The 56,385-nt window shown below is 68.7% G+C and carries 49 protein-coding genes and 1 tRNA gene (1 of these 50 only partly in view); 30 read left to right on the forward strand and 20 right to left on the reverse strand.

Annotated elements, in window-relative coordinates:
• The first annotated feature begins 75 nt into the window (after positions 1 to 75).
• Positions 76 to 591 (forward strand): hypothetical protein, encoded by a 516-nt coding sequence (locus tag BMX29_RS19675; RefSeq protein ID WP_244889271.1) that lies wholly within the window; start codon positions 76 to 78, stop codon positions 589 to 591.
• Positions 495 to 1,028 (forward strand): tyrosine-type recombinase/integrase, encoded by a 534-nt coding sequence (locus BMX29_RS17060; protein WP_244889272.1) that lies wholly within the window; start codon positions 495 to 497, stop codon positions 1,026 to 1,028. The genes BMX29_RS19675 and BMX29_RS17060 overlap by 97 nt, the downstream gene beginning before the upstream one ends.
• A 74-nt stretch (positions 1,029 to 1,102) precedes the next feature.
• Here the strand turns inward: BMX29_RS17060 and BMX29_RS17065 are convergent.
• Positions 1,103 to 1,176: transfer RNA gene (locus BMX29_RS17065), tRNA-Cys, on the reverse strand.
• Between the two features lie 148 nt (positions 1,177 to 1,324).
• Between BMX29_RS17065 and BMX29_RS17070 the strand changes: the two genes are divergently transcribed.
• From BMX29_RS17070 to BMX29_RS17095, 6 genes are all read left to right on the forward strand, one after another.
• Entirely contained in the window at positions 1,325 to 1,672 is a 348-nt protein-coding gene (locus BMX29_RS17070) for an ElaB/YgaM/YqjD family protein (protein WP_043843419.1), read from the forward strand.
• A 4-nt stretch (positions 1,673 to 1,676) separates the two neighbouring features.
• Positions 1,677 to 2,021: a phage holin family protein gene (locus BMX29_RS17075; protein ID WP_043843421.1), complete on the forward strand. Its 345-nt coding sequence runs from the start codon at positions 1,677 to 1,679 to the stop codon at positions 2,019 to 2,021.
• A 33-nt stretch (positions 2,022 to 2,054) separates the two neighbouring features.
• Entirely contained in the window at positions 2,055 to 3,155 is a 1,101-nt protein-coding gene (locus tag BMX29_RS17080) for an AI-2E family transporter (RefSeq protein ID WP_081749675.1), read from the forward strand.
• Between the two features lie 158 nt (positions 3,156 to 3,313).
• Positions 3,314 to 3,970 (forward strand): protein-L-isoaspartate O-methyltransferase family protein, encoded by a 657-nt coding sequence (locus BMX29_RS17085; protein ID WP_043843423.1) that lies wholly within the window; start codon positions 3,314 to 3,316, stop codon positions 3,968 to 3,970.
• A 66-nt stretch (positions 3,971 to 4,036) separates the two neighbouring features.
• Entirely contained in the window at positions 4,037 to 5,485 is a 1,449-nt protein-coding gene (locus tag BMX29_RS17090; protein WP_092815249.1) for a TolC family outer membrane protein, read from the forward strand.
• Positions 5,486 to 5,555: 70 nt separating this feature from the next.
• Positions 5,556 to 6,656 carry a prolipoprotein diacylglyceryl transferase gene (locus tag BMX29_RS17095; protein WP_092815252.1) on the forward strand — a complete coding sequence of 367 codons (1,101 nt, stop codon included), beginning with the start codon at positions 5,556 to 5,558 and terminating at the stop codon, positions 6,654 to 6,656.
• A gap of 100 nt (positions 6,657 to 6,756) precedes the next feature.
• Here BMX29_RS17095 and BMX29_RS17100 read toward each other — a convergent pair whose 3' ends face one another.
• Entirely contained in the window at positions 6,757 to 7,086 is a 330-nt protein-coding gene (locus tag BMX29_RS17100; RefSeq protein ID WP_043843429.1) for a DUF6280 family protein, read from the reverse strand.
• A gap of 217 nt (positions 7,087 to 7,303) precedes the next feature.
• Between BMX29_RS17100 and efp the strand changes: the two genes are divergently transcribed.
• Complete coding sequence (gene efp, locus BMX29_RS17105) at positions 7,304 to 7,867, forward strand: elongation factor P (protein ID WP_043843431.1); 564 nt, start codon at positions 7,304 to 7,306, stop codon at positions 7,865 to 7,867.
• The gene (locus BMX29_RS17110) at positions 7,864 to 8,670 is read left to right on the forward strand and encodes a sulfotransferase family protein (protein ID WP_092815255.1); all 807 of its coding nucleotides are present in this window, start codon (positions 7,864 to 7,866) and stop codon (positions 8,668 to 8,670) included. Before efp ends, BMX29_RS17110 begins: the two co-directional genes overlap by 4 nt.
• A 74-nt stretch (positions 8,671 to 8,744) precedes the next feature.
• Here BMX29_RS17110 and BMX29_RS17115 read toward each other — a convergent pair whose 3' ends face one another.
• The 9 genes from BMX29_RS17115 to BMX29_RS17155 form a co-directional block, all read right to left on the reverse strand.
• On the reverse strand, positions 8,745 to 9,911 hold the full coding sequence (locus tag BMX29_RS17115) for a glycosyltransferase (protein WP_244889273.1): 1,167 nt from the start codon (positions 9,909 to 9,911) through the stop codon (positions 8,745 to 8,747).
• Entirely contained in the window at positions 9,895 to 10,881 is a 987-nt protein-coding gene (locus BMX29_RS17120; RefSeq protein ID WP_092815261.1) for a glycosyltransferase family 2 protein, read from the reverse strand. The genes BMX29_RS17115 and BMX29_RS17120 overlap by 17 nt, the downstream gene beginning before the upstream one ends.
• Positions 10,878 to 12,035, reverse strand: coding sequence for a glycosyltransferase (locus tag BMX29_RS17125; RefSeq protein WP_092815264.1), 1,158 nt, complete (start codon positions 12,033 to 12,035; stop codon positions 10,878 to 10,880). The genes BMX29_RS17120 and BMX29_RS17125 overlap by 4 nt, the downstream gene beginning before the upstream one ends.
• Positions 12,032 to 14,083 (reverse strand): HAD family hydrolase, encoded by a 2,052-nt coding sequence (locus BMX29_RS17130; protein WP_244889274.1) that lies wholly within the window; start codon positions 14,081 to 14,083, stop codon positions 12,032 to 12,034. Before BMX29_RS17130 ends, BMX29_RS17125 begins: the two co-directional genes overlap by 4 nt.
• Before the next feature lie 139 nt (positions 14,084 to 14,222).
• The gene (locus BMX29_RS17135) at positions 14,223 to 14,651 is read right to left on the reverse strand and encodes an ion channel (RefSeq protein ID WP_092815267.1); all 429 of its coding nucleotides are present in this window, start codon (positions 14,649 to 14,651) and stop codon (positions 14,223 to 14,225) included.
• A 466-nt stretch (positions 14,652 to 15,117) separates the two neighbouring features.
• Entirely contained in the window at positions 15,118 to 15,918 is an 801-nt protein-coding gene (locus tag BMX29_RS17140) for a fructosamine kinase family protein (RefSeq protein ID WP_051487525.1), read from the reverse strand.
• On the reverse strand, positions 15,915 to 16,661 hold the full coding sequence (ygfZ, locus tag BMX29_RS17145) for a CAF17-like 4Fe-4S cluster assembly/insertion protein YgfZ (RefSeq protein WP_043843434.1): 747 nt from the start codon (positions 16,659 to 16,661) through the stop codon (positions 15,915 to 15,917). The genes BMX29_RS17140 and ygfZ overlap by 4 nt, the downstream gene beginning before the upstream one ends.
• Positions 16,662 to 16,800: 139 nt before the next feature.
• Complete coding sequence (locus tag BMX29_RS17150; RefSeq protein WP_092815270.1) at positions 16,801 to 18,576, reverse strand: ABC transporter ATP-binding protein; 1,776 nt, start codon at positions 18,574 to 18,576, stop codon at positions 16,801 to 16,803.
• Positions 18,573 to 19,277 carry a phosphatase domain-containing putative toxin gene (locus BMX29_RS17155; RefSeq protein ID WP_092815273.1) on the reverse strand — a complete coding sequence of 235 codons (705 nt, stop codon included), beginning with the start codon at positions 19,275 to 19,277 and terminating at the stop codon, positions 18,573 to 18,575. Before BMX29_RS17155 ends, BMX29_RS17150 begins: the two co-directional genes overlap by 4 nt.
• A 333-nt stretch (positions 19,278 to 19,610) precedes the next feature.
• Between BMX29_RS17155 and BMX29_RS17160 the strand changes: the two genes are divergently transcribed.
• Complete coding sequence (locus tag BMX29_RS17160) at positions 19,611 to 20,798, forward strand: pyridoxal-phosphate-dependent aminotransferase family protein (RefSeq protein WP_092815276.1); 1,188 nt, start codon at positions 19,611 to 19,613, stop codon at positions 20,796 to 20,798.
• Positions 20,799 to 21,020: 222 nt separating this feature from the next.
• Here the strand turns inward: BMX29_RS17160 and BMX29_RS17165 are convergent, their stop codons facing one another.
• From BMX29_RS17165 to BMX29_RS17180, 4 genes are all read right to left on the reverse strand, one after another.
• A complete protein-coding gene (locus BMX29_RS17165; RefSeq protein WP_043843438.1) occupies positions 21,021 to 21,200 on the reverse strand; it encodes a hypothetical protein in 180 nt (59 codons plus the stop codon).
• A 63-nt stretch (positions 21,201 to 21,263) separates the two neighbouring features.
• A complete protein-coding gene (locus tag BMX29_RS17170) occupies positions 21,264 to 22,382 on the reverse strand; it encodes a pyridoxal phosphate-dependent aminotransferase (protein WP_092815279.1) in 1,119 nt (372 codons plus the stop codon).
• A 92-nt stretch (positions 22,383 to 22,474) separates the two neighbouring features.
• The gene (locus BMX29_RS17175; protein ID WP_244889275.1) at positions 22,475 to 24,085 is read right to left on the reverse strand and encodes a CRTAC1 family protein; all 1,611 of its coding nucleotides are present in this window, start codon (positions 24,083 to 24,085) and stop codon (positions 22,475 to 22,477) included.
• On the reverse strand, positions 24,085 to 25,362 hold the full coding sequence (locus BMX29_RS17180; protein WP_092815283.1) for an ROK family transcriptional regulator: 1,278 nt from the start codon (positions 25,360 to 25,362) through the stop codon (positions 24,085 to 24,087). The genes BMX29_RS17175 and BMX29_RS17180 overlap by 1 nt, the downstream gene beginning before the upstream one ends.
• Before the next feature lie 214 nt (positions 25,363 to 25,576).
• On the opposite strand from BMX29_RS17180, the gene xylF reads away from it, so the two are divergent.
• From xylF to BMX29_RS17220, 8 genes are all read left to right on the forward strand, one after another.
• On the forward strand, positions 25,577 to 26,608 hold the full coding sequence (xylF, locus tag BMX29_RS17185; RefSeq protein ID WP_043843442.1) for a D-xylose ABC transporter substrate-binding protein: 1,032 nt from the start codon (positions 25,577 to 25,579) through the stop codon (positions 26,606 to 26,608).
• A gap of 127 nt (positions 26,609 to 26,735) precedes the next feature.
• Positions 26,736 to 28,034: a sugar ABC transporter permease gene (locus BMX29_RS17190; RefSeq protein ID WP_043843443.1), complete on the forward strand. Its 1,299-nt coding sequence runs from the start codon at positions 26,736 to 26,738 to the stop codon at positions 28,032 to 28,034.
• Positions 28,034 to 28,798: an ATP-binding cassette domain-containing protein gene (locus tag BMX29_RS17195; protein ID WP_043843445.1), complete on the forward strand. Its 765-nt coding sequence runs from the start codon at positions 28,034 to 28,036 to the stop codon at positions 28,796 to 28,798. The genes BMX29_RS17190 and BMX29_RS17195 overlap by 1 nt, the downstream gene beginning before the upstream one ends.
• 215 nt (positions 28,799 to 29,013) lie before the next feature.
• Positions 29,014 to 30,573 (forward strand): alkaline phosphatase, encoded by a 1,560-nt coding sequence (locus BMX29_RS17200; RefSeq protein WP_092815286.1) that lies wholly within the window; start codon positions 29,014 to 29,016, stop codon positions 30,571 to 30,573.
• A 105-nt stretch (positions 30,574 to 30,678) separates the two neighbouring features.
• Positions 30,679 to 31,107, forward strand: coding sequence for a hypothetical protein (locus BMX29_RS17205; RefSeq protein ID WP_092815289.1), 429 nt, complete (start codon positions 30,679 to 30,681; stop codon positions 31,105 to 31,107).
• 6 nt (positions 31,108 to 31,113) lie between these two features.
• Positions 31,114 to 31,791, forward strand: a complete 678-nt coding sequence (locus BMX29_RS17210; protein WP_092815292.1) for an ABC transporter ATP-binding protein — start codon at positions 31,114 to 31,116, stop codon at positions 31,789 to 31,791.
• Positions 31,791 to 33,101, forward strand: coding sequence for an FtsX-like permease family protein (locus BMX29_RS17215; protein ID WP_092815295.1), 1,311 nt, complete (start codon positions 31,791 to 31,793; stop codon positions 33,099 to 33,101). The genes BMX29_RS17210 and BMX29_RS17215 overlap by 1 nt, the downstream gene beginning before the upstream one ends.
• A gap of 23 nt (positions 33,102 to 33,124) precedes the next feature.
• Entirely contained in the window at positions 33,125 to 33,601 is a 477-nt protein-coding gene (locus tag BMX29_RS17220) for a copper chaperone PCu(A)C (RefSeq protein WP_092815298.1), read from the forward strand.
• A gap of 16 nt (positions 33,602 to 33,617) precedes the next feature.
• On the opposite strand, the gene BMX29_RS17225 is transcribed toward BMX29_RS17220, so the two are convergent.
• Positions 33,618 to 34,724 carry a patatin-like phospholipase family protein gene (locus tag BMX29_RS17225; RefSeq protein ID WP_175471225.1) on the reverse strand — a complete coding sequence of 369 codons (1,107 nt, stop codon included), beginning with the start codon at positions 34,722 to 34,724 and terminating at the stop codon, positions 33,618 to 33,620.
• Between the two features lie 134 nt (positions 34,725 to 34,858).
• Positions 34,859 to 39,217: a choice-of-anchor I family protein gene (locus BMX29_RS17230; protein ID WP_092815304.1), complete on the reverse strand. Its 4,359-nt coding sequence runs from the start codon at positions 39,215 to 39,217 to the stop codon at positions 34,859 to 34,861.
• A 350-nt stretch (positions 39,218 to 39,567) separates the two neighbouring features.
• Between BMX29_RS17230 and typA the strand changes: the two genes are divergently transcribed.
• Both typA and BMX29_RS17240 read left to right on the forward strand, forming a co-directional pair.
• Positions 39,568 to 41,385, forward strand: a complete 1,818-nt coding sequence (typA, locus tag BMX29_RS17235; protein ID WP_043843455.1) for a translational GTPase TypA — start codon at positions 39,568 to 39,570, stop codon at positions 41,383 to 41,385.
• The gene (locus tag BMX29_RS17240; protein WP_043843456.1) at positions 41,382 to 41,705 is read left to right on the forward strand and encodes a cupin domain-containing protein; all 324 of its coding nucleotides are present in this window, start codon (positions 41,382 to 41,384) and stop codon (positions 41,703 to 41,705) included. Before typA ends, BMX29_RS17240 begins: the two co-directional genes overlap by 4 nt.
• A 236-nt stretch (positions 41,706 to 41,941) precedes the next feature.
• Here BMX29_RS17240 and BMX29_RS17245 read toward each other — a convergent pair whose 3' ends face one another.
• Positions 41,942 to 42,229 (reverse strand): DUF1330 domain-containing protein, encoded by a 288-nt coding sequence (locus BMX29_RS17245; protein ID WP_092815307.1) that lies wholly within the window; start codon positions 42,227 to 42,229, stop codon positions 41,942 to 41,944.
• A gap of 3 nt (positions 42,230 to 42,232) precedes the next feature.
• Positions 42,233 to 44,896 (reverse strand): alanine--tRNA ligase, encoded by a 2,664-nt coding sequence (gene alaS / locus BMX29_RS17250; RefSeq protein WP_092815310.1) that lies wholly within the window; start codon positions 44,894 to 44,896, stop codon positions 42,233 to 42,235.
• Between the two features lie 159 nt (positions 44,897 to 45,055).
• On the opposite strand from alaS, the gene BMX29_RS17255 reads away from it, so the two are divergent.
• Entirely contained in the window at positions 45,056 to 46,636 is a 1,581-nt protein-coding gene (locus BMX29_RS17255) for an SLC13 family permease (RefSeq protein WP_043843461.1), read from the forward strand.
• Positions 46,637 to 47,025: 389 nt separating this feature from the next.
• Here the strand turns inward: BMX29_RS17255 and recA are convergent, their stop codons facing one another.
• Entirely contained in the window at positions 47,026 to 48,096 is a 1,071-nt protein-coding gene (gene recA / locus BMX29_RS17260) for a recombinase RecA (protein ID WP_043843463.1), read from the reverse strand.
• Between the two features lie 184 nt (positions 48,097 to 48,280).
• Between recA and BMX29_RS17265 the strand changes: the two genes are divergently transcribed.
• The 8 genes from BMX29_RS17265 to rbsK all read left to right on the forward strand — a co-directional run.
• Positions 48,281 to 48,898: a gamma-glutamyl kinase gene (locus BMX29_RS17265; protein ID WP_092815313.1), complete on the forward strand. Its 618-nt coding sequence runs from the start codon at positions 48,281 to 48,283 to the stop codon at positions 48,896 to 48,898.
• 368 nt (positions 48,899 to 49,266) lie between these two features.
• On the forward strand, positions 49,267 to 50,010 hold the full coding sequence (locus BMX29_RS17270) for a DeoR/GlpR family DNA-binding transcription regulator (protein ID WP_043843466.1): 744 nt from the start codon (positions 49,267 to 49,269) through the stop codon (positions 50,008 to 50,010).
• A gap of 152 nt (positions 50,011 to 50,162) precedes the next feature.
• A complete protein-coding gene (locus tag BMX29_RS17275) occupies positions 50,163 to 51,206 on the forward strand; it encodes an autoinducer 2 ABC transporter substrate-binding protein (RefSeq protein ID WP_092815316.1) in 1,044 nt (347 codons plus the stop codon).
• Positions 51,207 to 51,284: 78 nt separating this feature from the next.
• Positions 51,285 to 52,802 carry a sugar ABC transporter ATP-binding protein gene (locus BMX29_RS17280; RefSeq protein ID WP_092815319.1) on the forward strand — a complete coding sequence of 506 codons (1,518 nt, stop codon included), beginning with the start codon at positions 51,285 to 51,287 and terminating at the stop codon, positions 52,800 to 52,802.
• A complete protein-coding gene (locus BMX29_RS17285; RefSeq protein WP_092815322.1) occupies positions 52,799 to 53,776 on the forward strand; it encodes an ABC transporter permease in 978 nt (325 codons plus the stop codon). The genes BMX29_RS17280 and BMX29_RS17285 overlap by 4 nt, the downstream gene beginning before the upstream one ends.
• Before the next feature lie 16 nt (positions 53,777 to 53,792).
• Positions 53,793 to 54,815 (forward strand): ABC transporter permease, encoded by a 1,023-nt coding sequence (locus BMX29_RS17290; protein WP_092815325.1) that lies wholly within the window; start codon positions 53,793 to 53,795, stop codon positions 54,813 to 54,815.
• 2 nt (positions 54,816 to 54,817) lie between these two features.
• Complete coding sequence (locus BMX29_RS17295) at positions 54,818 to 55,915, forward strand: DUF4432 family protein (protein ID WP_092815328.1); 1,098 nt, start codon at positions 54,818 to 54,820, stop codon at positions 55,913 to 55,915.
• 4 nt (positions 55,916 to 55,919) lie between these two features.
• Positions 55,920 to 56,385: the 5' portion of a ribokinase gene (gene rbsK, locus BMX29_RS17300; protein ID WP_092815331.1), read on the forward strand. It continues 467 nt past the right edge of the window; 466 of the gene's 933 nt are visible here — the first part of the coding sequence; it begins with the start codon at positions 55,920 to 55,922; its stop codon lies beyond the right edge, outside the window.

The raw sequence follows: 56,385 nt of genomic DNA on the forward strand, positions 1-56,385 counted from the left end.
TCAGACGCACCGCGCAAATAGGCCGGACACACGACCGCTTCTGATAGGTGCGCCACGCTGCATTTTGGACTTGCTATGCAGGAGCCATCCACACACGACTATCGCAAGCCGAGCGACGCAGCATTTTATCAAGCATTCGCGGAAGCCGCTGCGCGCCCGAAACCGGCTGACTACACGACGCCTCAGATGGTGGACGACTTCCTCTCAAGCACCGCCATGCCTAAGGGTGAACGATCCCGAGCTGATATTCGGAAGTGGGGCCTTAGATTTGCGGAACATTTCAAGGATGCGCCTGCCGTCATCTTCGAGGAACGCGGCGCACGGGGCGAGGTGAACACTTGGCGGGCGCTCTGGAAGCACTCGCCCAAGCAGCACGATATGGCAGGCACCCACGCAGTTCGCATTCTCAACTGGGCAGTGGATGAGGGAAAGCTGTCCGAACATCACTGCCATAAGCTCCACAGATTATATGAGGTGGATCGCTCGGAAATCGTATGGACCCGAAAAGACCGGGAAGCCTTCAACGCGGTCGCGCCGGAGTGGGTGCGCCGGATTCTTTGTGCGAAACCGGCTTGCGACCGGCTGACCTAATCAAGCTGACCCCGGCCCATGTCGAGCAGACCCCGCGCGCCCGCCGCCTTCGTGTGAGGACAAGCAAGCGCAACCGACTTGCCCACATACCGATTACACCAACGCTGGCTGAGGTGATCGACACGACCCCGGCAGGCAGACTGCTGATCCTCACCAATGCCAACGGGAATGCTTTGACACCGCATCGGGCGTCAGAAGGCGTTCGCCAGTGGCGCGACAAGGCAAAGCTTTCAGATGAGCTACGGCTGTACGACGCGCGCGGAACTGCGGCAACGCGCTTGCTGAACCATGGCCTGTCTCTTGCCGAGATCGCCAACCACATGGGCTGGTCTGTCCGCTATGCGGCAAACGTGATCGAGCATTACGCCCGAGTGTCGCCAGACGAAACCGACGCGGTCCTGGTTAAACTGGCTCAAGCGAAAGGGGGTGCAGCGTGAACAAAACTGTAAACGCCACTGTAAACGGCACGGCCCGCGCAAGCTGGGGCGACACGCAAGTGTTTGGGAATAAATGGAGGCGAGTACCGGAATCGAACCGGTGTAGACGGATTTGCAATCCGCTGCGTAACCACTCCGCCAACTCGCCAGAGTGACGGGGGAGTAGCGCGGTGCGGGCGGCGATGCAAGCGTGTAAGGTGGGTGCCGTGGAGTTCGTTCGGGACGTCGAAAAACGGAACCAAGGCGGGGGCCGGACGTTGGCCGACGACAGCAAGACATATAACGGGAATCGAGATATGGCCGACACTCAGCTCAAGGACCTAGAAGCGGACGCAAACCGGGCTGCGGGCCGCGACAAGGATGCGCTTTCGGATCAGGTGGAGGTGCTGCGCCGCGATCTCGCCAGCATCACCGAAATCCTCTCGGAGATGGGCGTGCGCCGCAAGGACGAGACCGTTGCTGCGGCCCGTGCACGGTACGAGCGGATGCGCGGCGAGGGCGAAGCCCGCTGGCACGACGCCCAGAACCGCGCTCACGAAGCGCAGGACGAACTGCTCGCCACCATCCGCCGTCAGCCCGGCACTGCGCTCGGCGTTGCGATCGGGGCGGGGTTCCTCGCGGGACTGATCTTCGGGCGCAAGTAACCCGATGGCCATTCTCGCCTATTACGAAGCCCTCCTGCGCAAGAAAGTGCAGGGGGCCATCTTCAACGGCGTCGGCGGGATTTTCCTGCTGATCGGAACTGGCTTCCTCGCGGCCGCGCTCTGGATGGTCCTTGCCGAGGTACGGGACGCGAAGTTCGCGGCGACCGTCATGGGCTTCGGCTTCGTGGCGCTGGGATTTGTTGCCATGGGCGTCGGCTCGATCGTGTCGCGTATGCGCATCCGGCACATGCCTGCACCGCGGGCACGCGTCGGCGGGTCGCCGATGTTCCAGTTGCTTGAAGGATTCCTCGTCGGAATCGACGCGGGACGGCGGTCGCGCCGCCGCTGACCCTGCCGACGTAATCGAAAAGGCGCGCCGCTCGTGCAGACAGCTCCGGAGTCGATCCGAGTTCCACTCATCGTTCTCGCGACTATTGCCGCGGGAACGGTTCTTTTCATCGCCAAGGACATTGCCGCCCCAATCGCGCTTGCGGTCGTCATGGGCATTATAGTTGCGCCGCTGATGGACGCCCTCGGGCGCATCGGCGTTCCCGGCGGTCTTGCCGCGACTCTGATCCTGGTGTCGGTGGTCGCAGGCCTCGCGGCGCTGGTCTTTGCGCTCGAGCCGTTGTTCTGGAAGATCGTCGACGCCGTGCCGACCATCAGGTTCGAGCTCAGGTCCCTGGTCTACGATTTCCAGGGGATCATCCAGGGCATCGACGACGCGCAGGAACAGATGCAGGAGGCGCTCGGCGCGGCTGCGAAGGTGGCTGAAGGAGCCGCCGAGGGCGCGAAGGAGGCGGCGGCAGAAGAGGGTGCCGAGGAGGGCATGCCGGAGATGCCGACCCTCACCGACGCGATCTTCCTCGCACCGATCATCCTCGGCCAGTTCCTGATCTTTGCGGGCACGCTCTACTTCTTTCTTGTCACGCGGCACCGCGTCTACGCCGCCCTGGCCCAGCGTCTGAGCCAGGTGGGTGAATCCGCACAGCTGAGAAGCCGCTTTCACCGCGCCGAATATCTTGTCTCGCGCTACTTCGCGACGATCACCGTCATCAACGTGACGGTGGGCTTCGCGCTGGCAGGCTATCTCATGGCCATCGGTCAGCCGCTGCCGCTGGTGTGGGGGGCCGCGGCGGCGATCCTGAACTTCGTCCTTTACGTGGGGCCGGCGGCGATGGCCTGCGGACTGCTGCTTGGCGGCGTGATCGCGTTCGACGGACTCATGAGCTTTGCCCCGGTGATCGGCTACCTGTGCATCAACATGACCGAGGCGCAATTCGTCACGCCGTCACTCGTGGGCAAGCACGTGGCGCTCAACCCGCTGCTGGTCTTCGTGGTGCTCTGCTTCGGACTGTGGTTCTGGGGCCCGATCGGCGGTGTCGTGGCGATCCCCGCCATCGTCATTCTCATGTCCCTGATCGACGATCCGGCGAGCCGCAGCGCCGCGCCGCAGGAGACGCGCATTCCGCGCAAGGGGTAAGGCAGGCGCCGCCCGCCCGGCATGCACGCGGGCCGTGCATGCTGCCCCGCGGCGACAGCTTCAGAGAATTGACCGTAAATGATGCCGTGCCACATTGCCGGACCGGGCGGGCTGTGGCACAACGAGGTCAACCGCGTCTGAACGGAAGAGTTTAGTTCATGGCAGACGAAGCCCGCCGCCGCACGATGATGGTCGACACGCAGGTCCGCACGGCCGACGTGACCAAGTTCCCGATCATCTCCGCGATGCTGAAAACCCCGCGCGAGGCGTTCCTGCCGTCCGAACGGAGCGCTGCCGCCTACGCGAGCGAGAACGTGCCCCTCGGCGTCGCGAACCGCGTGCTGCTCGAACCGCGCACCTTCGCCAAGATGCTCGACGCGCTGAACCTGACGCGCGACATGCTCGTGCTCGATATCGGGTCGGGCTACGGCTACTCGGCCGCCGTGATCTCCGAAATCGCTGAAGCGGTCGTGGCGGTGGAGGAGGACGAGCATCTCGCCGACGAGGCGCAGCAACTGCTCACCGAACACCACGCCGACAACGTGATCCTGCACCGCGGCCCCCTGACCGAGGGCGCGGCCGAACATGGTCCCTACGACGCCATCGTCATCGAGGGCGGGGTCGAGACGGTGCCGGACACGCTTCTGGCGCAGATCAAGGACGGCGGGCGCATCGCCTGCGTCTTCCAGGAAGGCCGGCTCGGGGTCGTGCGCGTGGGCTACAAGCTCGATGGGCACGTGACCTGGCGCTTCTCGTTTAATGCCGGGGCGCCGGTTCTGCCGGGCTTCGAAAAAGAAACCGCCTTCGCCCTGTAATACAGGGGCAGCGGAAAGCGGCCGGGCGCTGAGGTCCGGCGCGGAACATCGGGCAGGAGGGGCAGCATGGCCTCGATCGTAGTCAGACGACTCGTCGCGGCGGCGTGCGCCGCGGTGACAATCAGCGCCGCCACCGGGGCCGCGCGGGCCGACACGCTCGCGGATGCCATGGTCGGCGCTTACACCAGCAGTGGCCTTCTGGAACAGAACCGCGCCGTTCTGCGCGCCGCGGACGAGGACGTGGCACAGGCGGTCGCGGCGCTGCGTCCGGTCATCAGCTGGTCCGCCGAGGTCAACCGCGGCTTCGGCACGGCGCAAAGCACCCAGAGCCAGCAGAACCCGCTGACCGGCCAGACCACCAGCACCACGGTTACCCAGAACACCGTGTCGAACCAGGCCTCGGTGGGCCTCTCGGCGCAGCTTCTGGTTTACGATTTCGGCCGCACCCGGATGGGCGTGGATCTCGCCAAGGAATCCGTGCTCGCCGCGCGCCAGAGCCTCGTGGGCATCGAGCAGCAGGTTCTCCTGCGCGCCGTGTCCGCCTTCTGGGAGGTGCGCCGCGCGCAGCAGACCGTGGACCTGCGCCAGAGCAACCTGCGCCTGATCGAACGGGAACTGCAGGCCGCCCGCGACCGCTTCGAGGTCGGTGAAGTGACCCGCACGGACGTGGCGCTGGCCGAGGCCCGCCTCGCCGAGGCGCGCAGCCAGCTCGCCATCGCGCGCGGCAACCTGACCAGCGCGCAGGAGGAATACTTCGCCGCGGTCGGCCGCCGGCCCGGGACGCTGACGCCGCCCCAGGCGGTGCCGAGGGTGCCCGCCACGGTCGAGTCGGCCACCAACACCGCGCTGCGGCTGCATCCCGAGATCATCGCGCAGCAGCATCGCGTCACGGTGGCCGAGCTGCAGATCGCGATTGCCGAGGCGGCGCAGAAGCCGACGGTTAACCTCTCCGGGCAGTACGGCTACTCGACCGATCTCGACAGCACCGATTTCAGCCGTTCCGGTTCGGTTTCGCTGGGCGCGTCCGGCCCGATCTACCGCGGCGGCGAGCTGACGTCGCTGGTGCGGCAGGCGATGGCACAGCGGGACCAGCAGCGCGCGCAGCTCCTTCAGGTGTCGCGCCAGATCCGCCAGAACGTGGCCGGCGCCTACATCGCGCTGCAGACCGCGCGCGCCTCGATCGAGGCCGGCGACAACCAGGTGCGCGCCGCGCAAATCGCCTTCGAGGGCATCCGCGAGGAAGCGACGCTCGGCGCCCGGACAACGCTCGACGTGCTCGAGGCCGAGCAGGACCTGCTCGATGCGCGCACTCTCGTGGTGTCGGCACGGGTGGACCAGTACATCGCGGCCTACAACGTCATCTCTGCGATGGGCCTCCTGACGGTCGAACAGCTCGACCTGCCGGTGCAGCGCTACGATCCGTCGGTCTATTACAACATGGTCAAGAACGCTCCGGCACGCTCGGTGCAGGGCGAACGCCTCGACCGTGTGCTGCGCGCGATCGGAAGAGACTAGAATTGTCACGGTCTGTTGTGCCGATTCACCTCCGCCTGTAGTCTGGACGAGAGGCGAGAGTGGTACGACAATGACAAATCACGCTACCAACGCGGAAATCGAGGATGTTTTGTCCTCGATCCGGCGACTGGTGTCGCAGGACACCCGGCCCGAGGAACGCGATTCCGAGCCCGTCGCGGCGGACGCGGCGCCCAGACCGGCGCCGACACCCGCTCCCGACCGCGGAACGCTGATTTTGACGCCGCAACAGCGCGTTCCCGATACGGAAACAACGCCGCCTGAAACCTCGCGCAAAGCTTCGGCTTCTGTCGTGTCGGACACGTTCGAGTGGGCGCCTCGGAAGGAGCGGCACATCGCGTCTCCGGACCCCGTGGCAAAGGTCGAGACGTCGAAGGGTTCCGAGCCCGACCTGTCGGAGCCACTGACGCTCGACGACACGCTCCGCGCCGATGATCGCCCGGCCAAGGCCGAGACGGGCAAGGCGAGCGAGGAACCGAAGTCGCAGAGCTCTGCCGGCTCCGACATGTTGCGCGCGTTGGTGGCCGAGGAACTCGCACGCGTGGTGGCGGAGCCTGACGAGTCCGACGCGCCCGGGGACGCGCCGCACCAGACGACCGGCGCCGATGCCGACCACCCCGAGGCGGAACACCCCGAGCCGGGGGCCGACACCACCGAGGCGACCGACGAGGCCTTAGCACCGGAGGCCGCGTTCTTCGCGGGCACCGACCCGGATGAGGCAGGGGGCGCGTTCGAGGACGATCCCGAGGCGCCTGCGACCTTCTCGCAACCTGCTAAGGACCCCGAGCCAGCGGCCGAGGCGCCCGAAGCGCGTGGCGAAAAGCCGGGCGCGCCGGATGCTGCCGCTCCCCGCGCCCGTTCGCTGGAGGACAAGATCGCCGAACTCGAGGCGATGATCGCTCAGGCGGACGCCGAGTGGGACGTAGAGGACGGCCGTCGCGGTGGTCCCATCCCCGGTCCCTGGCCGCGTGCGGTGGCGCCGACCACGCCGCAGCCGCCCGCGGTGGCGTATGACGTGGACCTGCGCGCACTTGTCGCCGACATCGTGCGGGAAGAGCTGCAGGGCGTGCTGGGCGAACGCATCACCCGCAATGTCCGCAAGCTCGTCCGTCGCGAAATCCAGCGCGCGCTGATCGGCCACGAGATCGACTAACGATCCACGGCCTGCGCGGCGGATCGCATCCGTGACGACCATTAAAAAAGCGCGCCCTGCGACGGGCGCGCTTTTGAGGATCTGGCTGGGGATCGGCGGATCAGGCGGCTTCGGCCGCATCCGCGATCAGCGCAGCGCTACGGCGCTCGCTTTCCTCGCGCGACAGCGCGACGGAGGTGCGAACACCCTTCGACACGAATTCCATCAGGCCTTCGACGACCCGTTCGTTCGGGTCGATTCCGGCGCAGCTCAGGACTTCGCGCCCGTCGCGCGAGCGCGCCCAGCGAGCGATCTGTTCCGGACCATTGCCGTACTTCTTGTCGTCGGCAATGGCATCGTCGAGAGCGGCGAGAACAACGGCAGCGAACAGTTTGCGGGCACGGTTGCCCTGTTCGGCGTTGAACGCCGTCCCATCCACGAAATCTCGCATGATGCGTCCTTGTTTTATTTGTCTTGTAATTCCGGGCGTGAGGGGCCTTATCGCTGATGCAGCTTGATTCGCATAGCCCGCAAACGCATGGCACCCTTGCGGGTGGCGCATGGCTGGCAGCGCGGGGCACACGATATCTGGTAAGCTTGCAGGGGCAGCATCCTCCAGATATAGGCGGGCGCACACGAGGATCAACAATTCGCCACGGTATTGTCCCATGCCCAAGATCAACGGTAACGAGATCCGCCCCGGCAACGTTCTCGAGCACGACGGTGGCCTGTGGGCCGCGGTCAAGGTCGATCACGTAAAGCCCGGTAAAGGTGGTGCATTCGCGCAAGTCGAGATGCGCAACCTCCGCAACGGCTCCAAGCTGAACGAACGCTTCCGCTCTGCCGACAAGGTCGAGCGCGTGCGCCTCGAACAGCGCGACATGCAGTTCCTGTTCGAGACCGACGGTCTGCTGACCTTCATGGACGCCGAAACCTTCGACCAGGTGACACTGCCCGCCGAGATCCTCGGCGACCGGCGTCCCTTCCTGCAGGACGGCATGACGATCGTCGTGGAATTCCACGAGGAAGAGGCGCTGAACGCCACGCTGCCGCAGAAGGTCACCTGCAAGGTCGTGGAGACCGAGCCGGTGGTGAAGGGCCAGACCGCGGCGAACTCGTTCAAGCCCGCGATCCTCGACAACGGCGTGAAGGTCCAGGTGCCGCCCTTCGTCGGGCCCGACGAGGATATCGTCGTGAACACCGAGACCATGGAATACGCCGAGCGCGCGTGAGCGCCGGCAAAGGGCCGGGACGGACCGGACCGGCACACCGCTACGTCTTCGTCGGCGGTCTGCATCGGTCCGGCACCTCGCCGCTCACCCGGATGATCGAAGGACTGCCCGGCGTGTCGGGCATCTCCGGCGCACCGGTGCCAGAGCAGGAGGGCGTCTACCTCCAGGGCGCGATCCCGCACACCGCCCTTCACGGGCGTCCCATGCACTTCGCCACCGATCCCGCGCAGCACCATGTCGAGGGCTCGATCTACGACCGTCTCGACGTGCGCGAGCGGATCGAGGCCGACTGGACCCCGTGGTTTGCCCCCGGTGCCGCGTGGCGGGTCGAGAAGTCGCCGCCGAACATGACACGCACGCGGCTCTACCAGCAGCTCTTTCCGCTGTCGCATCAGGTGGTGATCCTGCGTCATCCGCAGGCCGTGCACGGCGCGGTGTCGAAATGGGTGGACCTAGGGCAGGGCGGAGCGCTTGCGCACTGGCTCGAGGCACATGCCCGGCTGCGCGCGGACCTCGCACACCTGCACCACGTCCTCGTCATCCGCTACGAGGACCTCGTCGCGGACCCCGACCGCTACCGCCGGGGCATCGCGGCCTTTCTCGGGATCGAGGCCGAGGGCGCGGCCGAGACCGGTCTGGCGGATCGCAACCACACCTATCCCGGCTGGGCGCTGTCCGACGATGAGGCCGCGGCCTGCGCCGAGTGGGGCTATGCCAGCGACATGGGCGTGACCGAGTGGACGCCCGTCGTGAACCACGCGCTGAACGCGGTGCGCGAGAAGGTGCTGCGGATCCTCACCTGAGGCGGGTTGCCGATTGACGCGGTCTCCGGTCGGGCCGAGTGCCCGGATCGGCGGACCGGATCAGTCGCGCGACGTCAGCCTGCCAGCGCCGCGCTCCGGTCCGGTGGCAGCTCGATCGGCCGGAACCGTATCTCGGGCGACGGCGCGTCCACCGCCGCGATGACTTTCGCGTAGAGCGCCTCGTAATCCCGCACCATCCGATGATGCGAAAATCGCGCCTCGGCCCGTGTCCGCGCGGTCGTCCGTGGCACCCCCATCGCCCGTCCGATCGCGGCGGCCAGCGCGTCCACGTCGCCTGCCGGCGCCAGCGCGCCTGCTTCGCCCCCGACCTCGCGCGCCGCGCCGATGTCGAAGGCCGCGACGGGCAGGCCGCAGGCCATCGCCTCGGCGGCCACGAGGCCGAATGGTTCGTGCCAGGTCGGCGTGAACAGCAGGACGGAGGCGCGTCCGACCTCGCGCGCGAGGGTGGCCGCGTCACGCGCGCCCTCGTAGGTGACCTCGCCGCCCAGCCGGGGCACGACCTCGGCTGCGTGAAAGTCCGGATCGTCGATCACGCCGAAGAGGCGCAGCCGCACGCCCGCGCGCCGTGCCGCCTCTATGGCCAGCTCGGGACCCTTGGTGGCGCTGATGCGCCCGATCCAGACCGCGGTGCCGTCGCCCTCGGGCCGAAAGGGCCAACGGTCGAGATCGATTCCGTTCGGTACGACATGCGCCTCGGCCGGGCGGTCGGCATCCTCGGCCCACCAAGTCCGGGCGTGCGCCTCCGAGCAGAGCGTCACCCGGTTCCACGGCGCCAGCGCGCCCTTGATCGTCCGCTCAAGGACGTCGAAGGGCGGGATGTGCAACGAGGTGACGCAAGGCACGCGGTCCCGCCGCGCGAGGCGGGGGACATAACGGTGCAGCGCGTTGTTGTGGATGACGTCGAACTCGGCGCCGCGCAATTCGTCCAGAACGGCGCCGTGGGCGCGGTCGAGGAGTCCGGTCAGCCTCTCGGTCTCGCGGTAGTGTTGCCAGGGAAACGTCGCCTCGTAGTGGCGCGGCAGGACCGGGCGCAGGGCGACTCCCGCGTCACTGTCGCCTGCGGCGAAGAGCGTGACGTCGTGCCCACGGTCCCGCAGCGCCCGGCAGAGATGCCACGAATGCGCCTCCATCCCGCCCATGAAGGGCTCGGCGATCGGGTGGCGGACGTGGGCCACCACCGCGATGCGCAAGGGGCGGGCGGCCTTATTCTGCCGCGACATCTGTCAGCCTCGATTGCGCGGCGTGGACCTCCCGGGTGCGGGCGCGGTTGTCGACGGTGCGCGGGTCGATGCCTTGCAGAATGTCGAGCACGCGGCGCGTGGTGGCATAGGGCGCGGTCTGCTGCCGGCAGAGGGCGAAGTCCTCCTCGCCCGGCTCCCGCAGCACGACGATCCCCTCGGGCCGTTTTTCGATCAGGCCCATCAGCTCGAAGCCGTAGAGCCAGTGCTCCATCGTGCGGTGGCCCCACTTTTCGGCGAAGAGGTCGGCGTTGCGGATGACCGAGCGCAGGTGGTGGATCGGCGGCATGCAATGGGCGTGGTGCTGGTGATAGACCTTGGCACCCTTGAGCCACCAGATCGGCTGGCCCTGCTCGGCGACGGTGCGGCCGAAATCGGTATCCTCGCCGCCGTAGCCTCGGTAGCGCTCGTCGAAGCCGCCCGAGGCGCGCCAGTCGGCGGCGGACATGGCGAAGTTCAGCGACCAGAAGCAGCGATAGTCGTCGCAGGCGGCGCGGCCCCAGCGCGGCGGCTTGCCCCGGTCGGGGTGCCGCTCGGCCAGCCGGTCGAAGCGCACCCAGTCGATGCCGTTCGCCGTCGCCCCGTCGGTGGCGCCCTGCGGAAGGTACATGACCTCTCCCATGTGAACGCCGGGCGCGGCGGTGACCGACGCGGCGTAGTCGGCGATAAGTTCGGGGTGCGGGATGCAGTCCACGTCGAGGAACACCAGAACGTCGCCGTGGGCGGCCTGCGCGGCGGCGTTGCGCGCGCCGGCCAGCGCCGGGGCGCCGTCGGGCACCGGGACCTGCCGGATCTCGAAGGGCGCGTCGGGCAGGTCGTCATAGGGCGCGTCCTGCATGAGGCCGATCACCAGTTCGTCGGGGCGCAGGCGCTGCTCGGTCAGGCCGCGGACGACGTTTGCAAGGTGGTCCGCGCGTCCGGCGGCGATGGTGAGCGCAGAAATCCGCGTCATGCGACGATCCTTCTCTGGTCTTGGGTCGTGAGCGAGGGGGCCGGCGCCCAAAGGCGCTCGGCCAGGGCGTCGAGCCAGTGCGCCGCGTCGCGCGCGGCGGCGTCCGAGACGAGCGCGCGCTGGCGTCCGGGCGCATGGGTGTCGGTGGCGGCGCGGACGGCGCGGCGCCACGCCTGCGCCGAGGAGGGCAGGTGCGGCTCGCAATGCGCGACACCGACGGCGGCAAGCGCGCGCGCCTTGCAAACCTGCTCGTCGAAGTAGCGCCACTCGGGCACGACGATCCACGGCACGCCGGCCGACAGGACCTGGGCGCAGGTGCTGTTGCCAGCGGACGAGACCACGAGGTCCGCCGCAGCGAGCCAGCGCTCCGGCGCGTCGATCCAGCCGTGATGCGTGATGTTGCCCGGATCGGTGGCGTGCCAATCGCGCTGGAGGTGGCCGATGGTCGCCCACTGCATGTCGGGAAAGGTGCGCGCCGCGACGCCGAACGGCGCCTGCGCGAAGCCGCTTCCGCCGCCGCCCGAGAGGACGAGGGCGAGCCGCGCGTCCTTGGCGATCCCGAGGGCTGCGCGGGCGGCTGCGCGGTCGGGCAGGGGGCCCGTGCCGAGGCCACCGGCAAAGTGCATCTTGCCGCGCATCTCGGCGTCCCAGTCGGGCTGCGCCAGCGCCTCGGCGAATGGCGCGAGAAGGCCCGCCGCGCCGCGATAGGCTGCCATGTGGCCGGGATCGCCGCGCTCGCCATGCTGCATCACGCAGACATGCGGCACCGAGCAGAGCCGCGCGAGCTGTGCGACCTCGGCGCTCACGTCCGAGACGATTAGCGCGGGGTCCGCGTCGCGGAACCACTGCGCCAGCGTCGCCATCGCTTCGCGGATCGATGGCCAGCCCACCGGCGCGCAATGCAGCGTGTCGGGCGTGGGCATGTCCGCAAGCCCGGGTGCCTCGTCGCCCGTGGCCTCGAAGAGCGAGGGAACGCGCCGGACTTCCACGTGATCGGGAAGGTCGCCGAAGATGTCGTCGCGGGCGCAGAAGATCGTCAGCGGACGGTCCTCGGGTAGGGCGCGGGCCAGCGCGGCGCAACGCTGCGCGTGGCCGCGGCCCTGATGGTGAACGAAATATCCGATAGGGCGCCGGGCGAAGGTGGTGTCCTTCATTCCGCCGCCTCGATATCGGCATCGAACACGGGCGCGGGGTCGGACGCCTGCGGGATCAGCCGCTCGAGCCCCTCCAGCACGCCGTCGGCATAGGGCGCCCGTGCCCGCACCAGCCCGGTGCGCGGCGGCAGCGACAACTCGCGCCGGGCGTTGGCAGGCAGGATCGCGCGGGTCGCGGCCTCGAGCATATCGCGGTCGTTGCCGCTATCGCCGGCGCAGACGATCCGGTCGAAGCCGAGCCCGGCCTGCCCTGCGACGTGACACGCCGCGGCCCACTTGCCTGCACGTTCGGGGATCACGTCGATCAGGCGCCCATGCGAGTGGATCACCCGCGCGCCGGCGCCCGCCGCGTCCAGCGCCGCAGCGGCGCGCCGTGCGGCGTCCGGAGAGCCCACGTAGCTCAGTTTCCACTGCCGCTGTTCGTAGTCGGCCTGGGCGGTGAGGCCCTGCGCGGCGCAGATGGCGATGGCCGCTTCGCGGTTCCAACCGCGCGAGATCCGCGCGGCGTAGGCGTCGTCGAGGCGCAGCGCCCCACAGCGGTCGTGGCGCCAGATCTCGGTGCCGACGGAGGTCACGAACACATCGGGTTCGGGCAGGTCCCACTCGTGCAGAACGCCGCGCGCCTCGCTCACGGTTCGGCCGGTGGCCACTGCGAACAGCACGTCGTTCGACCGAGCCGACCGCCAGTCGGCAAAGCGGCGGGCGGCCTGCCGGGACCCGGTGAGTGTGTCGTCGACGTCCGACGCCAGAAGCCAGCCGGGATCGCGCGGCCCCGGCGGAGCCCGGCCCACCCGGCGCGCGATTGCGAGGCTGCGCTCCGCCCAGCGGTTCCAGCTGAAGGCGCCTTCGGCGCGGCGTCGGGCGGCGAAGGTCGCGGCCTCGGTGAGGGCCGCGTCGTCGAGAGCGGCGCGCAGCGCGGTCGCGAGTGCGGCATGATCGGTCGGGCTGACCAGCCGGCCATGGCCGATCTCGCGCAGGATGTCCGGCGGGCCGCCGCGGTTCGTCGCCACGACAGGCACGCCGGCCTGCGCGGCCTCCACCACAGTCAGGCCGAAGGGCTCGTGCAGGGCGGGGTTCACGAAGACGCCGCTTCGCGCCGCCGCGAGCGCGTAGAGCGAGGGGATGTCCTCGGACGCGTGGTCGGGCGGCAGGGCGACGCGGCCCGCAAGGCCCGCCGCCGCGACCCGGTCCTGGAGATCGCGGAAGACCGCGTCTCCGGGCGTGGTGCCGTCGCCGCGGATACCCGCGACGATCACGAGGTTCGCGGTCTTGCGCAATGTCGCGCAGCCGGCATAGGCGTCGATCAGGCCGGCGAGGTTCTTCTTTTCCACCGGACGGGCGATGGCCAGGATCACCGGCTTTTCCGGGGCGTCGAGATGCGGGGCGATCAGGCGGTGTGCTGGGCCGAGGTCCCGGGTCGCGGGCTGCGTGCGTCCGGGGTTCAGCCGGAACGTCCTCCCAGCCGCGTCGGGCACGAGGTTGGAGACCTGCCGCTCGGCTTCGTCCCGGGATGACACGATCACCGCGTCGGCCCTCGCAAGCGCCCGCGCCTCGCGTGCGATGCGCCGCTCCAGCTCCGCGTCCACCTCGGCGCCGCGCTTGTCCGCGCCAAGCGAGTGCGGCGTGAAGAGCCAGGGAATGGCGAAGCGTTCAGCCGCGGCGGCACAGAGTTCGGCGGCGTCGGAGAAGTGGGCGTGCAGCAGGTCCGGGCGCGGTCCGCTCTCCAGCATCTCGAGGAAGGCATCGGTCAGCGCGGGCAACTCGCTCTCGAGCGCCTCCTTCTCGAGATAGGCGCGCCGTGCGGTCGACAGACGCCGGATCATCACGCCATCCGTCACGATCTCCTCGGGCACGGCATACTGCGCGCCCAGACGGGCATCGTCGAATGCGCGGGTGACGATGTCGACGCGCTGCACCGCAGGCAGGTGCGCCTGCGCGACGGCCGCGCCGAGGACGTAGGCGATGTGGCCGCCGGTGTCCTCGGTCACGCCATAAGAGACCGGCGGCGCCGAAAGGCAGCCGCCGAGGGCAACGTGCATGATCCGCATGTGAGTACTTTCCGTGTTCGCGGGGGGCACCCCGCTGAGCCCGCCGGCAGAGTGGTAACCCCTCCCCCCCCCTCGGTGTTCCACGCCCGTTTCCGCGATTGCGAAATGCGAACCGGGCCGGTGAAACAGGGGGGCTGGCTCAGCCCTCGTATTCGCCCATGAACTGTTGCCGGCAGGTGCCGTAGAGGTAGCTGGCCGACCAGGTCAGCACCATGAAACCGGCGAGTGACTGGATCATCGCCACGATCCGCAGAGGGCCGACGACGTTCATTCCGGTCTGGCCGAGCGTGGTGAAATTCATGCCCGAAAAATAGTAGTAGTCGCTCCACGTCCCCTGGAAGCTGCCGCCGAAGGCCTCCGGCCAGAGGCCATGATGCAGCACGACGTAGACCAGCCCGCCCGCGACGATCTGCACCAAGTGGATGACCGCGAGCATCGAGAAGACCGAGATCGGCAGCCAGCGCGAACGCCGCAGCGGCTCCGGGACAAGCGACGTGGCCGTCATCAGGAGCAGGTGGTGAAGGCAGGCCGTCGCGACGAGGAAAGCCAGTCCGATTGCCGTTGCCATGCCCGATACCTCATCCGTGCGCGTGTTCCGTTCCGGAGAACAAAGCGTTTGAGAACCGAGAGTTCCGCGCTGGGGCTATGTTTGCCGTCTGGGAAGGCGAATGGCACGGATGCCGTGTGGGAGGGCACCCATGTCGGCAGAACCGCCGAGCAATGCCGCGGCGCCGTGCACCGCCGGGGATGGATCACGCCCGCACGACGTCCTTGGCGCGGGAGATGCCTGAAGGGCGCCGCGCAATCGCCATCCGGCCCCGAGGGATGGCGATTTGGCCGGGTTTGATGCGCGGTTTCGCGGTCGTCCGATGCCGGAGAAGGCCGGATCGCCAGCCCGCGTGCTCGCGAAGGCGTGGCCTGCTCTCCGCGTGCGGGGGGTCGCATACGCCGGATGAAATGCCGCGGTGAAGCCCGGTGGGGCTTCGCGCTACGGCAGGCAGGTGGACGCGCCACCGACCCATCCGTCGGCGCGGTCACACCCCGATGCGGTCGAGAAGTCCCGTCACCATCGCATGATATCCCCCGCCGAAGAGGCGAAGGTGCACCAGCGCGGGCCACATCTGGTAGATTGGCTGGCGTTCTTCCCAACCGGCATCGGGCTTGCCGTAGCCGCGCCAGAAGCCCTCGTCGGGCTGACCGAAGAGGGTGAGCATGGCCAGATCGACCTCGGAATGGCCGTAATAGCTGGCCGGGTCGATCATCACGGCGCGCTCGGCCGTGAAGTGGACGTTACCGCCCCAGAGATCGCCGTGCAGCAGCGAGGGCTTGGGATCGCGCGGCAGCATCTCCGGCAGGCGGGCGGCCAGGCGCTCGACCCGCGAGGCGATGTCGGCGGGCAGGGCGGAGGGGTCGGCCAGCAGCCGGCGCTCGGCCCAGAAGGCGGGCCAGTCGTCACTCATCTCGTTGGGGATCGGCACGGAGCCGAAGGCGTAGTCCTCGGACCAGCCGTACCCGGTGCCCGCCCAGCTATGCAGCTGCGCCAGCGCCTCGCCCAGTCCGCGCCACGTCTCGCGCGTCGCGGGCGCCTCGGGCAGGTAGTCGAGCACGATCAGGCGGTGCTCTGCGTGCAGGACCGACGGCACCGGCGCGCGCAGCAGCGCCATCTCGGCCAGCATCCGCGCCTCGACATGCACCAGCGGCCCGGTCTTCACGACCATCTCGCGCCCGTCCTGCAGGCGCACGTAGCGCACGTCGGATAGGTCTCCGCCAGAAAGCGGACGGTCCTCGGCGACGTCCGATCCGAAAGTGTCGAGAACGGCGATGGGAAGGGTCATGTCTGTGCCTCGTACCTGACGACGGCGTCGCCGGCCCGCATCTCGCCCTTGGCCTGCGCGAACCGCAGATGGGCCAGTGCCGCGCCGTGCGACTGGGTGAAGAGAGTGCCGACGGCCTTGCCGTCCGCGTCGATGCCGGTGCCGACGGGGGCCGTGCCGTCCACGACGACGCGCGCGAGGCCCTTCTTCAGCTCGGTCTTGTGCTTCATGCGGGCGGTGACCTCCTGGCCGACGAAGCAGCCCTTGCGGAAGTCCACGCCGTTCAGCCGCTCGAACCCGGCTTCGAGGATGAAGGTGTCCGGGGTCAGCTCGATGCCGGTTTCCGGCACGGCGGCGTCCACGCGCAGGGCATCCCAGTCGATGCCGTCCTCGCTTGCGCGGCCGTCATAGGCGCGCCAGCCCATCGCCGGGTCGCGCGGATCGGCAAAGGCGCCCTCGGGCGCGTTCCCGGTGCCGCGGGCGGGCACGATGTCGGTGTCCTCGATGGTGACCTTGGCGCGGAGCTTGTAGAGCATCAGCGCCTTCTTGAGGTCCGCGATCAGCGGGGTCGCCACGTCGAGCAGGATCGCCTCGTCCTCGGGGACGAGGAAGAAGTCCGCGCGGTACTTGCCCTGGGGCGTCAGCAACGCGGTGTAGACGAGGCCGTCCCGCAGCCGGGTCACGTCGTTGGTGACGAGACCCTGCAGGAAGTTCTCGGTGTCGGGGCCGCTCAGCCTCAGGACGGTGCGCTCTGGATCGGTCATGTCTGCCTTTCCGGTATCGGTCGGGTCCGGTCTATATCATGTCACCCTTGCGGGGACAGGGGGGCGGCTCTGCAAGGCCGGGGTCCTGATGACCGCCGGACCGCCGCGGCACACTGCCGAAAGCGGAAGATGTCGCGCCTCAGCTGTCGTCGGCGAACTGCAGACGGTAGAGATCTGCATAGACGCCGCCGCGTGCAAGGAGCTCTTCGTGGGTGCCCTGGTCGAGAACGCGGCCGCGATCCATCACCACGATCTTGTCGGCGTTTCGCACGGTCGACAGCCGGTGCGCGATCACCAGAGTCGTGCGGCCTTCGGCCAGCCGGTCGAGGGCGGCCTGCACGACCTTCTCGGATGCGGCATCCAGCGCCGACGTCGCCTCGTCCAGCAGCAGGATCGGCGTGTCGCGCAGAAGGGCGCGGGCGATGGCGACGCGCTGGCGCTGCCCGCCCGACAGATTCGACCCGCGCGGACCCACCGGCGTGTCGAGCCCGTTCTCGAGGCGCGGCACGAAGTCCGAGACATGCGCGGCATCGAGCGCGGACTGGAGCCGGTCCTCGGGGATGTCGTCCTGACCCAGCACGATGTTCTCGCGCAGGGTCTCGTCGAAGAGGAGCGCGTCCTGGCTGACCACCGAGAACAGGTGCCGCAGGTCGCGAAGGGCGAGGTCCTGCACCGGGACGTCGCCGATGGTCACGGTGCCCTCGGCCGGGTCGATGAGCCGGGTCAGCAGGTTGAAGACGGTGGACTTGCCCGCGCCCGACGGTCCCACGAGCGCGGTGACCTGGCCGGCTTCGGCGGTGAGGTTCGCGGCCTCCAGCACCGTCTCGTCGCCGTAACGCGCGGTGACGTCGCGCAATTCGATGCGCGGCACGCCCTCGGGGGCCGGGCGCGGCTCGGCGGGATCGGTGATCGCCGGACGCAGGTCCAGAAGCTCCTTGATCCGCTCGAGCCCGGCCGCCGCCACCTGCAGGATGCCCGAAACCGCGCCGAGGCGGCGCAGCGGCTCGAAGGCGAGGCCGATGGCGGTGAAGAAGGCCATGAAGTCGCCGACTGTCTTCTCGCCCGACAGGATCTCGCCGCCGCCGTAGAACAGCACCCCCGCGAAGCCGAGGCCCGACATGATGTCGATGAGACCGGGGATCGAGGCCTGCCCGGCGGTCGAACGGACCTCGGTGCGGATGCGCTCGCGCGTGAGCCGGCGATAGCGCCTGGCCTGGTAGCGCTCGAGCGTGTTGAGCTTCACCGGCACGATGCCGTGCAGGATCTCGTTCACCCGCGTCGAGAGCCGCGCGGCGGTGTCGCGCGCCGCCCGCGCGTTGCCCCGCACGAAGCGCTGCACGAAGAGCGCCGGCGCGATCAGCAGCGGCGCGCCCACGAGCGCGATCAGCGTCCAGCGCCAGTCGATGAAGAACGCCACCCCGAAGAGCGAGAACAGCGCGACCACGTCGCGGCCCGCGCCGGTGATGATCGCCCGCCAGACCTTGTTGACCGATTCGACGTCGCCCTCGATCCGCTGCATCAGGTAGCCGGGCGAGGTCGCCTGGTGGAAGTCGCCGCCGAGGGTCATCAGGTGCGACACCAGATCGGTACGGATCTCGGCCACCGTCTCCTGGCTGACCTTCGCGAGCACGACCTTCTGGACCACGCTGGCTAGCGCGCGCACCGCGAAGATGCCGAAGAAGGCGAGGCCCACCAGGGGCAGGAGCGACGTGGAGCCGCCGACGAAGACCTCGTCGAACATCGGCTTCATCGTGTAGGAGAGCGCGCCGAACATGGCGCCCTCGAGCGACATGAAGATCACGGCGACCACGATCAGCGGCCAGTGACGGCGCAGGTAGCCCCGCCAGAGCCAGAGCATCAGCTGGCGCCGCTCGAAGGCGGAGCTGTCGGGGGTGTCTGCGTCCGAAAGCTTCATGCGGGGCGCGCCGCCTCCTTCGGCGGCTGGCGGGCGTCGAACGCCTTCTGCAACCGCTTGTGGTCGTATTCCTGGCGGATCCAGTCCTCGAACCCGATCTCGCCCCAGCCCTGGCGGGCGGCGAACACGTCGAGGATGTAGTCCTGGATGCCGGTCTTGGTCCAGTCGAGGTGGATATAGCGGATGCCCAGCTGCTTCTTCGCCTCGGTGATCGACGCGCCGGCGAAGATCAGCAGGTACATCGCGCCGACGAAGCCGGTGCGGTCGGCGCCGGACTTGCAGTGGAAGACCATCGGGCGCTCGGCCTCGCGGATCACGTCGATCACGTGCACGATCCGGTCGCGCCGCGCCGCCTGCCGCGCCATCAGCTTCGCGTCCACGAGGGTCAGGCCGAGCCGCGCGCAGGCTTCCTTCTCGAAGAGGTAGTAGGAAAACTTGTCCTCGCCGCGCAGGTTGACGACCGTGCGGATGCCGAGCTTGGCGTAACGGTCGAAGCGCCGCGCGGTCGGCTGGTTCGAGCGGTAGACCCCCGGCGCGACCTCGTGGAAGTTGTGCCAGAACGTCCGCAGGAAGGCGTGGTCGAAGAGGTGGTAGTGCAGCCACGCCATCGCTCGCCCGCCGCGCGTTTCGATGTCACGCCCGAACGAACGGCGCACCCGCCGCTCCCATTCTTCAACCCGTGTCCACAGCCGCGCGATCATGCAGGGCCCTCCTTCGTCCCCCGTGTCCTTAGCCCGTGCGGGGCGCGGGCGAAAGGCGGCTGGCGAAAGCGGGCTGACCCGGTCCGGAGCGAGGGCGCTGCCCTCGCGCTCCCGGAGTATTTGCGACGAGAAGAAGGGAGGTGCGGGGACAACGGGATGCGGGGCCGGGGCCGTCGGAGCGAGGACTCTGCCTTCGCGCTCGCGCAATTGTTCGGCCCGGAAGAGGCGGTGGCAGAGCGTTGCGATGGCGGTGGCGCGATTGACGCCCCCCGCGAGGCGCGCCACCTTCGCGCCGGGCCGGCCCCCGGGGCCGGTGTTTCGGAAAGGTTTCCCATGTCGCTCGCCCACGGTCGTCCCTATCTCGCGATTCCCGGTCCCTCGGTCATGCCGGACGCGGTCCTGGCCGCGATGCACCGCGCATCGCCCAACATCTACGAGGGTGACCTGATCGACATGGTCGACGGCATGATTCCTGACCTGCGCCGGGTGGCGCGCACCGAGGGGCATGTTGCGATCTACATCTCGAACGGCCACGGCGCCTGGGAAGCGGCGCTCGCCAATACCGTGGCACCGGGCGAACGGGTCCTGATCTGCGCCACAGGGCGCTTCGGGCACGGCTGGGCCGAGATGGCGCAGGGGCTGGGGATCGAGGTTGAGGTCCTCGACTTCGGCCGCAAGACGCCGGTCGAGGCGGACCGCGTGTCCGAGGCGCTGCGTGCGCGTCCGGTGAAGGCGGTCCTGATGGTGCACACCGACACCTCGTCTTCGCTGCGCTCGGACGTGGCGGAGGTGCGCCGCGCGGTGGACGAGGCCGGGCAGGGGGCGCTCTTGATGGTGGACTGCATCGCCTCGCTCGGATGCGATCCCTACGAGATGGATCTGTGGGGCGCGGACGTGACGGTGACCGGCAGCCAGAAGGGGCTGATGGTGCCGCCGGGACTGGGCTTCGTGTTCTTCTCCGACCGGGCGGCGGAGGTGCGCCGGGCGATGCCGCGGGTGTCGCGCTACTGGGACTGGGGACCGCGGGCGGACCCCGAAATGTTCTACCAGTATTTCGGCGGCACCGCGCCGACACATCACCTGTTCGGCCTTCGCGCCGCGCTCGACCTGATCCACGCCGAGGGGATCGAGGCGATCTGGGCGCGGCACGCGACGCTGGCGCGCGCGATCTGGGCCGCGGCGGAGGTCTGGGGCGAGGGAGGGCCGCTGACGCTGAACGTGGCGGAGCCGCGCCATCGCAGCCATGCCGTGACCGCGCTGCGACTCGGGACGCCCCACGCGGCCCGGCTGCGCGAGTGGACGGCGCGGGCGGCGGGCGTGACGTTGGGGATCGGCCTCGGGATGAGCGAGGAGGGCGATCCCAAGGGACAGGGTTACTTCCGGTTCGGTCACATGGGGCACGTGAACGCGCACATGATCCTCGGCCTCTTGGGCACGGTGGAGGCGGGGCTCGCGGCGCTGGACATCCCCCATGCCCCGGGCGGCGTGTCGGCGGCGGCGAAGGTCATCGCGGAGGCCTGAGAGGCGCGCGCGCCTTGGCGGCCGCTCCGGTGGGCGTGTCGCGGGACCCGGCCATCGCCTGTCAATGCGAGTGCTTGACCGGTCGCGGTTTCGGCGGCGGCCAACCGCGTAGTCCCGTTGCTTCCGGTGCCGGCGCGCCTGTCCGTATCGGCGTCGAGATGCTCGGGCGTGCCGCCTTGCGTCGCGTTCCTTGGGGCGCGGGCATGGTCCTGCGTGGCCGCCTCAGGCCCGCCGCGCGGCCAGACGGTCGATCAGGTGATTGAGGCCGAGCCCGACCAGCAGCACCACCGGAAGGCCGAACATGGCCCAGATCACGCCCAGCACCCACAGGAGGTTGACCAGGCCCATCGCGAGGGCGGCGTTGGTGTAGTCCGGGGCGCGGCGGGGGCCGGTGTCGTGCATGGAATCGCTCCGAGGCGTCGTGACCCCGGAAAGGATAACGCGGATGCCGGGCGCGGAAAGGGCTCAGGCGTGGGCGGCCTCGCGCGCGTCCTGCAAGGCGCGGGGCAGTTCCTCGGCCAGCACGTCGAGCTCGGCCTGCGTGCCGGCACCGATGCGGATGCAGCGGTCCTGCGGCGGGCGCGCGGGCATTCTGACGAACACGCCACGGGCGCCGAGCGCCTTGAGCACCGCGCGCGCGAAGTCCCCGTCGCCCCCACAGTCGACCGTCACGAAGTTGGTGGCCGAAGGCAGGGCCGTCAGACCATTGGCCTGCGCGATCTGCCCGATCCGGTGTTTCGACAGCGCGACCTGTTCCTGCACCTCCCCGAGCCACACATCGTCGGCCAGCGCCGCGGCGGCGGCTTCCTGCGCGGGGCGCGTCATGCCGAAATGATCGCGGACCTTGTCGAACGCGCCGACGAGCGCGCGGGCTCCGGTGGCGTAGCCAACGCGCGCGCCGGCCATGCCGTAGGCCTTCGAAAAGGTGCGGAAGCGGATCACGCGCGGGTCTTCCGGGTCGATCCGGGGGGCGGTGCCGTCGGGGGCGAACTCGATATAGGCCTCGTCGAGGACCAGAAGCGTGCCGTCGGGAATGCGGTCGAGCGCGGCCTCGATCACGGCGCCGCTGTGCCACGAGCCCATCGGGTTGTCGGGATTCGACAGGTAGCACAGCTTGGCGTTCACCTCGCCGGCGCGGGCGAGAAGCGCGTCCAGATCCTCGGCATCGTCGCGGAACGGCACCTTGTGCAGCACGCCGCCAAATCCCGTGACGTGGTAGTTGAAGGTCGGATAGGCGCCGTCCGAGGTCACCACGGCGTCGCCCTCGGCCACGGTCAGGCGCACCAGCGTCCCGAGCAGCCCGTCGATCCCGCCACCGACCATGACCTGGTCCGGCGCAGCCCCCATCCGGGCCGCCAGCGCGTGCCGCAGTTCGTGGCTCGAGCTGTCGGGATACTTCCACATTTCGGTGGCGGCGCGGGCCATGGCCTCGATCGCGTGGCGCGAGGGGCCGAAGGCGGATTCGTTGGCACCGAGGCGGGCGCGGAAGGGAAAGCCCTGCTCGCGCTCCTGCGTTTCGGGGCCGACGAAGGGCACGTCCTGGGGCAGCGAACGGGCGAGGGGGGTGAGGCGAGGTCCGGTCATGGCGCCACTATGCCGCGCCTGTCACGGGGGGCAAGGGGGCGGCCCCGCGGAAGGCGTCGGCATGGCTCGATCCCGGGGCCGCGGCCGTCGTGTCAGTGACCGGGGGCGCCTTCGCGCTCCACGGTGATGCGGGTGTTCAGCTCGACCGGGCGCCAGTCGCTCCAGCCGCGGCCGGGCCAACGGACGCGGATCTTGGCTTCCGTCGCGGTGCCGAGACCAAAATGTTCCGGCCCCGCGATGCCGCCGGCATGGCCGCCGCCCACCGTGACTTCGCGTGCGGTCACCGTGTCGCCATGGCGCAGTTCGATCCAGGCGCCCACCGCGCGGGTATTCGGCGCAGGTTGGCGCAGGTCGACGGCGAGCCAGGTGCCGGTGTCCTCGGTCGCGTTCTGCCACACCTCCATCGGGGCGCGGCGATTCACCACCACCAGGTCGAGCCGCCCGTCGCCGTCGAGATCGGTCAGCGCCGCGCCGCGCGAGCGGTCGGATGTGGCCACGCCCGCCTCCACCGAGCGCTCTTTGAACGTGCCGTCCGGCTGCTGCATCAGCAGCGAGTTCGGGTCGTGCATGGCGTTGGACGGCATCTGATCGACATTGCCCTTGGCGATGAAGAGGTCGAGCCGCGCGTCGTTGTCCACGTCGCCGAACGCCGCGTGCCAGCCGGTGGAGGGCCGCCCGTCGTCGCCGGTATGCGGGCGCTGGGCGTAGGTGCCGAGCGAGAACGGCGCGGCCTCGTAGTGCGCGCCGTCCGAGAACTGCAGCAGCTGGTCGCCCATCGAGGTCAACATAACGTCGGGATAGCCGTTGCCGTCCACGTCGGCGCTGGCGATTCCCATGCCCCAGAGCGAGACGCGCTCCCACCCGTCCTCGGGCGTGCGCGGGCCGAGCGGATCGAGCCGCCACATCTCCTCGTAGCCGCCGCGCACGTAGTAGTGGCGGTCATTTGAAATGCGCAGCTCCGGCGTTCCTGTGCGCTGCCAGTCCGAGATCAGCATCGAAAGCGCGCACCAGCCCGGCGCGATCGGCGCGGGCGCACCGTAGCCGGTCCCGTCGACGCGTGGCCGGACGAGGGCGTTCTCGTCGCAGGCCTCGAACGGGCCCTCGGGATCGTCGCGGTCGACGTAATTGCCGAAGGTGAGCGTGGGCAGGGTGGCGCCGGCCTCCCACGTGGCGCTGAAGGCGGTGGTCCAGTCGTCGCCGGGGGCGAGGCCCCATTCGGCGGTGGCATCGGAGAACCCGCAGGCGCCGTCGCCCTTGAGCAGGACGTTGGGACCCACGCGCAACACGGCCAGGTCGAGCGCGCCGTCGCTGTCGATGTCGAGGGGATAGGCCCCGGTCACGCCGGTCAGGGGGGCGAGGTCCGCGGTGTCGAAGGCCAGCGCATCGCCGGGCGCCCCTGTGCGATTGACGAAGAGACGCGCGGGGCTTTCGCCCCCGGCGGCGAAAAGGTCCGGCCGCGCGTCGCCGTTGCAGTCGAGCACGGCCACGCCCCCGCCGACGAAGTGCTCCCAGCCGCCGGAGTAGACGTGCTCCACCGGAAGGCCGGAGCTGCGGTCCACGAAGGTGGCGGGAGGCCCGGCGAACGCGGGCAGGGCGGTCGCGGCGAGCGCGAGGCACGTGGCTGACGCGCGGCGGTGCCGGAACCGGGCAAACGGAGCGCGCCGCGGTAGATCGAACGGCGTGCATGGCATGGGGAACCGCATCAGCTGGCCTCCTCGCGCATGGCGCCCAGCAGGCGCTCGGTCAGGGCCGACAGGGCCAGGGCCGCGGCGCCGTAACCCCAGAGCAGGTCTCCCCAGGCGTGGACCTCCACCCGTGGCACCGGGCGGCCGGAGTTGAGGACCAGGCGCTCCATCTCGTCCAGCGTCTCGGCCGCGTAGAGGTAGTCGTAGCGCATCCGCTCCCCTGACAGGATGATGATCGGTGGGTCGAAGAGGTTTACGATGTTGGCCAGACCCAGCGCCAGGTAGCGCCCGGCCCTGTGAAAGATCGTGCGCGCGGCGCCGTCGCCGGCCTTGGCGCGGGCATAGAGCTGTTCCAGCAGGGCGCGGACAGGCAAGGCGGGTTCGTCGATCCGGCCAAGCGCGGCGGTCGCCTCGCGGGCCAGCGCGTAATCGGCGACGTACGCCTCGAGGCAGCCGCGCTGGCCGCAGCGGCAGAGCGCGCCGTCGAGCTGCACCTTGGTGTGGCCGAGCTCCATCCCCAGCCCCAATGCGCCGCGATAGAGCTTCTGGTTGACGACGAGGCCCATGCCGAGCCCGTGCTCGATTGTCACCACGGCGAAATCCGGGCGGGTGCGGCCGACACCGAACCACAGCTCGGCCAGCGCCACGAGGTTGGCATCGTTGTCGAGCGTGACCGGCAGGCCCAGCCTCGCCTCGGCATCCGCCGCGAAGTCGAGGTCGCGGCGATCGAGGACCGGCGACCAGTGGACGCGGCCGCTCACGCCGTCGACGAATCCCGGCACCCCGATCCCCACGCCCGACAGGGCCGAGCGCGGCATTCCCGCAGCAGCCGCGGCCCGGTCCACGAGGCCGACCAGCGCCGCCAGCATGTCTTCGGGCGTCTCGACGCCGCGGGCGGGTTCGGTGACGGCAGCACGCTCGGTGCCCGCGAAGTCGAGGATGACGGCGGAATGCTCGCGGTCCGACAGCTTGACGCCACAGACCACGTGAGCGTCGGGGCGAACTCCCAGCGCGACAGGAGGGCGCCCGCGGCCGGTGGTGTCGCCGCCCTCGCGCGGGGCCGTGACTTCGCAGAGAAGCCCCGCCTCGATCAGGTCCGAGGTCATCGTGGTCACGGAGGCGGGCGAGATCGCGAGGTCCTTCGCGACCTGCGCCCGGCTGATCGCCCCGGCGGCGCGCACGCGCTCGAACACCTGCTGGCGCAGGGGTCTGAGGCTCTCGGTCACGGCGGCATGGACCGGCCCGCAGCCCTGCGGGGCGATCTCGTCGCCGGGAATATCGATGCGATCATCCATTAGTTTTCGCCTCGAACAAATTTCACCGCTGCGACGCGGCAAAATTCGCCTCCTCCTCCTTGCGCGGCCCGGAAGCGCCCGCTTCTGCCGCAACGTCCAGTCTGGGGCCCAAAATTTATTTTGACAACCGAATTTATTGTGGCACCCTTGGGACCGTTACGGCGATTCCGCCAACGGCCCCGGGGAGTGGGCCGGATCTACGGGAGGATATCCTATGCACAGAAGAACGCTGCTCGCGGCCCTGGCCGCGGCAACCAGCCTGACCGCGCCCGCCTTCGCGCAGGACGACATGACGGTCGGCGTCAGCTGGTCCAACTTCCAGGAAGAGCGCTGGAAAACCGACGAGGCCGCGATCCAGGGCGCCCTCGACGAGGCCGGTGCCGAATATGTCTCGACCGACGCGCAGTCGTCCTCGGCCAAGCAGCTGTCGGACGTCGAAAGCCTCATCGCCCAGGGTGTCGATGCCCTCATCATCCTCGCGCAGGACGCCTCGGCCATCGGGCCCGCAGTGCAGGCCGCCGCGGACGAGGGCATCCCGGTCATCGCGTATGACCGCCTGATCGAGGACGATCGCGCCTTCTACCTGACCTTCGACAACGTCGAGGTCGGCCGGATGCAGGCCCGTGCGGTGCTCGAGCAGCAGCCCACCGGCAACTACGTGATGATCAAGGGCTCGCCCACCGACCCCAACGCGGACTTCCTGCGCGGCGGTCAGCAGGAGGTCCTGCAGGAGGCGATCGACGCCGGTGACATCGAGATTGTCGGCGAAGCCTACACCGACCAGTGGCTGCCGGCGAACGCGCAGCGCAACATGGAACAGATCCTGACGCAGACCGGTAACGAGGTCGACGCGGTCGTCGCTTCGAACGACGGCACCGCGGGCGGCGCCGTGGCGGCCCTGTCGGCTCAGGGCATGGACGGCATCCCGGTCTCGGGCCAGGATGCGGACCACGCCGCTCTGAACCGGATCGCCAAGGGCACCCAGACCGTGTCGGTGTGGAAAGACAGCCGTGACCTCGGCCGCCGCGCGGGCGAGATCGCCATCGCGCTGGCCGGCGGCACCGAGATGTCCGAGCTCGAAGGCGCCGAAGAGTGGACCTCGCCCGCGGGCACCACGCTCTGGGCCGAGTTCCTGAACCCGGTTCCGATCACCCAGGACAACCTCTCCGAGGTCGTCGATGCGGGCTGGATCGACCAGGACACGCTCTGCCAGGGCGTCTCCGACGGCCCGGCGCCCTGCAACTGATCCGCCACGCGGAGAACACCTAACGCGGAAGGCGGCCCCGGGGTCGCCTTCCACGCCATTCCGGACCCCGGACTGCCGCACGCGGCGGCGGGTCCGCCACGGTCCAAGCAAACATCGGGAGGGGAAGATGGCCGACACCACCGGCAGCGACGCGACGTCCCCGCGACGCAAGGGTCTTCTGGACACGCTGGAGGTCGACACGCGCCTCCTAGGCATGATCGGCGCATTCGTCGTTCTCTGCCTCGTCTTCAACTTCGTGACCGAGGGGCGGTTCCTCACCCCGCGGAACGTCTTCAACCTGACGATCCAGACGGTTTCGGTCGCGCTCATGGCGACGGGCATGGTCTTCATCATCGTCACTCGTCACATCGACCTGTCGGTGGGCTCGCTTCTGGCGACCTGCTCGGCGGTGATGGCGATGACGCAGACGGTCGTGCTGCCGAACTGGCTGGGCTTCGACTACGGCTCGGGCGCGATCGCGCCGCTGGCGCTGATCGCGGGCCTCGTCGTGGGCACGCTGATCGGGGCGTTCAACGGCTGGCTCGTGGGCTACCTGACGATCCCGGCTTTCATCGTCACGCTGGGCGGCCTTCTCGTCTGGCGCAACGTCGCGTGGTACCTGACCAACGGCCAGACCATCGGCCCGCTGGACGAAACCTTCCAGTTGCTCGGCGGCATCAACGGTACCCTGGGCGAGACCGGATCGTGGATCGTCGGCGCCGTCGCCGTGGTTGCGGCGATCCTCGCGCTGGCCTCTGCGCGCCGGTCGAAGAAGGCGCACGACTTCCCGGTCAAGCCGCTCTGGGCCGAGGTCGTCCTCGGCGTCGTGATCGCGGTGGTGATCCTCGGCTTCGTGGCGCTTCTGAACGCCTACGACATTCCCGAGAACCGGCTCGAGCGCATGTTCGAGGCCCGCGGCGAGACGATGCCCGAAGGCTATACCGAGGGCTACGGCATCCCCTATTCGGTGCTGCTCCTGATCCTCGTGGCGGTGGTGATGACGGTGGTCGCGCGCAAGACGCGGCTCGGCCGCTATATCTTCGCCACAGGCGGCAACCCGGACGCGGCGGAGCTGTCGGGCATCAACACGCGGCTCCTGACCGTGAAGGTCTTCGCGCTGATGGGCTTTCTCTGCGCGCTCTCGGCGGCGGTCGCCTCGGCCCGCCTCACGTTCCACTCCAACGACATCGGCACGCTGGACGAGCTGCGGGTCATCGCCGCCGCGGTGATCGGCGGCACGGCGCTGGCCGGCGGCATCGGCACGATCTACGGCGCGATCCTCGGCGCGCTCATCATGCAGTCGCTCCAGTCCGGCATGGCCATGGTCGGCGTCGATGCGCCGTTCCAGAACATCGTCGTGGGCGCGGTGCTGGTGCTGGCCGTGCTGATCGACATCCTCTACCGCAAGCGCACGGGAGCGAAATGATGGTGGACCGCAGCGGAACTCCCCTGGTCGAGCTCAAGGACATCTCGATCGCATTCGGCGGCGTGAAGGCCGTGGACCACGTGTCGGTTGACCTCTACCCCGGCGAGGTCGTGGGCCTGCTTGGCCACAACGGCGCGGGCAAGTCGACGCTCATCAAGTGCCTGTCGGGCGCCTACCGGCAGGACAGCGGCGACGTCTTCATCAACGGCCAGAAGGCTGCGATCAACAACCCCCGCGACGCGCGCGGCTACAACATCGAGACGATCTACCAGACGCTCGCCCTGGCGGACAATCTCGATGCCTCGGCCAATCTCTTTCTCGGGCGCGAGATCGTGACACCGCTCGGCCTCGTGAACGAAAGCGCGATGGAGGCCGAGACCCGCAAGATCATGAACCGGCTGAACCCCAACTTCCGCAAGTTCAACGCGCCGGTCTCGGCGCTGTCGGGCGGCCAGCGGCAGTCGGTGGCGATCGCGAGGGCGGTCTACTTCAACGCGCGGATCCTGATCATGGACGAGCCGACCGCGGCGCTCGGCCCCGCCGAGACGCAAATGGTCGCGGAGATCATCCAGGAGCTGAAGCGCCAGGGCATCGGCATCTTCCTGATCGACCACGACGTGCACCAGGTGAAGCGCCTCTGCGACCGTGCCGCGGTGATGAAGAACGGCGAGCTGGTGGGCTGCGTGGACGTGGACGACGTGTCGACCGACGATCTTCTCGGCATGATCATCGCCGGCAAGAAGCCCGAGCACCTCGCGGCCTGAGGGCCGCCGGGGACCAGCCATGAACGGCGCGCGGCGGCTGACGGCCCCGCGCGCCGTTTTCGTTTTTCCGCCACACGGAATGGTTGTTTCATGCTAGCCGCGCGCCGGCATTCTTAAGCGAGCCGTCATCGTTCCGTTGCAGTGCTGTTACATGCCCGGCGCCATAAGGGCCGCGCATCAACGCATCGCAAGAACACCTTCCGGGGGACAGCACCATGAAGAAAACGGCTCTCGTCTCGACGCTCGCGCTGACCGCGAGCATGGCGGCCGCGCAGGATCAGGACCTGCCGCAGGCGTCCAGCGAGTGGTTCACCGCGGGTCAGACCACGATCCAGGAGATCCTCGACCGCCAGCCCAACACCAACACCGCGCGCAACGTGATCGTGCTGGTGGCGGACGGCAACGGCGTCGGCACCAACTACGCCACGCGCCTGTTCGTGGGCCAGCAGGAAGGCGGCCTCGGCGAGGACCACGTGCTGCCCTACGAGACGCCCGAATGGTACAGCGCCCTGGTCAAGACCTACAACATCAACGCCCAGACCCCGGACTCCGCCCCCACCGCCGGCGCGATGAACACCGGGGTCAAGCAGCGCTTCAACCTCATCAACCTCGGCGAGGACGCGGTCACCGGCGACTGTCGCACCGAGGACGCCAACAAGCTGACCACCTTCGCCGAGATCGTCTCGGGCATGGACAAGTCGGTGGGCATCGTCTCGACCGCGCGGCTCACCCACGCGACCCCGGCCGCGGTCTACGCCAAGACCGCCTACCGCAACTGGGAAGACGCGATCGAGGCCCCCGGTGACGAAGGTGCAGAAGCCGCCGAGCTGGGCGAGCTCTGCCCGAACTCCAAGGACATCGCGACCCAGCTGATCGACGCGATGGAAGCCGGCACCATCGACCTCGCCATGGGCGGCGGCCGTCGCCATTTCGTGCCCGAGGGCACCGAGACCGACGAAGGTGGCGAGGGCCGCCGCGCCGACGGCACCAACCTGATCCAGCGCGCACAGGACCTCGGCGCCCAGTACGCCTGGGACACCGCGACCGCGCAGGAGCTGACGCTCGACGGCTCTTCGCCGATCCTTGCGCTGTTCGAGGACAGCCACATGGAATACGAGGCCGACCGCGCCGACGAGGAAGAGCCCTCCATCGCCGAGATGACCCGCATGGCCATCGAAGCCCTCTCGACCAACGAGAACGGCTACTACCTCGAGGTCGAAGCCGGCCGCGTCGACCACGCCAACCACGACGGCAACGCCTACCGCACCCTGACCGACGGCGCGGCCTTCGCCGAGGCGGTCCGCGTCGCCGACGAGATGACCGACGACGAGGACACCCTCATCATCGTCACCGCCGACCATGAGCACGCCATCGCCTTCAACGGCTATTGCGGCCGGGGGTCGGACATCCTCGGCCTCTGCTACGAGGTTTCGAACGACGGCATCGAGCATTCCGACCAGCCGAACATGGCCGCCGATGGCAAGCCCTACACCGTTCTGGGCTATCTCAACGGCACCGGGTCGGTCCTGAAGGAGCCGACCGAGGGCGGGAACGAGTGGACCGGCTCGCGTCCGGACGTGTCGCAGGAGGATGCGACCGACATGGACTACATCCAGCAGGCGCTGATCCCGATGTCCTCCGAGACCCACTCGGGCGAGGACGTTGCCGTCTATGCCAAGGGGCCCTACGCGCACCTCTTCGACGGTACGCTCGAGCAGAACGTGATCTTCCACGTCATGCACCACGCGGTGACGGCGGACGACGCCGCCGAGTGATCGCGACGGCTTCGTGACATGCGGGCGGGCCTCGTCGGGGCCCGCCCGACCGCCTTTCCCCGAAGGCGTCCCGCCCGACGTCTCGCCAGTCCCCGGAGGCCCGTCATGCACCGACGTTCCCTGCTTGCCACCGCCACCGTGTTTCTCGCGGCGCCCGCGCTTCTGCGCGCGGCCGACCCCGACGGGCCGTTGAAGATCCGCGAGCTTTACGAGAAGACCGGCGACATGTCGCAGCTGGCCCTCGGGCTCGAGGGCGAGAGGGTGACGTTCGAGGGCTACATGGCCCCGCCGCTCAAGGCCGACGCGCAATTCTTCGTCCTGACCAAGCGTCCGATGGCCGTCTGCCCGTTCTGCGAAAGCTCGGCGGAATGGCCCTCGGACATCCTCGCCATCTACACGAAGCGCGTGATCGACGTGATCCCGTTCAACGTCGGCATCGAAAGCCGCGGCGTGCTGGAGATCGGCGAATACAAGGACCCCGAGACCGGTTTCGTCTCGATGGTCCGCCTGACCGACGCCACCTATTCCGACTGAGGCCGCATGGGACTGCCCCTGTCCATCGCCGGACTGCGCGTGCCCGGACCGTCCGGCCGCGTGCTGCTTTCGGTCGACGCGCTGGACCTGCCGGCCGGGGCGCTCGTGGGTGTGAAGGGGCCCTCCGGGGCCGGAAAGACGACATTTCTGAACGCGCTTGCGGGCCTCGCCGAGAGGATCGAGGGCCGGGTGCGCTGGGGCGATGTCGAACTCGGGTCGCTCGGTCGCGAGGCGCGCACCCGGTTCCGGGCGGCCCATGTGGGGATGATCTTCCAGGATTTCCTGCTGTTCGAGGAACTGGACGCCGCCGGCAATGCCGCCCTGTCGTCGATGTTCCGCCCGAGGTCCGAGCGCGCCGCCGTGACCGCGCGCGCCGTCGCCGGGCTGGAGAGGCTGGGCCTGCGGGACACCGGACGAACCGTCGCGAGCTTTTCGGGCGGCGAGCGCCAGCGCGTCGGCATCGCCCGCGCACTCGCCGCCGCGCCGGACGTGGTGCTGGCCGACGAGCCCACCGCGAGCCTGCACCGCGAGGCCGCCGATGCGCTGGTCGCCGATCTGGCCGCGCTGGCCCGCGAGGGCGGCACCACGCTGGTCGCGGTCAGCCACGACGAGCGGCTCCTCGCCGCGATGGACCGCGTGCTGACGATCCGCGACGGACAGCTTCTGGACGGAGGGACAGCGTGATGGGCGACGTCTGGGCCGGCCTGCCGATCCTCGTGCAGGACATCGCGGTTCTGCTGGCGCTGCTCGTGCCGCTCGGGGTCCTGGCTGGGCTTCTCTGGCGGGGTTACGCGCCGGGGCGGCTGGTGCGCGCGCTCCTGTGGCGGTTCCGCTGGGCCAACGCGATGTTCGTGGCGTTGATCGCCGTGTCGGTCGGCATGGGCATCGGCCTTCTCGCGCAGGAGCGCGGGCTTCGGCAGGGCACCGCGCAGGCCGCATCCAAGTTCGACCTCGTGGTGTCGGCGCCGGGCAGCGAGATGACCATGCTGCTCGCCACGGTGTTCCTTCAGCCCTCGGACGTGGGCCTGATCGGCGGCGCGGCCTATGCCGAGATCGCCGGGCACGAAAACGTGGAGATTGCCGCGCCTCTGGCGTTCGGGGACAGCATCGGCACGGCCTCGGTGGTCGGGACCACCGCCGAATTCGCCACCTACCTGTCGGACGGGGCCATCGAGGGGCGGCTCTGGAACGCCCCGTTCGAGGCCGTCGCCGGGGCCGCCGTCCCGCTCGAGATCGGTGCCCGTGCCGAGCCTGCCCACGGCCACGGCGACGCGGCCGAGGAGGGCGCCCACGCGGCCGAGTTCAACATCGTCGGGCGCATGGCCCAAACCGGAACGCCCTGGGACCGCGCGGTGCTCGTTCCCGTCGAGGCGGTGTGGGAGCTTCACGGCCTCGCCAACGGCCACGCGCCCGGGCGTGCGGAGCAGCTCGGGCCGCCGTTCGACGCGGACTTCTTCCCCGGCACGCCCGCGATCATCGTCCGGGCGACCGAGCTCTGGGCCAACTACGCGCTGCGCTCGGAGTTCACCCGCGACGGCGAGACGATGGCGTTCTTTCCCGGCACCGTGCTGGCCAATCTCTACCGGGTCATGGGCGACGTCCGTCAGGCGATGTCGCTGATGTCCGTGGTCAGCCAGGTCCTCGTGGCGTCAAGCGTGCTGCTCGGCCTCTTCATCCTCACACGGCTCTTCCAGCGGCAGGTGGCCATGCTGCGGGCGCTGGGTGCGCCGATCCGCTTCGTGGTGGCGGTGGTCTGGTCCTACGCGGCCGCGCTTCTGGCGGCGGGCACGGCGCTCGGTCTGGGGGTCGGCCTCGCCGCGGCGGCGGTACTGTCGCGCGTGGTCACAGCGCGGACAGACATCGTCGTCTCGGCCACGCTCGGCTGGGCTGAACTGCACCTCGCCGCCGCCTTCCTGACCGCCACGGCACTTGTAGCGCTGCTGCCCGCGCTTGCCGTCCTGCGTCAGCCCGTGGCCAGCGGCTTGCGGGCCTGACGTGTCCTCCAAGGAGACCTCCGATGTTCAGACCCTTCACCGTCGCGCTGGCCCTTCTGGCCACGCCCCTCGGTGCGCAGGACGAACATGCCGGCCACGTGGCCGCGGCTCACGGGCTGCACCTGCTGCATCCCTGGACGCGGGCGACGAACGGCGACACGGCGCTGGTCTTCGTCGAGATCGCCAACGAAGGCCGCGCGGCCGTGACGCTCACCGGGGCGTCATCCCCGGCTGCCGCGGATGGCATGCTGGCCGGTTTCCGGCTGGGCGAGGGCGAAGGCAGCTACGAGGCCGTCGGCACGGTGCCGTTGAGGCCGGGCGCGAGTCTGGAACTGGCGCCGGAGCAGCTGGTGATCCGTCTCGACGGACTGACCCAGCCGCTGGAGCAGGGTGGGCACCTCGACGTGGTGCTCGATACCTCGGCAGGGCCAGTGGCGTTCGAGGCGTCCATCGAGGCGGCGACCGCGCGCCATCACTCCCACGCCGGTCACGCGCACTGAACGCGGCGCGACCGCGTCAGCCGGGCACGGGCGGCACGATCGCCTCGACGTCTCCGGTGTCGAGATACCAGGCCAGGGTCAGGCCCGAGACGACGTAGCCCCAGTTGATGAGCGCCGCCTGCTCGGCCTCGGAAAACGCGTTGAGGCGGGTGCGGACCTTCGACAGGTCCGCAGCGCCGCGTGCGAGCGGGCGCAGCCTGTCGGGCAGGCGGTCGGGAGCGAGGTCGCTGCCGATGCGCCAGTAGCACAGGCGCCGGTCCGGATCGGCCTCCATCCCCTTGAACAGCAGGCGCAGGCGCAGCGCGCGGACCTGATCCATGGTGATCGAGATCACCCGCAGGATCTGGCGTGGCGACAGCATGTCGAAACCGTTCTGCAAGGCAAAGGCCGCGCCCGCGTCGCTGACCAGCACTGTTCCGAAATGGTCGATACGTTCGAGCCCCATGTTGTCGTAGACGCCGCCGTCGGTCAGTTCGAGCCGGGACCGCAGGTCGCTCCGGTCGAAAAGGTCGGCGCCGTCGAACCGCTGCCACCGCGCGGCCTCGGTTGCCAGTCGCACGGGCGACAGCCACGGGGGAAACGCGCTGGATGCGGCGACCGCGCGCGACAGGGGAAGGGCCTCGGGCGCGGGGAGGTGTCCGAGGCGGTAATCCCACAGACCGGTGCGCGAAAAGCGGATCACTCGGCCGGTGCCGAGATTGGCGGCCTTCAGCACGAAGTCCGGCCGTTCGGGCAGGTCGGCCAGCGTCGCGCCGTGCAGCAGCCCCTCGTCGTAGGCCACGGCCAGCCGGTCCGAGATGCCCGGCGTGAACGGCACCAGCCCGCCGAGGATGACCGGCAGGTCGAGGGGATGGGCGCAGAACTCCCGCAGGGGGGCGATGACCTCGTCCACGAGCTTCGTCGCGCGGCCCTCGGGATCAAAGGCCAGTCGGGGCCAGGCCACCGCCAGCCGTCCCGCGACGATCGAGCCGCCGGAGACCGATGTGATCCGGTCGAGGCGCGGCAACAGGCCCACATCGTTCAGGCGCATGAGCGCACCGCAATGGAACAGCACGGCGCGGAAGCCGCCGCCCGAGAGGGCGAGGCCGGTCAGGGTCTTGGGATCTCGGTCGATATCGGACATGGGGCCTCCGGTCGTCGGACGGGGTCGGTGCATCGTGCCACGAAACCGGGCCGGGCGGGGGCCTTTCACGCGCCCGCCGAACGAAAACGGAGCCCCCGAGGGGGCTCCGCCGCGATCCTGCGCTATTTCGCGGATCAGACGAAGAGAATGTCGCTTTCCGTCAGTTCGGTCGCGTCGACCCCGAGGAGGGTGACCGACGCTCCACCGAACTCCACGAGGGTATCGGCGTCGGCCTGCGTGACGGTAACGTCCCCGGCGTCGAAGCCGATGGTCAGCAACGTGTCCACGCCGATCTCGAAGTCGGTGATTACATCCGCATCGCCTTCGTCCGGCGTGCGGAAGACGAACATGTCCGCGCCCTCGCCGCCGGTCATGGTGTCGTCGCCGACCCCTCCGTTCAGCGTGTCGTCGCCGGTTCCGCCGATCAGCACGTCGTTGCGGCCGCCGCCCGCGAGGAAGTCGTCGCCGGAGCCGCCGTCCACGGTGTCGTTGCCGAGACCGCCGCCGATGCTGTCCGAGCCCAGGCCGCCCGACAGGACGTCCATGCCGTTGCCGCCGCCGAGGCTGTCGGCGCCCGCGCCGCCGGTCACGGTGTCGTCCTGGAAGCCGCCACCGATGGTGTCCGCTCCCTGGCCGCCGTCGATCAGGTCGGTGCCCGTGCCGCCGGCGATCACGTCGTCGCCGAAGCCGCCGTCGACCGTGTCGTTGCGGCCGCCCGCGCCGATCGTATCGTCGCCGGCGCCGCCGTCGATCATGTCGTTGCCGACCCCGCCGCCGATCATGTCGTCGCCGGCCCCGCCGTCGATGACATCACGGCCCGCGCCGCCGCCGATCAGATCGTCGCCGTCGCCGCCTTCGATCACGTCCGCACCGGTCTGGCCGAAGAGCGAATCCGCACCCGCGCCGCCGGTCAGGTCGTCGTCGAGGGCGGTGCCGACGAGCAGCTCACCGCCGTCGCCCGCGCTCAGCTGCACGCCCGGGTTGATGCCCGAGACCGAGTAGACGGCGGTGTTGCCGTCGCCCTCGTAGGAGACGAGGATCTTGGCGGTCCCGTCGGCGCTGTCCTCGGCGGACACGAAGTCGATCACCTCGGGGCTGATGTTCCCGCGCGCCTCGCTGTCGATGTAGGTGACGAAGCTCGGCTCCGACGGCGTCGACAGGTCGTAGACGAAGATGCCGCTGTCGCGCTCGAGGCCCACGAACACCAGCATCCGGCCGTCGACCATGCCGACCTCGATCGCCTCGGGTTCGACCCCCTTGTTGTCCGAGCGCTGATCGAACTCGCCTTCGTCCTGGTTGAACAGGTCGGGGCGGATTTCGGCGATCAGGCGCGAGAACTGGGCACCGCTGTCGAAGACGATCTCACCGGCCTCGTCGTAGACGGTGAACGACCGCGACCCGTAGTGGTAGAGTTGGTCGTAGTCGCCGTCGCCGTCCGTGTCGCCAAGGTCCGAGCGAATGTCGAGGTTGCCCAGAAGCCGCTCCTGCTGCAGCAGCTCGGCATTCGGAAAGGCCTCGGGATCGAGCGTGACGTCCTCGACCGAAGTCTCGGTGTCGTCGCGCGCGTCGCCCTCGTTCGCCGACACGACATAGGTCGCGCCGTCGACCTCGAAGCTGGCGATGGCGTCGGGCTGACGCATGCCGAAGAGGTTGCCGTAGGTGCGGATGTTGATCGCGTTGTCGTCGTTCGACGCATCGAGCGGCACCTCGCTGCGATCGACAAGGCCGAACGAGCGGATGTCGGTGACCTCCAGCGTGGCCAGGTCGATCACCGCGTAGGCGTTGGCCTCCTGCAGCGACACCCATGCCGTTTCGCCGTCCGGCAGCACGGTGATGTATTCGGGCTCGAGGTCCTGGGACACCGGCACGCCGGGCTCCAGAAGGACGCCCCGCGCCAGCAGCTCGTCCTCCATGCCGTCGAAGGCGGTGAAGTCGAGGGTGGTTGCGGTCAGTTCGGTGCCGGCTGCGAGGTCCGCGGGCACCTCGATGACGGACACGCTGCCCTGCGGATTGCCGGCGTCGGTGGGCTCGCCCTCGTTGGCGACGAGGATGCGCCCGCCGTCGGCGGTGAAGGTCACCATGTCGGGCAGGTTGCCGACCTCGACGGTGTCGATGAGCGTGCCGTCGGTGGTGTAGACTGCGACGACACCGTTCACCGCGTTGCCGTCCGCGTCCTCGACGTTGACCGCCGCGGCGACCACGCCGTTCTTGACGGCGACGGACTGAACGCCCGCGTAGCCTTCGATCTCGGTCAGGTCGAAGGTGTTCACCTTCTCGGTCGAGGCGATGTCGAACACGTCGATCTGGTCCTGCGCCGCGTTCGTCACGAAGGCAAGGCCGTCCCCGGCCGACACGACCTCGGAGCCGCCGGTAAAGAGCTCGGTCTCGCCGCTTTCAAGCAGCCCCTCGAAGCGAATGCGGATCGAAGCGTCGCTCTCGTCCGAGAGGATGAAATCCTGCCCGCCGTTAAGCGCGAGCTGCACGATGCGCGCATCGTTGGCCGGGCTGGTCTCGCCCTGGGCGAAGGCGCTGTCCTCGTCCGGGAAGTTGGCCGCCATGTAGTCGGCGAAGGCCGTCTGTTCGCCCAGGATGGTCTCGGCGTCGGCGTCTGTCGTGGTGCCACCGTCCTCGGTGAGGTAGCTGATATCGGTCGCCAGCTCCCGGAATGGGTAGGAATCGCCGTTGTTGTTGACGAGGAAGTCGAGCGACACCATCCGGATGTCCTCCGGGGCGGCCTCGGTCAACGCGCCGTCACGGTAGATGACGATGTCCTCGCCGGTGTCCGGGTCGATCAGCGCGACGGTCTGGACGCGCGCGCCCGCGGTCTCGGTCTCGACGGTGCCGTTCCCGGCGGGGATGTAGTCGCCCTCGCCATCGCGCGCCAAGACCTGCGCGGTGGCGGTCTCGTCGAACGAGAACCGCAGCCCGCCGATCTGGGCGAACTGGCCCGGCGTGTTGCCGGCCGCGGTGTCGGTCGCGGCGACGGCGTGCTCCAGCAGCTGGATCAGGCCCTCGGGGGTGACCGTCAGCAGCGTCAGGCCGTTGTCGAAGCGCAGCGAGTTGACGATGTCGAGCTGGCTCAGCAGGCCGTCGCCCGCGTCGGTGCCGGTGTCGTCGGCCGAACCGATCGCCGCACGGATGCCGCCGCCGTTCTTGAACGACACGTCCACGCCCGGCTCGACCGCGCGGGCGGCGGCGAGGTTGGCGTCGGCGGTGAGATTGCCCAGATTGGTCTCTTCGGTGCGGACGCTTTCGCGGCGGCCGTCGAGGAAGACGTCGTGATTGCCGTAGACGATGGCGTCCTGTGCCTCGACGATGTCGCCGATGGCCGAGGTCAGATCCTCCACGATGTCGGCGGTGGTAGAGTTGGCCAGCGCCGCCTCGATGCTCGCGGCGCCGGTGGCGGCGAGGGTGCCGGACTCGTCGGTGGCGAACACGCCCGAGACGTCCTCGTCGATGCTGTCGAGATTGATGACCCCGGCATCGTCGAACTCGACCGCGAGGCGGCCGACATAGGAATACTCGCCGTCGGTGCCGACAATGACCAGCGGCTCGCCGTCGGCGTTCACGGTTTCAAACGGATAGGTCTCGGCGGCCTCGTCACCGGCGCGGAGCGTGTCCTGCGCGTCCGCCTGCAGGGTATTGGAGCCGCCGGCGATGATGATGTCGACACCAGACAGCAGCCCCGCCAGTTCCTGGTCGAGGGCGAACTGCTGGAGGTGCGAGGTCAGGATGATCTTGTTCACGCCGGCATCGATCAGAGCGTCGATCTGCGGCTGGAGAACGGCCGCGAGCGCGGGCAGGTCGTTGCTGCCGGTGGTGGTTTCCTCGACGCCGCCGGTGGAGGAGATCGTCTCGATCAGCTGGGTGGTCGCGCCGACCACGCCGATCTGCTCGCCGCCGCGCTCAATGATGGTCGAGGGCGCGATCGAGGGGCCCGCATCACCCGCGGCCAGGGTCTCGAGGCTTTCGTCGTAGGCGTCCGAGGTGAGAACGTCGTCGGTGAAGAGGGGCCCGAGGTTCGCATCACCCGAGACGTCGAGGTTGGCCGACAGGTAGGGGAACCACGAGCCTGTCCACTCGACCACGCCGTCACCGCCCTCGGCGCCGATGATCTCGGCGAAGGTCGAGGTGCCGGGGTCGAATTCGTGGTTGCCGATGGCGGACGCGTCGAAGCCCACGAAGTTCATGATGGAGATGTCGACGCGGCCCTGTCCGCGGCCGAGATCGAGCGTCACATCGCCGAGGTCGATGCCCGCGACCTCGGTGTAATACCGGGTGTAGGCGTCAGCCAGCGCGCCGCCGATCGAAAAGTCGGCCGCGGTCGAGAAGAACGGTCCGGGGATGTAGTTGTCACCCGACGAGATGATGGCGGTGTTCTCGTAGGTGTCGTCGAGCGCATCGACGATTGCCGCGAAATTCGGCGCGTTCTCAAGCGCGTCGACCCCGCCTTCAAGGTCGTTCGCGTGCAGCAGCTGAAGGGTGAAAGCCATTTTGATCCCCGAGTTTGGTCTTTGGTGGGGGCGGGCTAGCACTCAATTGTATCAGTTTTGTCATACCTGATCGGGAAGTTGCCCGCGCCGCGGAGGCGGGCGAAAACTTCGGTTGGCCATGCCGCATGGCTGCCTCCCGCCCGCGTCGCGGCGCTTGCGCCGGTGATCCTCCCGGTGGTAGGGGCGCCTCAATACGATCCGCCGACGCGCGCGGAACCTGTCGGCAGGCAGGGCGGTGCGGCAGGCGGTCGCCCACTCCGGACACCTCCCCGGTCGCTGGCGCGATCCGGGCTGGCCTTTTCGATGCCTTGCCGGTAGTCCGCGCCCGACACCTTCTAAGGACGCCTTACATGGACCTGCGCAACGTCGCGATCATCGCCCACGTCGACCACGGCAAGACCACGCTCGTGGACGAGCTTCTCAAGCAATCCGGCGCCTTCCGCGAGAACCAGGCCGTCGCCGAGCGGGCGATGGACAGCAACGACCTCGAGCGCGAGCGGGGGATCACCATCCTCGCCAAGGCGACCTCGGTCGAGTGGAAGAACACCCGCATCAACATCGTCGACACCCCCGGCCACGCCGACTTCGGCGGCGAGGTGGAGCGCATCCTGTCGATGGTGGACGGCGTGGTGCTGCTGGTGGACGCCGCCGAAGGCCCGATGCCGCAGACCAAGTTCGTGACCTCCAAGGCGCTCGCGCTGGGCCTGCGCCCGATCGTGGTGCTGAACAAGGTCGACAAGCCCGACGCGGAGCCCGACCGCGCCCTCGACGAGTGCTTCGACCTCTTCGCGGCGCTGGGCGCAGACGACGACCAGCTCGACTTCCCGCACATGTATGCCTCGGGCCGGTCCGGCTGGGCCGACCACGAACTCGACGGCCCGCGCAAGGACCTCTCGGCGCTGTTCGGCCTGATCGTCGATCACGTGCCTGCGCCGCGCCAGGTGAAGAAGGAAGACGATGATTTCCGGATGCTGGCGACCACGCTGTCGTCCGACAACTTCCTCGGCCGCATCCTCACCGGCCGCGTCGAGAGCGGCAAGCTCAAGGTCGGCGCGACCCTGCAGGCGCTGAGCCGCGTGGGCCAGAAGATCGAGCAGTTCCGCGTCAGCCGCATCCAGGCCTTCCGGGGCCTCGCCTACCAGGACATCGAGGAAGCCCGCGCGGGCGACATCGTGACCATCGCGGGGATGCAGAAGGCGACCGTGTCCGACACGCTGTGCGCGCTTGCGGTGGACGAGCCTCTCGAGGCGCTTCCCATCGACCCGCCGACGATCACCGTGACCTTCGGCATCAACGACAGCCCGCTCGCCGGCCGTGACGGCAAGAAGGTGCAGTCCCGCGTGATCCGCGACCGCCTGATGAAAGAGGCCGAGTCGAACATCGCGATCAAGGTCGCCGAGACGCCGGGCGGCGAGGCCTTCGAGGTCTCGGGCCGGGGCGAACTTCAGATGGGCGTGCTGATCGAGAACATGCGCCGCGAGGGCTTCGAGCTGTCCATCGCGCGTCCGCAGGTCATCATGCGCGACGGCGAGAATGGCCGCGAGGAGCCGATCGAGGAAGTCACCATCGACGTGGACGATGACTATTCCGGCGCGGTGATCGAGAAGCTGACCGGCGTTCGCAAGGGCGAACTGGTCGAGATGAAGCCCGCCGGCACCGGCAAGACCCGCATCGTCGCGCACGTGCCTGCGCGCGGTCTCATCGGCTACCAGGGCGAATTCCTGACCGACACCCGTGGCACGGGCGTGATGAACCGCGTGTTCCACGGCTGGGCGCCCTATGCCGGCAAGATCGAGGGTCGCCGCGCCGGCGTTCTCATCTCGATGGAGTCGGGTGAATCCGTGGCCTTCGCGCTGTGGAACCTCGAAGAACGCGGCAAGATGTTCATCGGCGCGCAAGAAAAGGTCTATGGCGGCATGATCATCGGCGAGCATAGCCGCGAGAACGATCTCGAGGTGAACCCGCTGAAGGGCAAGAAGCTGACCAACGTGCGCGCAAGCGGCACCGACGAAGCGGTGCGCCTGACCACGCCGACGACGCTCAGCCTCGAGGAGGCGATCGCCTATATCAACGACGACGAGCTCGTGGAGGTGACGCCCAACGCCATCCGCCTGCGCAAGCGCTATCTCGACCCGCACGAGCGCAAGCGCATGTCGAAGGCGTCGTGAGCGACCTCAAGCACAGCCCCGGCCTTCGGGGCCACGTCACGGGCCGTGACCTCGGATGCGGGGTCACGGTCCTTTTCGTGACCGCGGACGAGGTGGGGAAGGGGCCCAAGCTGCACTGGCACCCCTACGACGAGCTTTTCGTGATCCGGAGGGGTCGGGCGCGCTTCACCGTGGGCGACGAGGTGATCGAGGGCGGTCCGGGCGACGTGATCCGCGGGCCCGCGCACGTGCCGCACCGCTTCGAGGTGATCGAGGCACCCTATGAGGCGCAGGACATCCACCTGAACGAGACGTGGATCCAGACCGATATCGAGGATTGAGCGCAGGCTCATCCGGCCGTTCCGCGTCCGAGCGGGGATCGGCGCGGGCGTTCACGCGTGAGCGGCTGAGCTGAGCGCGCGACTGTTCGGGGTGGATTAGGCTCGGCTCGGAGAACGGACCGGGGTTCGGAATCGTTTGTCTGATGACCGGAGCGCGCGCCGCATCAGGGCCAGACCGGCATCGCCGGGGCAAAGAGACCACCCCGGCACTGTCTCGCGCCGGAGCGGTCGGTCGATCACTCGGAGGTTTCGACGATCAGCAGTTCGCGCTCGGATGCGCCGCGGGCGTGGCTCAGCGCCTCCTGGTAGGCGGCTGAGTGGTAGCAGGCTTCCGCCGCCTCGACGCTGTCGAACTTGGCGACGACGTTGCGCGGACGTTCCTTGCCCTCGAGTTGCACGAACCGGCCGCCGCGGGCGACGAAGTGGCCACCATGCGCGGCGATGGCCGGACCGGCCAGCTCGGCATACTTCTTGTAGGCGTCCTCGTCGGTGACGGTGACGTGGGCGATCCAGAGTGCAGGCATCGTTTATCCTCCGATGACGGCTTCGGCCGCCTTGATTGCGTTCTCGGCGTTCTCGGCGGACGGGCCGCCGCCCTGCGCCATGTCGGGACGGCCTCCGCCGCCCTTGCCGCCCAGCTCGGCCACGGCCGCCTTCACGAGGTCCACCGCCGAAACCTTGCCGGTCAGATCCTCGGTGACGCCTGCGGCCACCGCCGCCTTGCCGCCCGCGTCCGCGATCAGCAGAACCGCGCCCGAGCCGAGCCGAGCCTTGTGCTCGTCGATGAGCGGGGGAAGGTCCTTGCCGGTCACGCCGGCCACCACCTGTGCGAGGAACGGCACGCCGCCCACGTCGCGGGCCTCGGCCGCCGCGGCACCGCCGCCGCCACCGGCCATCGCCAGCTCGCGGCGCAGCTGTGCCACCTCGTTCTGGAGCGCGCGACGTTCGTCGGACAGGGCCCGCACCCGGTCGCGCAGGTCGGCGCGCGACACTTTCAGATCGAGCGCGAGATCGCCCACGGCGCGGTCCTGCTCGGCAAGGTAGGCGAACGCCGCCTCGCCGGTCAGCGCCTCGATCCGGCGCACGCCCGCCGAGGACGCGCTGTCTGCCGTGGTCACGAACACGCCGATGTCGCCGGTCTGCGCCACGTGCGTGCCGCCGCAGAGTTCGAGCGAGTAGGTCGCGCCGTCCGCGCCCTTGCCCGAGCCGTCCTGCGAGCCCATCGACACGACGCGGACCTCGTCGCCGTACTTCTCGCCGAAGAGCGCCTGCGCGCCCATGGCGCGGGCGTCGTCCGGGGTCATGATGCGCGTGGTCACCGGGCTGTTCTGCCGGATATAGGCGTTCACCTCGGCCTCGATGCCGGCCAGCTCCTCGGTCGTCAGCGCCTTGGCGTGGCTGAAGTCGAAGCGCAGGCGGTCCGGGGCGTTCAACGACCCGCGCTGCGCGACGTGATCGCCAAGCGCGTGGCGCAGTGCCTCGTGCAGAAGGTGCGTCGCCGAGTGGTTCGCGCGGATCGCCGTCCGGCGGGCGTGATCGACCTCGAGCTTCGCGGCGGCTCCGGAGGCGATCTCGCCCTCGGTCACCTCGGCGAAGTGGATGAAGACCCCGGCCACCTTCTTGGTGTCGGTGACTTTCGCACGGCCGCCTTCGGTGACGATCTCGCCGCTGTCGCCGACTTGGCCGCCGGCCTCGGCGTAGAACGGTGTCTGGTTCAGCACCAGTTGCACGGTCTCGCCCTTCGAGGCGGTGTCGGTCACGGCGCCATCGCGGACCACCGCCTGAACCACGCCCTCGGCCGTTTCGGTGTCGTAGCCGAGGAAATCGGTCGCACCGTGCTCGTCTGCGATGTCGTACCATACGCGGGCATCGGCGGCCTCGCCCGAGCCGGACCACGCCGCACGGGCCTTGGCCTTCTGCTCGGCCATGGCCGCATCGAAGCCCTCGGTGTCGACCGTGCGCTCGCGCTCGCGCAGGGCATCCTGCGTGAGGTCGAGAGGGAAGCCGTAGGTGTCGTAGAGCTTGAACGCGGATTCACCGGGCAGGGGCGCTTCCGCCGGCAGGCCCGACAGCTCTTCGTCCAGCAGCTTGAGACCCCGGTCGAGCGTCGCCTTGAAGCGGGTTTCCTCCAGCTTCAGCGTCTCTTCGATCAATGCTTGCGCGCGGCCGAGCTCGGGGTAGGCGGCGCCCATTTTCTGCACCAGAGCGGGCACGAGCCGGTGCATGACCGGGTCCTTCGCGCCCAGCAGGTGCGCGTGGCGCATGGCGCGGCGCATGATCCGGCGCAGCACGTAGCCGCGGCCGTCGTTCGACGGCATCACGCCGTCCGCGATCAGGAAGGAGGTCGAGCGCAGGTGGTCCGCGATCACCCGGTGATGTGTCGTGCCCGGGCCGTCGGGATCGGTCGAGGTCACGTCCGCCGACGCCTCGATCAGCGCCCGCATGAGGTCGGTCGCGTAGTTGTCGTTGGTGCCCTGGAGCAGCGCCGCGACCCGTTCGATGCCCATGCCGGTGTCGATGGACTGGGCGTCCAGCTCGCGCCGGGTGCCGTCCTCGAACTGCTCGTTCTGCATGAAGACGAGGTTCCAGATTTCCACGAACCGGTCGCCGTCCTCCTCGGGACTTCCCGGGGGGCCGCCCCAGTACTGTTCGCCGTGGTCGAAGAAGATCTCCGAGCACGGGCCGCAGGGCCCGGTCGGACCCATCTGCCAGAAGTTGTCGTCGGTGGGGATGCGCAGGATCCGGTCGTCCGGAAGCCCCGCGACCTTCTTCCACAGGTCGGCCGCCTCGTCGTCGGTGTGGAACACCGTGACCAGAAGCCGCGACGGATCGATGTCGAGCTCCTTGGTGACCAGCTCCCACGCGAAGGGGATGGCCTGCTCCTTGAAGTAGTCGCCGAACGAGAAGTTGCCCAGCATCTCGAAGAACGTGTGGTGGCGGCGGGTATAGCCCACGTTGTCGAGGTCGTTGTGCTTGCCTCCGGCACGTACGCATTTCTGCGCCGTGGTCGCGCGGGTGTAATCCCGCGTCTCGACGCCGGTGAAGAGGTTCTTGAACTGCACCATCCCCGAATTCGCGAACATCAGCGTCGGGTCGTTGCGCGGCACGAGCGGAGAGGACGGCACCACGCGGTGGCCGTTCTTCTCGAAGTAGCCGAGGAAGGTGGAGCGGATGTCGTTGAGACTCGGCATGGGGTCCGTCCGGGCTGGAAAAAAGAGATCGGGCGAGGTGTAGCCCCGCGACCGGGCGCTGTCCATAAGCCGGGGGTCGCGGAAAATCGAGGGGGAGGGGGATCCGGTCGCCCCAAACCTGCGTTGTTTCGTCATGATTTTCCGGCGGGAGAGCGAGACATGAGCGATCGGGACACGGGGCAATCGCCCGACACCACCGAGAACGGCGGCCGATCCGGGGCCTGGACGTGGGGCCTGCGCGGCCTCGGCGTGGTGCTTGCGCTGCTGGTCTACCTGTTGCTCGGTGGGGCGGCGGAGCTCTCGGAAGAGGCCCGTCGCGTCGCAGCCATCGCCACGCTCATGGCCGTCTGGTGGATGACCGAGGCGCTGCCGCTTTCGGCCACCTCGCTTCTGCCCATCGTCCTGCTGCCGGCGCTCGCCGGCGTGCCGGTGGGCGACGCCACGGCGCCTTATGCCAGCTCGATCGTGTTCCTGTTCCTCGGTGGCTTCCTCATCGCGATCGCCATGGAGAAGTGGAACCTGCACAAGCGCATCGCGCTGATGACGCTGTCGAAGGTCGGCGTCGCGCCAAAGCGGATCGTTCTGGGCCTGATGCTGTCCACCGGCTTTCTGTCGATGTGGGTGTCGAACACTGCGACGACGCTGATGATGCTGCCGATCGGCATGTCCGTTCTGGCGCTGGTGGTCGAACGCAGCGCGTCCGATCAGGGTCGCGAGGTCGAGGACGAATTGCGTGATGGGGCCCGGGTGGCCGACGTTGTGGCCGACCCCCAGATCCGCGCTTTCGGCGTCTGTCTGGTGCTCGCCATCGCGTGGTCGGCGTCGATGGGCGGCCTCGGGACGCTGCTCGGGTCTCCGCCGAACGCGATCGTGGCCGGTTATGCCGCGGACGAACTCGACCGTGACATCGGTTTCCTGTCCTGGATGATGGTGGGCTTCCCGCTGGCGCTGACCTTCATCCTGATCGGCTGGGCGCTGATGACCAACGTGCTCTACCGCTTCACGCTCGACGAGATCCCCGGCGGGGCCGAGATGATCTCGGGCGAACTGGACAAGCTCGGACCGCTGTCTCAGGGCGAGAAGGTGGTGCTCGCGGTCTTCGGTGGCGCGGCGTTCCTGTGGATCGTGCCGGGCCTGCTCGCGGGGATCACGGGGATCGAGTGGCTGGATTCGCTCGACGACACCGCCATCGCCATCGCGGCGGGCATCGCGCTGTTCCTCGCACCAGCCGAGGGGTCGTCGCGCATGGCGCTTGAGTGGTCGGACGCCGAGAAGGGCCTTCCCTGGGGGGTTCTGCTGCTTTTCGGGGGCGGCCTGAGCCTTGCCGGAGCGGTGGCGTCCACCGGCCTCGACGTCTGGTTCGGCGACCAGGTCGAGGGCCTTGGCGCGCTGCCCATGCTGGCATTGGTCGCGGCGGTCGCGGCGATCGTGCTGTTCCTGACCGAGATCACGTCCAACACCGCGACGGCGGCGACGTTCATCCCGATCCTCGGCGGCGTCGCCCTCGGCATCGACGTGGACGCGATGACCCTGCTGATCCCGGCCGCTTTTGCTGCCACGTGCGCCTTCATGCTGCCGGTCGGCACGCCGCCCAACGCCATCGTCTTCGGCACCGGCGCGGTGAGCATCGGAGAGATGGCCCGGGGCGGCGCTGTGCTGAACGTCATCGGCATCGTTCTGATCACCGCGTTCTGCTACGTCCTCGGGGGGCTGGCGCTGGGGCTCGAGTTCGGGGGGTAGGGACGGGATCCGGCGTTGTCATGACGACGCCGGCATCTCTCCTGTACTTGCGGCGGCATAGCCGCCGATCCCTTTATGATTCATTCGAGCATCTCGGCCTCGCCGAGGCGGCGATGTCGCGAGCGCGGCTCACTTTCCGGCCCTCTGACCGCGCGGTAAGCCGCCGGGCTGCACGGCTCATGTCCTGGGCCGGGGAAGGCTGGTCAACGCCGAAAGGTCCGGACCGGGCGCAACGCCGATGCGCGGGAGTGGCTACGACGCAGCCCCTCCCGAGCCCGGTTGGAGCCGTTGTCGCATTTTCCGAAGGCGCTAAACGAAAAAGGGGCGCCCAGATTGGCGCCCCTTTTCTTTCAAGAGTTTCCGGTTTCTGCCGGCGCTGCCGCAGGCTGTCAGCCTTCGACCACGTCCTCGCCGCCCTCTTCGGACATGTGGAAATCGAGCCCGTGTGCGGCGCGGATCTTGTCCTCGATGTCCAATGCCACCGCGGTGTTTTCCCGCAGGAATCCCTTGGCGTTCTCGCGGCCCTGGCCGATGCGCTCGTCGCCGTAGGAGTACCAGGCGCCCGACTTCTCGACCACGCCGGCCTTCACGCCGAGGTCCAGAAGTTCGCCTGTCTTCGAGATGCCCTCGCCGTACATGATGTCGAACTCGACCTGCTTGAACGGCGGTGCGACCTTGTTCTTCACGACCTTCACGCGCGTGGAGTTGCCCACGACCTCGTCGCGATCCTTGATCGAGCCGATGCGACGGATGTCGAGGCGGACCGAGGAATAGAACTTGAGCGCGTTGCCGCCGGTCGTGGTTTCGGGCGAGCCGAACATGACGCCGATCTTCATCCGGATCTGGTTGATAAAGATCACCATGCAGTTCGAGCGGCTGATCGAACCCGTCAGCTTGCGCATGGCCTGGCTCATGAGCCGCGCCTGCACGCCGACGCTCGAATCGCCCATGTCGCCTTCAAGCTCGGACTTCGGCGTGAGCGCCGCGACCGAGTCGACGACGACCATGTTCACCGCCCCCGAACGCACCAGCGTATCGGTGATCTCGAGCGCCTGTTCGCCGGTATCGGGCTGCGAAATCAGCAGTTCGTCGAGGTCCACGCCCAGCTTCTTGGCGTATTGCGGGTCGAGCGCATGTTCGGCGTCGACGAAGGCGCAGACGCCGCCCTTTTTCTGCTGCTCGGCCACGCAGTGCAGCGTCAGCGTCGTCTTGCCCGACGATTCGGGGCCGTAAATTTCGATGATCCGGCCCATGGGCAGCCCGCCGATCCCGAGCGCAATGTCGAGGCCGAGGGAGCCGGTCGACGTCGCCTCGATGTCCCGGAAGGCGTTTTCGCCCCCCAGCTTCATGATCGAGCCTTTGCCGAACTGCCGTTCGATCTGCGCCAGCGCCGAGTCGAGCGCCTTCTGCTTGTTCGCGTCGCGCTTGGAATCCATGCTGAGAAGGTCTGCCGTTGCCATGAGTGTCTGGTCCTTATTCCACACGTGCCGGGGCGCGGCAATCGCTGCTTCGTTCGCCTCTTGTTCCACAATTTATGGGATCAAAAGGAGAACATTTCAAGTCCGTTCTTTTGTCTGGCATCCTGCGGTCAGTTCCTTACGACTTGCTTAACGACACCGCGGAGCGCGGGCGACGGGGGCAGGGATGCTGATATTCTGGAAGGCGCGGCTTGTGTTGCTCGCGGTACCGAAGACGGGCACGTCGGCCTACGAGGCGGCGCTCGCGCCCCACGCGGCGATCGTGGTGTCGGACCCGCCCGAGCTGAAGCACGCGCCCGTATACCGCTACAATCGTTTCTTCCGCCCGATGCTCGAGAAGATGGGCGCGCCCGACATGGACGTGGCGGCGGTGATCCGCGAGCCGGTCTCGTGGCTCGGATCCTGGTGGCGCTATCGCCAACGGCCGTTCCTCGACGGGCGCCCGACTTCGACGAAGGATGTCGGCTTCGACGCCTTCGTCGAGGCGTGGTGCCAGGGCGACCGCCCGGCTTTCGCGAACGTCGGCGACCAGTCGAAATTCGTGGAGCCGCGACCCAATGGCACCCGCGTCACGCATCTTTTCCGCTACGAGGAGCCCAGCGCGCTGGACGCGTTTCTCGCCGAGCGGCTGGGGGTGGAGATCGCGGTCGGCCGTGCCAACGTCTCGCCTCGCGCGGCGGTCGAGCTGTCCTCCGAGACAGAGGCGAAGGTGCGGCGCAAGAAGGCCGCCGAGTTCGATCTGTGGTCGGGCATCGAAAGCGGGCGGCGCCTGGCGGAGCCGTGACGGGTTTTCGAAAATCGTATTGCGCATGAGTGCCTTGCGTGCCGAAATTCACGTATCGGTCGAAGCGTCGGCGTCTCGCCTGAGCGATCAAAAATGGATTCGCACGACTGACCGCAAAATGGCTTCAAAACAGCAAGTTGTTCGCGACTGTTAAAACAAGTTGCCGACGCCGCCCGGCCGTGACCTTGTTCGCTCAGCCTTTCCTTCTTGGTGAAAATATTCCGGGAAGCGCGAGGCCATGACCCCTCGCCTCACCACGGAGCCCAGTCGCGCCGCAGCGTCAGCGAAGCGCTCACGTTCCCGCAATTTGACGGCCCTGTCGCCATGGGCCAAGGTCCGCGGATGCTTCGGCTCCCCATATTCCAGTCATGACCCGACCCAGCGGCTTTGACGAACGCAACGCGCGGATCTGCCTTCTGCTGGAGGTGGCGCCGTCGCTGCGGCTGCGCGACGTGGCGCAGGACCTGGGCGTGGCGGAGATGACGCTGCGCCGGGACGCGGCCTCGGGCAAGGCGGGTTTCGCGTGTCAGGGCGGCTACATCGTGCGAGGCCGCAGCACCGATGCCTACGACTTTGACGAGCAGATGCGGCGAGCGAGCGAGGCCAAGCGCGTGGCGGCCGATCACGCGGCGACGCTCGTGCCCGACGGGGCGTGCGTGTTTCTCGACACCGGTACGACACTTCCGCATCTGGCCCGGGCCCTGGCGCGCGGTCGGGTGCGACGGATCGTGACCCACTGCCTGACGTCGGCCGAGCTTCTGCATGGGCGCACCAGCGCCGAGGTCGAGTTCATCGGCGGGCGGCTCCAAAGCCGCACCCGGTCGTGCCACCCGCCCGATCCGCTCAAGGTCCTGAAACCGCTCGGCATCGACGTGGGGTTCCTGTCGGCCGGCGGTCTCTGGGAGGGGCGCGAACTGAGCTGCTCGCACGACTACGAGGTCGCGATGAAGCGTGCGGTGATCGCCCTGGCCCGCGACAGCTGGGCGGTGCTCGACTCCAGCAAGATCGGCGACCGCCGGGCGGTGCGCTTCGCCACGCTGGACGAGATCTCCGGCGTGGTGACCGAGCACGGGGTGGGCCGTCGCGCGGTGCCGGTGGCCGAGGCCGACTGAAACATTCCGCATTTCCGCTTGACGACTCCCGGCGGCTCCGTTTGGTTACCGAGTAATGTTGCGATCCGAACAGAAGTCGGCGCAGCCTTGCCGGTCGTTCGGAGGACGATCGGCCGTTTTGGCCCGAAGACGGGCTCAGAGGGAGGAAGATTATGAGAACCCATTTCATTTCGCTCGCCGTCGCTGCCGTGACTGCCGCCGGCGCCGCGCAGGCGCAGGATCAGGTCGTCGACACCAGCAACGTGAACCAGGAGCTGATCCAGACCGACGAGACCTACTCGATCGCCACCGTGGTGAAGGTCGACGGCATCGCCTGGTTCGACCGTATGCGCGACGGCGTGAAGCAGTTCGGCGAAGACACCGGCCACGACACCTGGATGGTCGGCCCGTCCTCGGCGGACGCCGCGGCGCAGGTGCAGCTGGTCGAGAACCTGATCGCCCAGGGCGTCGACGCCATCGCCATCGTGCCGTTCTCGGTCGAGGCCGTGGAGCCGGTCCTCAAGAAGGCGCGTGACCGCGGCATCGTCGTGATCAGCCACGAGGCGTCGAACATCCAGAACGTGGACTACGACATCGAGGCCTTCGACAATCTCGCCTACGGCGCCAACCTGATGGACGAGCTCGCCGCGCAGATGGGCGAGAGCGGCCAGTACGTCGCCACCGTGGGCAGCCTGACCTCGAAGTCGCAGAACGAGTGGATCGACGGCGCGATCGCACGGCAGGAGGAAGCCTATCCCGACATGGAGATGGTGACCGAACGCCTCGAGACGTATGACGACGCGAACACCGACTATACCAAGCTCAAGGAAGCCCTGACCGCGCATCCCGACATCGCGGGCATCGTAGGCGGCCCGATGCCGACCTCCGCGGGCGCCGGGCGTCTGATCGCGGAAAGCGGCCTTCAGGGGCAGCTGCACTTCGCGGGCACTGGCCTTCCGTCGGTCGCGGGCGAGTACATCGCCAACGGTGATATCGAGTACATCCAGTTCTGGGATCCGGCCGTTGCGGGCTACGCCATGAACATGCTCGCCGTCGCCGCTCTCGAGGAGCGGGATGACCAGATCGGCGCGGGCCTGAACCTCGGCCTCGAAGGCTACGAGGACCTGCAGGAAGCCGGAGAAGACCGCCAGAACGTGCTGTACGGCGCGGGCTGGGTCGGCGTGACCTCCGAGAACATGGATCAGTACAACTTCTGATCCCGCTTGCGGACCGCGGGCGCCGGCGAACCGCCGTGCGCCCGCGTCTCCCGTCCCACCGAATTCACGAGGCCCCTCATGGCATCGCCCCCCTTGATCGAGCTTCGGGGCATCTCGAAGCGTTTCGGCGGCGTTCGCGCGCTGGACGACGTCTCCATGTCCATCGACCGTGCCGAGATCCGCTGCCTCGCCGGCGAGAACGGCTCGGGGAAGTCCACGCTCATCAAGATCGTCTCGGGGGTCTACCAGCCCGACGCGGGCGAGATCCTGATTGACGGGGAGCCCACGGGCCGCCTCGATCCGGCGACGTCCATCGCGCACGGCGTGCAGGTCATCTACCAGGACCTGTCGCTGTTCCCGACGCTGAGCGTGGTCGAGAACCTGTTTCTCAATACCTACCTGCGCGAGAAGCGTGGCACGGTGGACTGGCGCCGGGGCCGCAAGATGGCCCGCGAGGTGCTGGAGCGGCTGGACGTGGAACTCGACCTCGACGCCAATGTCGAGACGCTGCCCGCCGCGGGCCGCCAGATCGTCGCCATCGCGCGGGCCGTGCTGGCCGAGGCGCGGCTCATCATCATGGACGAGCCCACGACCGCGCTCACCGGGCGCGAGGTGGAGCGCATGTTCCGCATCGTGCGGGACCTGCAGGCGCAGGGCATCGCGGTGCTCTTCGTCAGCCACAAGATGCGCGAGATGCTCGAGATCAGCGAGGCGCTGACCGTCTTCCGCAACGGCAAGAAGGTCGAGGAAGGCCCGATCTCGGAGTTCGACGAGCGCAAGATCACCCGTGCCATGACGGGGCGCGACCTGAACACCGGGCATTTCGAGGCCCCCGCCATCGCAGCCGGCACCGCGCCGCGCCTGCGGCTGAAGGGCGTGAGCGTCGGCCGGCAGGTGCGCGACGTGTCGCTCGACGTTATGCCGGGCGAGGTCGTGGGCCTTTCGGGCCTGATCGGGGCGGGGCGTACGTCGCTGGTGAAGGCGATCTTCGGCCTGCGCCGGGACGTGACCGGGACGATGGAGATCGACGGCCAGCCGCTGGCGCCGGCGTCGGTGTCGGAGGCCATCGACGCGGGCGTCGCCTACGTCCCCGAGGACCGCCTGTCCGAGGGTCTCTTCCTCAACCGGTCGATCCGCGACAACGCCATCTCGGCGGCGATGGACCGTTACGCGCCGCGGCTCTGGCTCGACGGCAAGCGGGCACGGTCCGAGACCGAGACGATGTTCAACGACATGCAGATCAGTGCCCCGGGCACCGAGGTGCCGGTCTCGACGCTGTCCGGCGGCAACCAGCAACGCGTGGTGATCGGCCGCTGGCTGATGACCGACGCGAAGCTGCTGATGCTGAACGGCCCGACCGTGGGCGTGGACGTGGGTTCGAAGGAGCAGATCCACTCGATCATCCACGGCCTGACCCGCGACAAGGGGCTCGCCGTCATCATGATCTCGGACGACATCCCGGAACTCGCCGCGAACTGCAACCGCGTGCTGACGATGGCCGACGGTCGCCTGACCGGAGAGCTGTCGGGCGACGCCCTGACCGAAGACGCGCTCGACGCGGCCCTCGCCGGCGCGACCCGGAAGGAAACGGCATGAAACTATTCGGCAGCGCCGATGCCATCATCGCGCTGATCCTCGTGGTCGCGATGGTGCTGATCGGCCTCATCAACCCCGCCTTCTGGCAATTGTCCAACATCTTCAGCCTGTTGAAGTCCAATGTTGTCATCGGGCTGATGGCGCTCGGGGTTCTTCTGGTGATGATCTCGGGCGGCATCGACGTGTCGTTCACCGCCTTCGCGGTCGCCGGCATGTACCTCGTCGTCCGCTCGATGGTCGCGCTCGATTACGACGGGGTGATCCTGCCGTTCCTGGCGGCCACGCTGATCGGCGGGCTGCTGGGTCTGATGAACGCGGGCATCATCCACAAGTTCAACATGATCCCGCTGATCGTGACGCTTGGCACGGCGTCTGTTGTGCGCGGCCTGGTGCTGGGGCTGGTGGGCACGTCCAACGTCAACATCAACCAGATGCCTGACGCGCTGATCGCCTTCGGTCGCACCGACATCCTGACGCTCGAGCGGGCGAACGGCACGACTTTCGGGCTGACGGCGATGATCGTGATCTACATCGCGGTCGCGGTGGGCATTCACCTTGTTCTGACGCGGACGATGATCGGCCGTTCGGTCTACGCCTATGGCGCCGACGCCGAGGCGGCCAAGCGCGTGGGCTTCAACACCGGGCGGACGATGATCTTCGTCTACTGCACGGCGGGCGCGCTCGCGGGCTTCGCGGGCCTGCTGCACTCCTCGATGATCTGGCTCGCCAACCCGCGCGATTTCGTCGGGCTCGAGCTCGACGTGATCGCGGCGGTGGTGCTGGGCGGCGCGTCGATCTTCGGCGGGCGCGGGACCGTGCTGGGGACCGTGCTGGGCGTCTTCATCCTCGTGATGATCCAGAACTCGCTGATCCTTATGGGCATCGACACGACGTGGCAGCGCGTCGTCGTGGGCGGCATGCTGATCGCCGCGGTGGCGGTGACCGCGCTGCGCGACCGCCGCGCGCCGGTCTGAGAGGGGAGGACCTGACATGAGCCAGACCAACACCGCAGAGACCGCGGGCGGCAGCTTCAAGGGAAGCCTCCTGCGGGCGGGCGGGCACACCAACGTGCAACTCGGCGTCATCTGCCTGCTGATCCTCGTCGTGATGACGGCGCTGCGCCCGCAGATGTTCCTGTCGTCCTACAACTTCGAGTCCATGGCCTTCTTCATGCCCGAACTGGGCATCCTGTCGGTGGCGATGATGATCGCGATGCTGACGGGCGGGATCGACCTGTCGATCGTGGGCGTGGCGAACCTTGCCGGGATCACGGCGGGCACCGTCTTCGGCTACGTCGCGGGCGAGGCCGGGGCCGGATCGCTCGGCGTCGCGCCGGTTATCCTTGGCGTGGGCGTGGGCCTTCTGGTCGGCGTCCTGGCGGGGCTGCTGAACGGACTGCTGATCTCGGGGCTGAAGATCACGCCGATCCTCGCCACGCTCGGCACCGGGCAGGTTTTCATCGGCCTGTGCCTCGTGCTGACCGGCGGGCCGGCCATCGTGGGCTTCCCGTCTGCGTGGAACTGGCTCGGCAACGGCAAGATCGCCGCGATCCCGGTGCCGCTGGTGCTGTTCGTGGTGCTCTGCGTTGCGCTGTCGCTGCTGCTGTCGCGCACCTCGTTCGGTCTGCGGCTGAAGATGATCGGCACAAACCCCAAGGCGGCGGTCTACACCGGCATCGAGCGCGGGCGCATGATCATCTGGTCCTACATGCTGACCGGGGGCCTTGCCGCTATGGCCGGGATCCTCCTGTCGGCGCGGACAAACGCGGCCAAGTCCGACTACGGCGCGTCCTACCTGCTGCAGGCGGTGCTGATCGCCGTGCTGGGCGGGACCAACCCGGCGGGCGGCAAGGGCAACGTGCTGGGCGTGGCACTGGCCGTGATCTCGCTGACGCTGCTGTCCTCGGGCTTCCAGATGATGCGGGTGTCGAACCACCTGATCGACTTCGTCTGGGGCGCGTTCCTGATCGCGGTGATCGCCATCAATTCCTTCCGTGGCAGAAAGGCACGCTGAGCATGTCCGTCTCCATCCCCCTCGCGCCTGATACCTTCGGGCCGGCCGCGCGCGTCGTCGCGCAGAGCGACCCCTTCACCGTCACCGCGTGGCGCACCGGTCTCGGCATCGAGATGCTGCGGATCGAGAACGGACGCGGCCATGTCGAGGTGCTGCCGTTCATGGGCCAGATGGTCTGGGACGCGGTCTTCGACGGTGTGCGCCTGACCATGGACAGCGCGTTCCCCGAGCCGCGACCGGCCACCTCTATCGTCGAGACCTACGGCTGTCTCGCCTACCACAGCGGCCTTCTGCGGAACGGCTGCCCGGGGCCGGAGGACGACCATCCGCTGCACGGAGAGATGCCGTGCAAGCGCATGGACAGCGCGCGGGTCGAGTTCGACACCGACGCGGACGGGGCGCCGGTGGTGCGCGTCGCCGGCCACGTGGACCACACGCTGGGCTTCGGCCCGAATTACCGCGCGCGGCCCTCGGTCACCGCGGGCACCGGCACCACCATCGCAATGGGCATGGAGGTCGAGAACCGCTCGGCCCTGCCGATGGAACTGATGTACATGGCGCACGTCAACTTCGCCTTCGTGGCGAACGGCGTGATCCACCAGGCCGCGCCCTTCACGCCGGACCGGACCCGGGTGCGCTCGTCGGTGCCGGCGCATGTCACGCCCACCGAGGACTACCGCGCCTTCCTGCAGGAACTGGGCGCGCGCCCCGAGGCGGGCCGCATCCTCGACCGACCCGAGCGCTGGGACCCCGAGCAGGTGATCTACGTGGACGCGCCAGGGACCGATCCGAAGGGGCTCACCCACGCGATGCTCGAACGCCCGACCGGCGACGGCTTCGTGATGACCTACGCGCCCGCCGAGTTCCCGCGCCTCGGGCGCTGGATCCTGCACGGCGCCGACGCCACCGTCGCCGCCTTCGCGCTGCCCGCCACCTGCGAGCCCGAGGGCTACCTGGCCGAGAAGGCCAAGGGCAACATCGCAACCCTCGCGGCCGGCGAGACGCGCCGCTTCACCGCGCGCTTCGGCTACGTCACAGCCGACGAGGCCGCCGCGCTTTCGGGACAGATCGCCGCCCTCGGCGGCAAGGACAAGGATTGAGCACATGGCCGATCGCATCGCCGTCGTCGGATCGAACATGGTCGATCTCGTCACCTACGTCGAACGTATGCCGAACCGGGGCGAAACGCTGGAGGCTCCCGACTTCGTGCAGGGGTTCGGGGGAAAGGGCGCCAACCAGGCCGTCGCCGCCGCGCGCCTCGGCGCCGAGGTGGCGATGGTCACCTGCGTGGGCGACGATCTCTTCGGGCCGCGCACCCGCCAGAACCTCGCCGACAACGGCATCGACGTGACCCACGTCCGCACGGTCGAGGGCGCGCCCTCGGGCGTCGCGCCGATCTTCGTGGAGCCCGACGGCGAGAACGCGATCCTCATCGTGAAAGGCGCCAACGCGCACCTTTCCGGCAAGGACATCGAGGCGGCCGCCGACACGCTCAAGGGCTGCGACGCGATCCTCTTGCAGCTCGAGGTGCCGCTCCAGACGGTCTACGACGCGGTGGCCTTCGGTGCGA

It is taken from the genome of Roseivivax marinus, assembly GCF_900109705.1.
In the GTDB taxonomy this organism is placed as follows: Bacteria; Pseudomonadota; Alphaproteobacteria; order Rhodobacterales; family Rhodobacteraceae; genus Roseivivax; species Roseivivax marinus.

Excerpts from the sequence above, each read along its gene's own strand:
- BMX29_RS17070 (WP_043843419.1), top strand. The coding sequence starts at position 1,325 with ATGGCCGACACTCAGCTCAAGGACCTAGAAGCGGACGCAAACCGGGCT.
- BMX29_RS17120 (WP_092815261.1), bottom strand. The coding sequence starts at position 10,881 with ATGACGCGGATTTCTGCGCTCACCATCGCCGCCGGACGCGCGGACCAC.
- BMX29_RS17165 (WP_043843438.1), bottom strand. The coding sequence starts at position 21,200 with ATGCACGACACCGGCCCCCGCCGCGCCCCGGACTACACCAACGCCGCC.
- BMX29_RS17160 (WP_092815276.1), top strand. The coding sequence starts at position 19,611 with ATGTCGCTCGCCCACGGTCGTCCCTATCTCGCGATTCCCGGTCCCTCG.
- BMX29_RS17210 (WP_092815292.1), top strand. The coding sequence starts at position 31,114 with ATGGGACTGCCCCTGTCCATCGCCGGACTGCGCGTGCCCGGACCGTCC.
- BMX29_RS19675 (WP_244889271.1), top strand. The coding sequence starts at position 76 with ATGCAGGAGCCATCCACACACGACTATCGCAAGCCGAGCGACGCAGCA.
- xylF (WP_043843442.1), top strand. The coding sequence starts at position 25,577 with ATGCACAGAAGAACGCTGCTCGCGGCCCTGGCCGCGGCAACCAGCCTG.
- BMX29_RS17280 (WP_092815319.1), top strand. The coding sequence starts at position 51,285 with ATGGCATCGCCCCCCTTGATCGAGCTTCGGGGCATCTCGAAGCGTTTC.
- BMX29_RS17215 (WP_092815295.1), top strand. The coding sequence starts at position 31,791 with ATGGGCGACGTCTGGGCCGGCCTGCCGATCCTCGTGCAGGACATCGCG.
- recA (WP_043843463.1), bottom strand. The coding sequence starts at position 48,096 with ATGGCAACGGCAGACCTTCTCAGCATGGATTCCAAGCGCGACGCGAAC.
- BMX29_RS17130 (WP_244889274.1), bottom strand. The coding sequence starts at position 14,083 with ATGCGGATCATGCACGTTGCCCTCGGCGGCTGCCTTTCGGCGCCGCCG.
- BMX29_RS17285 (WP_092815322.1), top strand. The coding sequence starts at position 52,799 with ATGAAACTATTCGGCAGCGCCGATGCCATCATCGCGCTGATCCTCGTG.
- BMX29_RS17220 (WP_092815298.1), top strand. The coding sequence starts at position 33,125 with ATGTTCAGACCCTTCACCGTCGCGCTGGCCCTTCTGGCCACGCCCCTC.
- BMX29_RS17290 (WP_092815325.1), top strand. The coding sequence starts at position 53,793 with ATGAGCCAGACCAACACCGCAGAGACCGCGGGCGGCAGCTTCAAGGGA.
- BMX29_RS17190 (WP_043843443.1), top strand. The coding sequence starts at position 26,736 with ATGGCCGACACCACCGGCAGCGACGCGACGTCCCCGCGACGCAAGGGT.
- BMX29_RS17135 (WP_092815267.1), bottom strand. The coding sequence starts at position 14,651 with ATGGCAACGGCAATCGGACTGGCTTTCCTCGTCGCGACGGCCTGCCTT.
- BMX29_RS17075 (WP_043843421.1), top strand. The coding sequence starts at position 1,677 with ATGGCCATTCTCGCCTATTACGAAGCCCTCCTGCGCAAGAAAGTGCAG.
- typA (WP_043843455.1), top strand. The coding sequence starts at position 39,568 with ATGGACCTGCGCAACGTCGCGATCATCGCCCACGTCGACCACGGCAAG.
- BMX29_RS17265 (WP_092815313.1), top strand. The coding sequence starts at position 48,281 with ATGCTGATATTCTGGAAGGCGCGGCTTGTGTTGCTCGCGGTACCGAAG.
- BMX29_RS17085 (WP_043843423.1), top strand. The coding sequence starts at position 3,314 with ATGGCAGACGAAGCCCGCCGCCGCACGATGATGGTCGACACGCAGGTC.
- BMX29_RS17295 (WP_092815328.1), top strand. The coding sequence starts at position 54,818 with ATGTCCGTCTCCATCCCCCTCGCGCCTGATACCTTCGGGCCGGCCGCG.
- BMX29_RS17100 (WP_043843429.1), bottom strand. The coding sequence starts at position 7,086 with ATGCGAGATTTCGTGGATGGGACGGCGTTCAACGCCGAACAGGGCAAC.
- BMX29_RS17255 (WP_043843461.1), top strand. The coding sequence starts at position 45,056 with ATGAGCGATCGGGACACGGGGCAATCGCCCGACACCACCGAGAACGGC.
- BMX29_RS17195 (WP_043843445.1), top strand. The coding sequence starts at position 28,034 with ATGGTGGACCGCAGCGGAACTCCCCTGGTCGAGCTCAAGGACATCTCG.
- BMX29_RS17180 (WP_092815283.1), bottom strand. The coding sequence starts at position 25,362 with ATGGATGATCGCATCGATATTCCCGGCGACGAGATCGCCCCGCAGGGC.
- BMX29_RS17140 (WP_051487525.1), bottom strand. The coding sequence starts at position 15,918 with ATGACCCTTCCCATCGCCGTTCTCGACACTTTCGGATCGGACGTCGCC.
- BMX29_RS17155 (WP_092815273.1), bottom strand. The coding sequence starts at position 19,277 with ATGATCGCGCGGCTGTGGACACGGGTTGAAGAATGGGAGCGGCGGGTG.
- efp (WP_043843431.1), top strand. The coding sequence starts at position 7,304 with ATGCCCAAGATCAACGGTAACGAGATCCGCCCCGGCAACGTTCTCGAG.
- alaS (WP_092815310.1), bottom strand. The coding sequence starts at position 44,896 with ATGCCGAGTCTCAACGACATCCGCTCCACCTTCCTCGGCTACTTCGAG.
- BMX29_RS17095 (WP_092815252.1), top strand. The coding sequence starts at position 5,556 with ATGACAAATCACGCTACCAACGCGGAAATCGAGGATGTTTTGTCCTCG.
- BMX29_RS17270 (WP_043843466.1), top strand. The coding sequence starts at position 49,267 with ATGACCCGACCCAGCGGCTTTGACGAACGCAACGCGCGGATCTGCCTT.
- BMX29_RS17205 (WP_092815289.1), top strand. The coding sequence starts at position 30,679 with ATGCACCGACGTTCCCTGCTTGCCACCGCCACCGTGTTTCTCGCGGCG.
- BMX29_RS17125 (WP_092815264.1), bottom strand. The coding sequence starts at position 12,035 with ATGAAGGACACCACCTTCGCCCGGCGCCCTATCGGATATTTCGTTCAC.
- BMX29_RS17175 (WP_244889275.1), bottom strand. The coding sequence starts at position 24,085 with ATGCGGTTCCCCATGCCATGCACGCCGTTCGATCTACCGCGGCGCGCT.
- BMX29_RS17245 (WP_092815307.1), bottom strand. The coding sequence starts at position 42,229 with ATGCCTGCACTCTGGATCGCCCACGTCACCGTCACCGACGAGGACGCC.
- BMX29_RS17115 (WP_244889273.1), bottom strand. The coding sequence starts at position 9,911 with ATGTCGCGGCAGAATAAGGCCGCCCGCCCCTTGCGCATCGCGGTGGTG.
- BMX29_RS17150 (WP_092815270.1), bottom strand. The coding sequence starts at position 18,576 with ATGAAGCTTTCGGACGCAGACACCCCCGACAGCTCCGCCTTCGAGCGG.
- BMX29_RS17060 (WP_244889272.1), top strand. The coding sequence starts at position 495 with ATGGACCCGAAAAGACCGGGAAGCCTTCAACGCGGTCGCGCCGGAGTG.
- BMX29_RS17230 (WP_092815304.1), bottom strand. The coding sequence starts at position 39,217 with ATGGCTTTCACCCTTCAGCTGCTGCACGCGAACGACCTTGAAGGCGGG.
- BMX29_RS17225 (WP_175471225.1), bottom strand. The coding sequence starts at position 34,724 with ATGTCCGATATCGACCGAGATCCCAAGACCCTGACCGGCCTCGCCCTC.
- BMX29_RS17275 (WP_092815316.1), top strand. The coding sequence starts at position 50,163 with ATGAGAACCCATTTCATTTCGCTCGCCGTCGCTGCCGTGACTGCCGCC.
- BMX29_RS17170 (WP_092815279.1), bottom strand. The coding sequence starts at position 22,382 with ATGACCGGACCTCGCCTCACCCCCCTCGCCCGTTCGCTGCCCCAGGAC.
- BMX29_RS17200 (WP_092815286.1), top strand. The coding sequence starts at position 29,014 with ATGAAGAAAACGGCTCTCGTCTCGACGCTCGCGCTGACCGCGAGCATG.
- BMX29_RS17090 (WP_092815249.1), top strand. The coding sequence starts at position 4,037 with ATGGCCTCGATCGTAGTCAGACGACTCGTCGCGGCGGCGTGCGCCGCG.
- ygfZ (WP_043843434.1), bottom strand. The coding sequence starts at position 16,661 with ATGACCGATCCAGAGCGCACCGTCCTGAGGCTGAGCGGCCCCGACACC.